This window comes from Curtobacterium sp. BRB10, from assembly GCF_031844325.1.
Taxonomy (GTDB): domain Bacteria; phylum Actinomycetota; class Actinomycetes; order Actinomycetales; family Microbacteriaceae; genus Curtobacterium; species Curtobacterium poinsettiae_A.
Map to the genome: position 1 here is coordinate 280147 of NZ_JAUZVA010000002.1, position 55261 is coordinate 335407.

Annotated in this window: 60 protein-coding genes (2 of these 60 running past the window's edge); 46 read left to right on the top strand and 14 right to left on the bottom strand. The window is 69.3% G+C overall.

Features of this window, described 5'->3' with window-relative positions; all coding sequences use genetic code 11:
• A protein-coding gene (locus Q9R26_RS05185; RefSeq protein WP_311226726.1) for an alpha/beta hydrolase-fold protein crosses the window boundary here: on the bottom strand, nucleotides 1-458 show its 5' portion. It extends 163 nt beyond the left edge of the window; 458 of the gene's 621 nt are visible here — the first part of the coding sequence; it begins with the start codon at nucleotides 456-458; its stop codon lies off the left edge, out of view.
• A gap of 73 nt (nucleotides 459-531) precedes the next feature.
• Between Q9R26_RS05185 and Q9R26_RS05190 the strand changes: the two genes are divergently transcribed.
• Nucleotides 532-1074: an NUDIX hydrolase family protein gene (locus tag Q9R26_RS05190; protein WP_110859466.1), complete on the top strand. Its 543-nt coding sequence runs from the start codon at nucleotides 532-534 to the stop codon at nucleotides 1072-1074.
• Between the two features lie 67 nt (nucleotides 1075-1141).
• Here the strand turns inward: Q9R26_RS05190 and Q9R26_RS05195 are convergent, their stop codons facing one another.
• Nucleotides 1142-1345: a CsbD family protein gene (locus Q9R26_RS05195; RefSeq protein ID WP_111234610.1), complete on the bottom strand. Its 204-nt coding sequence runs from the start codon at nucleotides 1343-1345 to the stop codon at nucleotides 1142-1144.
• A 250-nt stretch (nucleotides 1346-1595) separates the two neighbouring features.
• Nucleotides 1596-3206: a DEAD/DEAH box helicase gene (locus tag Q9R26_RS05200; protein WP_111123196.1), complete on the bottom strand. Its 1611-nt coding sequence runs from the start codon at nucleotides 3204-3206 to the stop codon at nucleotides 1596-1598.
• 295 nt (nucleotides 3207-3501) lie between these two features.
• Here Q9R26_RS05200 and Q9R26_RS05205 point away from each other — a divergent pair, with 295 nt between their 5' ends.
• Complete coding sequence (locus Q9R26_RS05205) at nucleotides 3502-4329, top strand: endo alpha-1,4 polygalactosaminidase (protein WP_259579243.1); 828 nt, start codon at nucleotides 3502-3504, stop codon at nucleotides 4327-4329.
• A gap of 126 nt (nucleotides 4330-4455) precedes the next feature.
• On the opposite strand, the gene Q9R26_RS05210 is transcribed toward Q9R26_RS05205, so the two are convergent.
• From Q9R26_RS05210 to Q9R26_RS05225, 4 genes are all read right to left on the bottom strand, one after another.
• Nucleotides 4456-4815, bottom strand: a complete 360-nt coding sequence (locus tag Q9R26_RS05210) for a GntR family transcriptional regulator (protein ID WP_311226727.1) — start codon at nucleotides 4813-4815, stop codon at nucleotides 4456-4458.
• 10 nt (nucleotides 4816-4825) lie between these two features.
• Nucleotides 4826-5398: a DUF1684 domain-containing protein gene (locus Q9R26_RS05215; protein ID WP_311226868.1), complete on the bottom strand. Its 573-nt coding sequence runs from the start codon at nucleotides 5396-5398 to the stop codon at nucleotides 4826-4828.
• 132 nt (nucleotides 5399-5530) lie between these two features.
• Nucleotides 5531-6013 (bottom strand): hypothetical protein, encoded by a 483-nt coding sequence (locus Q9R26_RS05220; protein ID WP_311226728.1) that lies wholly within the window; start codon nucleotides 6011-6013, stop codon nucleotides 5531-5533.
• A 118-nt stretch (nucleotides 6014-6131) separates the two neighbouring features.
• The gene (locus Q9R26_RS05225; protein ID WP_182064385.1) at nucleotides 6132-6770 is read right to left on the bottom strand and encodes a GNAT family N-acetyltransferase; all 639 of its coding nucleotides are present in this window, start codon (nucleotides 6768-6770) and stop codon (nucleotides 6132-6134) included.
• A 91-nt stretch (nucleotides 6771-6861) separates the two neighbouring features.
• Here Q9R26_RS05225 and Q9R26_RS05230 point away from each other — a divergent pair, with 91 nt between their 5' ends.
• Together Q9R26_RS05230 and Q9R26_RS05235 are read left to right on the top strand one after the other, a co-directional pair.
• The gene (locus Q9R26_RS05230; RefSeq protein WP_247737894.1) at nucleotides 6862-7467 is read left to right on the top strand and encodes a hypothetical protein; all 606 of its coding nucleotides are present in this window, start codon (nucleotides 6862-6864) and stop codon (nucleotides 7465-7467) included.
• A gap of 42 nt (nucleotides 7468-7509) precedes the next feature.
• Nucleotides 7510-7812, top strand: coding sequence for a DUF427 domain-containing protein (locus Q9R26_RS05235; RefSeq protein WP_027466755.1), 303 nt, complete (start codon nucleotides 7510-7512; stop codon nucleotides 7810-7812).
• A gap of 30 nt (nucleotides 7813-7842) precedes the next feature.
• Here Q9R26_RS05235 and Q9R26_RS05240 read toward each other — a convergent pair whose 3' ends face one another.
• The 6 genes from Q9R26_RS05240 to Q9R26_RS05265 form a co-directional block, all read right to left on the bottom strand.
• On the bottom strand, nucleotides 7843-9102 hold the full coding sequence (locus Q9R26_RS05240; RefSeq protein WP_311226729.1) for an Nramp family divalent metal transporter: 1260 nt from the start codon (nucleotides 9100-9102) through the stop codon (nucleotides 7843-7845).
• 384 nt (nucleotides 9103-9486) lie between these two features.
• Entirely contained in the window at nucleotides 9487-10182 is a 696-nt protein-coding gene (locus Q9R26_RS05245) for a CGNR zinc finger domain-containing protein (protein WP_182064383.1), read from the bottom strand.
• A 47-nt stretch (nucleotides 10183-10229) separates the two neighbouring features.
• The gene (locus tag Q9R26_RS05250; RefSeq protein WP_311226730.1) at nucleotides 10230-10721 is read right to left on the bottom strand and encodes a SprT-like domain-containing protein; all 492 of its coding nucleotides are present in this window, start codon (nucleotides 10719-10721) and stop codon (nucleotides 10230-10232) included.
• Nucleotides 10718-11548 (bottom strand): hypothetical protein, encoded by an 831-nt coding sequence (locus tag Q9R26_RS05255; protein ID WP_311226731.1) that lies wholly within the window; start codon nucleotides 11546-11548, stop codon nucleotides 10718-10720. Before Q9R26_RS05255 ends, Q9R26_RS05250 begins: the two co-directional genes overlap by 4 nt.
• 141 nt (nucleotides 11549-11689) lie before the next feature.
• Nucleotides 11690-12463 carry a DUF4064 domain-containing protein gene (locus Q9R26_RS05260; RefSeq protein ID WP_311226732.1) on the bottom strand — a complete coding sequence of 258 codons (774 nt, stop codon included), beginning with the start codon at nucleotides 12461-12463 and terminating at the stop codon, nucleotides 11690-11692.
• Between the two features lie 108 nt (nucleotides 12464-12571).
• Entirely contained in the window at nucleotides 12572-13414 is an 843-nt protein-coding gene (locus Q9R26_RS05265) for a spermidine synthase (protein WP_262139439.1), read from the bottom strand.
• A 130-nt stretch (nucleotides 13415-13544) separates the two neighbouring features.
• On the opposite strand from Q9R26_RS05265, the gene Q9R26_RS05270 reads away from it, so the two are divergent.
• The 6 genes from Q9R26_RS05270 to rpoC all read left to right on the top strand — a co-directional run bounded on the left by Q9R26_RS05270 (nucleotide 13545) and on the right by rpoC (nucleotide 24728).
• A complete protein-coding gene (locus tag Q9R26_RS05270) occupies nucleotides 13545-14066 on the top strand; it encodes a hypothetical protein (RefSeq protein WP_311226733.1) in 522 nt (173 codons plus the stop codon).
• Nucleotides 14063-15277 (top strand): histidine kinase, encoded by a 1215-nt coding sequence (locus Q9R26_RS05275; protein ID WP_311226734.1) that lies wholly within the window; start codon nucleotides 14063-14065, stop codon nucleotides 15275-15277. Before Q9R26_RS05270 ends, Q9R26_RS05275 begins: the two co-directional genes overlap by 4 nt.
• Complete coding sequence (locus tag Q9R26_RS05280) at nucleotides 15274-15945, top strand: response regulator transcription factor (protein ID WP_311226735.1); 672 nt, start codon at nucleotides 15274-15276, stop codon at nucleotides 15943-15945. The genes Q9R26_RS05275 and Q9R26_RS05280 overlap by 4 nt, the downstream gene beginning before the upstream one ends.
• Nucleotides 15946-16276: 331 nt before the next feature.
• On the top strand, nucleotides 16277-16912 hold the full coding sequence (locus Q9R26_RS05285; RefSeq protein ID WP_311226736.1) for a hypothetical protein: 636 nt from the start codon (nucleotides 16277-16279) through the stop codon (nucleotides 16910-16912).
• Between the two features lie 401 nt (nucleotides 16913-17313).
• Complete coding sequence (gene rpoB / locus Q9R26_RS05290) at nucleotides 17314-20802, top strand: DNA-directed RNA polymerase subunit beta (RefSeq protein WP_182064374.1); 3489 nt, start codon at nucleotides 17314-17316, stop codon at nucleotides 20800-20802.
• Nucleotides 20803-20846: 44 nt separating this feature from the next.
• Complete coding sequence (rpoC, locus tag Q9R26_RS05295; RefSeq protein ID WP_111191875.1) at nucleotides 20847-24728, top strand: DNA-directed RNA polymerase subunit beta'; 3882 nt, start codon at nucleotides 20847-20849, stop codon at nucleotides 24726-24728.
• 129 nt (nucleotides 24729-24857) lie between these two features.
• Here the strand turns inward: rpoC and Q9R26_RS05300 are convergent, their stop codons facing one another.
• Entirely contained in the window at nucleotides 24858-25253 is a 396-nt protein-coding gene (locus Q9R26_RS05300; RefSeq protein WP_071245506.1) for a VOC family protein, read from the bottom strand.
• Between the two features lie 400 nt (nucleotides 25254-25653).
• Here Q9R26_RS05300 and Q9R26_RS05305 point away from each other — a divergent pair, with 400 nt between their 5' ends.
• The 36 genes from Q9R26_RS05305 to rplF form a co-directional block, all read left to right on the top strand.
• Nucleotides 25654-27321, top strand: coding sequence for a GspE/PulE family protein (locus Q9R26_RS05305; protein WP_182064373.1), 1668 nt, complete (start codon nucleotides 25654-25656; stop codon nucleotides 27319-27321).
• A 20-nt stretch (nucleotides 27322-27341) separates the two neighbouring features.
• A complete protein-coding gene (locus tag Q9R26_RS05310) occupies nucleotides 27342-28934 on the top strand; it encodes a type IV pilus twitching motility protein PilT (RefSeq protein ID WP_311226737.1) in 1593 nt (530 codons plus the stop codon).
• Nucleotides 28934-30166, top strand: coding sequence for a type II secretion system F family protein (locus tag Q9R26_RS05315; protein WP_311226738.1), 1233 nt, complete (start codon nucleotides 28934-28936; stop codon nucleotides 30164-30166). Before Q9R26_RS05310 ends, Q9R26_RS05315 begins: the two co-directional genes overlap by 1 nt.
• 184 nt (nucleotides 30167-30350) lie before the next feature.
• Nucleotides 30351-30782 carry a prepilin-type N-terminal cleavage/methylation domain-containing protein gene (locus Q9R26_RS05320; protein WP_311226739.1) on the top strand — a complete coding sequence of 144 codons (432 nt, stop codon included), beginning with the start codon at nucleotides 30351-30353 and terminating at the stop codon, nucleotides 30780-30782.
• Nucleotides 30783-30870: 88 nt separating this feature from the next.
• Nucleotides 30871-32208, top strand: a complete 1338-nt coding sequence (locus Q9R26_RS05325) for a prepilin-type N-terminal cleavage/methylation domain-containing protein (protein WP_311226740.1) — start codon at nucleotides 30871-30873, stop codon at nucleotides 32206-32208.
• Nucleotides 32208-32870 (top strand): type II secretion system protein J, encoded by a 663-nt coding sequence (locus tag Q9R26_RS05330; protein WP_182064369.1) that lies wholly within the window; start codon nucleotides 32208-32210, stop codon nucleotides 32868-32870. The genes Q9R26_RS05325 and Q9R26_RS05330 overlap by 1 nt, the downstream gene beginning before the upstream one ends.
• A complete protein-coding gene (locus Q9R26_RS05335) occupies nucleotides 32870-34762 on the top strand; it encodes a hypothetical protein (RefSeq protein WP_311226741.1) in 1893 nt (630 codons plus the stop codon). The genes Q9R26_RS05330 and Q9R26_RS05335 overlap by 1 nt, the downstream gene beginning before the upstream one ends.
• Nucleotides 34763-34764: 2 nt before the next feature.
• Nucleotides 34765-35622, top strand: coding sequence for a prepilin peptidase (locus Q9R26_RS05340; RefSeq protein ID WP_311226742.1), 858 nt, complete (start codon nucleotides 34765-34767; stop codon nucleotides 35620-35622).
• Nucleotides 35623-35681: 59 nt separating this feature from the next.
• A complete protein-coding gene (gene pilM, locus Q9R26_RS05345) occupies nucleotides 35682-36734 on the top strand; it encodes a type IV pilus assembly protein PilM (RefSeq protein ID WP_182064367.1) in 1053 nt (350 codons plus the stop codon).
• Nucleotides 36731-37507 carry a hypothetical protein gene (locus tag Q9R26_RS05350; RefSeq protein WP_311226743.1) on the top strand — a complete coding sequence of 259 codons (777 nt, stop codon included), beginning with the start codon at nucleotides 36731-36733 and terminating at the stop codon, nucleotides 37505-37507. Before pilM ends, Q9R26_RS05350 begins: the two co-directional genes overlap by 4 nt.
• 1 nt (nucleotide 37508) lies before the next feature.
• Nucleotides 37509-38219, top strand: a complete 711-nt coding sequence (locus Q9R26_RS05355) for a hypothetical protein (protein WP_259578927.1) — start codon at nucleotides 37509-37511, stop codon at nucleotides 38217-38219.
• Nucleotides 38220-38446: 227 nt separating this feature from the next.
• On the top strand, nucleotides 38447-38986 hold the full coding sequence (locus Q9R26_RS05360) for a hypothetical protein (protein WP_311226744.1): 540 nt from the start codon (nucleotides 38447-38449) through the stop codon (nucleotides 38984-38986).
• A gap of 27 nt (nucleotides 38987-39013) precedes the next feature.
• Complete coding sequence (locus Q9R26_RS05365; protein ID WP_209134955.1) at nucleotides 39014-39526, top strand: DUF6121 family protein; 513 nt, start codon at nucleotides 39014-39016, stop codon at nucleotides 39524-39526.
• A 37-nt stretch (nucleotides 39527-39563) separates the two neighbouring features.
• Nucleotides 39564-40769: a hypothetical protein gene (locus Q9R26_RS05370; protein ID WP_311226745.1), complete on the top strand. Its 1206-nt coding sequence runs from the start codon at nucleotides 39564-39566 to the stop codon at nucleotides 40767-40769.
• Nucleotides 40770-40997: 228 nt separating this feature from the next.
• On the top strand, nucleotides 40998-41366 hold the full coding sequence (gene rpsL / locus Q9R26_RS05375; protein WP_017885540.1) for a 30S ribosomal protein S12: 369 nt from the start codon (nucleotides 40998-41000) through the stop codon (nucleotides 41364-41366).
• A 5-nt stretch (nucleotides 41367-41371) separates the two neighbouring features.
• Nucleotides 41372-41842: a 30S ribosomal protein S7 gene (gene rpsG, locus Q9R26_RS05380; RefSeq protein ID WP_017885539.1), complete on the top strand. Its 471-nt coding sequence runs from the start codon at nucleotides 41372-41374 to the stop codon at nucleotides 41840-41842.
• 87 nt (nucleotides 41843-41929) lie between these two features.
• Complete coding sequence (gene fusA, locus Q9R26_RS05385; protein ID WP_182064361.1) at nucleotides 41930-44044, top strand: elongation factor G; 2115 nt, start codon at nucleotides 41930-41932, stop codon at nucleotides 44042-44044.
• Between the two features lie 147 nt (nucleotides 44045-44191).
• A complete protein-coding gene (tuf, locus tag Q9R26_RS05390; RefSeq protein WP_110859497.1) occupies nucleotides 44192-45379 on the top strand; it encodes an elongation factor Tu in 1188 nt (395 codons plus the stop codon).
• 173 nt (nucleotides 45380-45552) lie between these two features.
• On the top strand, nucleotides 45553-46530 hold the full coding sequence (locus Q9R26_RS05395) for a DNA topoisomerase IB (RefSeq protein WP_182064360.1): 978 nt from the start codon (nucleotides 45553-45555) through the stop codon (nucleotides 46528-46530).
• A gap of 80 nt (nucleotides 46531-46610) precedes the next feature.
• Nucleotides 46611-47438 (top strand): DarT ssDNA thymidine ADP-ribosyltransferase family protein, encoded by an 828-nt coding sequence (locus tag Q9R26_RS05400; protein WP_311226746.1) that lies wholly within the window; start codon nucleotides 46611-46613, stop codon nucleotides 47436-47438.
• A 521-nt stretch (nucleotides 47439-47959) separates the two neighbouring features.
• Nucleotides 47960-48268, top strand: coding sequence for a 30S ribosomal protein S10 (rpsJ, locus tag Q9R26_RS05405; RefSeq protein ID WP_017885534.1), 309 nt, complete (start codon nucleotides 47960-47962; stop codon nucleotides 48266-48268).
• 12 nt (nucleotides 48269-48280) lie between these two features.
• On the top strand, nucleotides 48281-48937 hold the full coding sequence (rplC, locus tag Q9R26_RS05410; protein WP_111234638.1) for a 50S ribosomal protein L3: 657 nt from the start codon (nucleotides 48281-48283) through the stop codon (nucleotides 48935-48937).
• Between the two features lie 2 nt (nucleotides 48938-48939).
• Nucleotides 48940-49599 carry a 50S ribosomal protein L4 gene (gene rplD / locus Q9R26_RS05415; protein ID WP_027466730.1) on the top strand — a complete coding sequence of 220 codons (660 nt, stop codon included), beginning with the start codon at nucleotides 48940-48942 and terminating at the stop codon, nucleotides 49597-49599.
• Nucleotides 49596-49895: a 50S ribosomal protein L23 gene (gene rplW / locus Q9R26_RS05420; protein ID WP_027466729.1), complete on the top strand. Its 300-nt coding sequence runs from the start codon at nucleotides 49596-49598 to the stop codon at nucleotides 49893-49895. The genes rplD and rplW overlap by 4 nt, the downstream gene beginning before the upstream one ends.
• Before the next feature lie 18 nt (nucleotides 49896-49913).
• Nucleotides 49914-50753 (top strand): 50S ribosomal protein L2, encoded by an 840-nt coding sequence (rplB, locus tag Q9R26_RS05425; RefSeq protein WP_027466728.1) that lies wholly within the window; start codon nucleotides 49914-49916, stop codon nucleotides 50751-50753.
• Nucleotides 50754-50764: 11 nt separating this feature from the next.
• Nucleotides 50765-51046 carry a 30S ribosomal protein S19 gene (gene rpsS, locus Q9R26_RS05430; RefSeq protein ID WP_017885529.1) on the top strand — a complete coding sequence of 94 codons (282 nt, stop codon included), beginning with the start codon at nucleotides 50765-50767 and terminating at the stop codon, nucleotides 51044-51046.
• Nucleotides 51047-51071: 25 nt separating this feature from the next.
• Complete coding sequence (rplV, locus tag Q9R26_RS05435) at nucleotides 51072-51464, top strand: 50S ribosomal protein L22 (RefSeq protein WP_035809257.1); 393 nt, start codon at nucleotides 51072-51074, stop codon at nucleotides 51462-51464.
• Nucleotides 51464-52276 carry a 30S ribosomal protein S3 gene (rpsC, locus tag Q9R26_RS05440; protein WP_017885527.1) on the top strand — a complete coding sequence of 271 codons (813 nt, stop codon included), beginning with the start codon at nucleotides 51464-51466 and terminating at the stop codon, nucleotides 52274-52276. The genes rplV and rpsC overlap by 1 nt, the downstream gene beginning before the upstream one ends.
• A gap of 2 nt (nucleotides 52277-52278) precedes the next feature.
• Entirely contained in the window at nucleotides 52279-52698 is a 420-nt protein-coding gene (gene rplP, locus Q9R26_RS05445; protein WP_017885526.1) for a 50S ribosomal protein L16, read from the top strand.
• The gene (gene rpmC / locus Q9R26_RS05450; RefSeq protein ID WP_017885525.1) at nucleotides 52698-53018 is read left to right on the top strand and encodes a 50S ribosomal protein L29; all 321 of its coding nucleotides are present in this window, start codon (nucleotides 52698-52700) and stop codon (nucleotides 53016-53018) included. The genes rplP and rpmC overlap by 1 nt, the downstream gene beginning before the upstream one ends.
• Nucleotides 53018-53302 carry a 30S ribosomal protein S17 gene (gene rpsQ, locus Q9R26_RS05455; RefSeq protein WP_017885524.1) on the top strand — a complete coding sequence of 95 codons (285 nt, stop codon included), beginning with the start codon at nucleotides 53018-53020 and terminating at the stop codon, nucleotides 53300-53302. Before rpmC ends, rpsQ begins: the two co-directional genes overlap by 1 nt.
• Before the next feature lie 31 nt (nucleotides 53303-53333).
• A complete protein-coding gene (gene rplN / locus Q9R26_RS05460; protein ID WP_017885523.1) occupies nucleotides 53334-53702 on the top strand; it encodes a 50S ribosomal protein L14 in 369 nt (122 codons plus the stop codon).
• Between the two features lie 3 nt (nucleotides 53703-53705).
• On the top strand, nucleotides 53706-54065 hold the full coding sequence (gene rplX / locus Q9R26_RS05465) for a 50S ribosomal protein L24 (protein WP_017885522.1): 360 nt from the start codon (nucleotides 53706-53708) through the stop codon (nucleotides 54063-54065).
• Nucleotides 54065-54655, top strand: a complete 591-nt coding sequence (gene rplE, locus Q9R26_RS05470; RefSeq protein ID WP_110859500.1) for a 50S ribosomal protein L5 — start codon at nucleotides 54065-54067, stop codon at nucleotides 54653-54655. The genes rplX and rplE overlap by 1 nt, the downstream gene beginning before the upstream one ends.
• 153 nt (nucleotides 54656-54808) lie before the next feature.
• Nucleotides 54809-55207: a 30S ribosomal protein S8 gene (gene rpsH / locus Q9R26_RS05475; RefSeq protein ID WP_017885519.1), complete on the top strand. Its 399-nt coding sequence runs from the start codon at nucleotides 54809-54811 to the stop codon at nucleotides 55205-55207.
• Nucleotides 55208-55213: 6 nt separating this feature from the next.
• A protein-coding gene (gene rplF, locus Q9R26_RS05480; protein ID WP_017885518.1) for a 50S ribosomal protein L6 crosses the window boundary here: on the top strand, nucleotides 55214-55261 show its start. The gene runs 489 nt beyond the window's last position; only the first 48 of its 537 coding nucleotides appear in the window; its start codon is at nucleotides 55214-55216; the stop codon falls past the right edge of the window.

Here is a 55261-nt window from a genome sequence, read left to right on the forward strand (position 1 = left end):
CCGAGGAACACCCGCGGCCGCACCGCCGACACGGCCTCGTCGCGCGAGTCCGTGACGCCCGGCACCACGAACCCCGACAGCGACACCGCGAACGCGAACGCCGCTGGCCGGGCGCGCAGAAGCTGGAGCGCCATCGAGCCGCCCTGCGAGAACCCGAGCAGCCCGATCCGCGGGTGGTCGGCGGCGACGGAGTCGATCCAGTCGAGCACCTCGGCGGCCGCGGCGTCGACCGCCTCCGGCACGGGGGAGCCGGGCGTGCCGAGCGGGTACCAGCTGAAGCCGGGCCCCCACGGCATCGGCGCCCGAAGCGACGCGACCGTCCACACGGGCGGCAGCGCGGGGGCGAGGCCGAGCAGGTCGTGCTCGTTCGACCCGACCCCGTGCATGGCCACGAGCAGGGGTGTGCCCCGCCGGTCCGAGGTACTCCGGGTCCACTGCACCAGGTCCGCATCGATCATGTGGACAACGCTAACCATCCCCAACTCCCGCGCCTTCCGCCGAACTCGCCGCCGTCCCTGGTAGACACGGTGCATGTCCTCGCTGCGCACCCCCGATCCCGACTCCGGCTGGCTGTCCGACGAGGAGCTCGCGAACGTCCGCCGTCGTCTGCCGATCTGCTACGTCGAGGCGGTCCCCGTCCGCACCGACGGCCTCGGCGTCGTGACCGAGGTCGGCGTGCTGCTGCGTGTCTCCCCGAGCGGTTCGATCGCCCGCACCCTGGTGTCCGGCCGGGTGATGTTCGGCGAGTCGATCCGGACCGCGCTGTTCCGCCACCTGGAGAAGGACCTCGGTCCGATGGCGTTCCCGCAGCTGCCCTCGAGCCCGACACCGTTCACCGTGGCCGAGTACTTCCCGCTGCCCGGCGCCTCGGTGTACACCGACGAGCGGCAGCACGCGATCTCGCTGGCGTACGTCGTCCCCGTCACGGGGACGTGCGAGCCCCGGCAGGACGCCCTCGAGCTCACGTGGATGAGCCCGATGGAAGCCGCGTCCGACGCCGTCGCCGACGAGATGGAAGGCGGCCGCGGGGCACTGCTCCGCGCCGGCCTGGCATCGGTCGGCGCCCTGCACTAGCTCGTCACACGACGAAGCCCCCGGATCCGACGGATCCGGGGGCTTCGCAGCGCGGTCGCGAACCGGCTTAGTGCTTGTCGTCCTTGAAGCTGTCGGCGACGCCGTGCGCGGCGTCCTTGACGTCGGTGACGCCCTGCTTCGCCGAGGCCTTGCCCTGGTCGGTCTGGCCTTCGGCCTTCAAGCGGTCGTTACCGGTCGCGTTGCCGGTGGCTTCCTTGACCTTGCCTGCCGCCTTCTCAGCGGCGTTCTTGATGTCATCGATGCCAGCCATAGGCACTCCTTCCAGAAGCGGACGTGTTCCCCGTCAACCGCTTGCGCGGCATCCGGTGAGTGAGACCGTACGCCCGGCGGAGTACCCCGCCCCCAGCCCCCGCCAAGGTTCGCCCGAGCCCGGACGCAAAACACCGGTGTTCACGGAAAACGCCGCGGGATGCGGGGGTTCGAAACGTGAACACCGGTGTTTTGAGTGCACCGACGCGCTCAGCCCGACTGGGTCAGGCCGCGTGGGTCAAGCGCGCAGGTCAGTGGCGGTCGGCAGCGCCGGCCGGACGGGAGGCGCGGCGCGAGCCACCACGACGGTTGCCGCCCGACTCGTTGCCGGACCGACCCGCGGCGTAGCCGCCCTCGGACGACCAGACGGCCGACGAACCGCCGCGCACGACGTCGCTGCTGCCCGAGCGGCGGTTGCCGCCACTGCGGCGACCACCGGTCGAACCGGCGGCTGCGGCGCCGGAGCGCCCGGCGCCCTCGGAACGTGCGCCACGGGCCGGACGGCCCTGACGGCCCCCGGCCGAACCGGCGGACTCGCCGGCCGAGCCGGAGCGCGCGGGCTGTGCCGCGCCTCCGGACCGACCGCCGCGACCACGGCGACGACCGCCGCCGTCACCGGCGGACTCGGCGGAGCGCTGCTTGGGCTGTCGCTGCTGGGTGGGCTGCTCCTCGGCCACGTGGCGGATCGGAGCGACCTCGCCGACGAGCGCGGTGACCGCCGGAGAGGTCGCCGTGACGTGCTGCGGGGTGACCTTGATCGCGGCTGCACGCATCATCTGCGCGACGTCGCGACGCTCGGCGGGCATCGTCACCGTGACGACGTCGCCGGACGAACCGGCACGCGCCGTGCGGCCCGAGCGGTGCAGGTACGCCTTGTGCTCGGTGGGCGGGTCGACGTGCACGACGAGCTCGACGTTGTCGACGTGCACGCCGCGGGCGGCGACGTCGGTGGCGACGAGCACGAGGGCCTCACCGGACGAGAACTTCGCGAGGTTGCGCTCACGGGCACCCTGCGACAGGTTGCCCTGCAGGTCGACGGCCGGGATCCCCTGGCTGCTGAGCTGCTTGGCGAGGCGCTTGGCGTGGTGCTTCGTGCGCATGAAGAGGATGCGGCGGCCGTTGCCCGAGGCGAGGGCGCTCACGAGGTGCTTCTTCGCGTCGGCGTCGGCGACCTCGAACAGGTGGTGGGTCATCGCCTCGACGGGGCTGTTCGCCTCGTCGACGGAGTGCATCACCGGGTTGTGCAGGAACTTCTTGACGAGCTTGTCCACGCCGTTGTCGAGCGTGGCGGAGAACAGCAGTCGCTGCCCGTTCTCGGGCGTCGCCTGCATGATCTTGGTGACCCCGGGCAGGAAGCCCATGTCGGCCATGTGGTCGGCCTCGTCGAGGACGGTGACCTCGATGTCGCCGAGGTTCACGTGGCCCTGCTGCATGAGGTCGGCGAGGCGCCCCGGGCAGGCGACCACGACGTCGACGCCGCCGCGCAGGGCGTCGACCTGACGACCCTGACCGACGCCACCGAAGATGGTCGTGGTGTTGAGGCCCATGGCCTTGGCGAGCGGAGCGAGGGCGACGTCGATCTGCGTCGCGAGCTCACGGGTCGGCGCGAGCACCAGGGCGCGGGGGCGGCCGGCTCGGCGCTTGCGGCCGCTGGCGGCGAGGCGGGCGACGAGCGGGATCGCGAACGCGATGGTCTTGCCGGAGCCGGTGCGGCCGCGACCGAGGACGTCCTTGCCCTGCAGGGAGTCCGGGAGGGTGTCCGCCTGGATGGGGAACGCCATGTCCTTGCCCTGGTCGGCGAGGACGGAGACCATCGGCGCGGGGACGCCGAGGTCGGAGAAACGGATGTCTTCGGTGGTCATGGTGACCTTTCGAGCCGGAGCAGTCCGGCTGTGGGCACGCTTGCGAGGCAGCGCGCGGGCGGGATGCGCGCCAACGGATGTGGCTGGCGCAGTCGCCGCAGCAGAGAAGCCTGGGCACCTTCGTGAGGTGCTCGATCATCGACCGGAGTCTTGAGACAGGTGGTCGGGAGTTCGGGGCGTCCGTACGACGCACGAGGCGATCGGCGCCTCGAGTACGACCAGCATAGCGTGCACATCTCCGGAACAGCGAGGGCGGGGCCGTTCGCCCTGCGCGTGCGAGGATTCCGGGGTGCGCATGCGATCCGTCCTGTTGACCACCGCGATGGCCCTGGTGGCCGTCCTCGGCACGGCCGGCTGCGCCGAGGCCGCCACGACCAGCGCGGCCGCGAGCTACCGCAACCTGCCGACCTCGGGCCGGGTGGACTACCAGCTCGGTGGCGGGTACACACCGCCCTCCGGCGTGACGATCGTCGAGCGCGACAGCACGGACCGCCCGGCGAAGGGCACGTACGACATCTGCTACGTCAACGGATTCCAGACGCAGCCCGAGGCCGCCCGGACGTGGAAGAAGTCGTACCCGTCAGCGATCCTCCGCGACCGTGCGGGCAAGCCGGTCTCGGACCCGGGGTGGCCGGACGAGATGCTCCTCGACACCCGGACCGCGGCCAAGCGTGCCCTGATCACGAAGGTGCTCGCGAAGACCGTCGCCCGCTGCGGTGACCGCGGGTTCGACGCGGTGGAGTTCGACAACCTCGACTCGTGGACCCGGAGCGGCAAGCGGCTCACCCGTGCCGGCAACCTGGCGCTCGCGAAGTCGCTCGTCGCCACGGGGCACCGGCACGGCCTGGCCGTCGGGCAGAAGAACACCCCGCAGCTCGGGGCGTCCGGCCGGAAGCAGACCGGGTTCGACTTCGTCGTCGCCGAGGAGTGCGTGCAGTACCGGGAGTGCGCCGCGTACACGAAGGCCTACGGCGGGCGGGTCATCGACGTGGAGTACTCGGACACCCTCGAGCGCTCGTGGGCTTCGGTGTGCGGGCTGCGGAGCCGCCCGGCCATGACGATCCTGCGCGACCGCGACCTGGTGACCCCGGCGGACGACGCGTACGTGTACGAGCACTGCTGAGCGCCCGGGACGTTCCTTCCCAGAACGCCTGCGATGCATGGTCGGATCGGGCGTACCGGGTCAGAACTTCCGACCGGCTACGCCCGGAACGACCGGGTATGCCCGGAAGCGCGCGCCCTGCGCCCGCTACGCCGGCCAGGCCTCGCGCAGCGCGGTGGCTGCCTGGTCCGGCGACAGCCCCGCCGATCGCGCCGCAGCGGCCAGGGCACGAGCGGCCTCGGCCACGGCGTCCGGCACCGCTGCCGGTCGCACCACCCGGGTGCCGGCACCCCGTGCGGTGTGCACGAGCCCGGCCTCCTCGAGCAGCTGGTAGGCCTTCGCGACGGTGCCGGCGGCGAGACCGAGCTCGTCCGCAAGCCCACGCACGCTGGGCAGCCGTTCGCCGTCCACCAGGTACCCGGCGGTGATCTGCGCGGCGATCTGCGATCGGACCTGCTCGAACGGCGGCACGCGGCCACCGACGTCGAGGGCGACGAGTCCTGTCATGCGTTCCACCCTAGAAGTCGTACTGCTCGCCGACGGGGATCGGGACCGGCACGGTGTTGCCCGGAGGCGCGAGCGGGCACGCCCACGCCGGGTCGTACGCACACGACGGGTTGTAGGCGAAGTTGAAGTCGAGCACGAGCGACCCGAGGTCGTCGCCGCCCAGGTCCGAGCCCTTGATGGTGTCGAGCAGGTAGCGTCCGCCGCCGTAGGTGCCGCGGGCCTTGCCGGCGCTGGCGTCCTTGACGGGGACGAACACCCCGCCCGCGTAGCCGCCGTGCTTCCAGACGTCGAGGGTGCCGACACCGGGGACCCGCACGAGGCCGAGGCGGTCGAAGTGGACGACGCCGTCGGTGCCGGTCTCGAAGTCGAACGCGGCGGGCTCGGTGGCCTCGATGCGGATCTGGAACCGCCACGCCGGGTCGTAGTCCGGCACCGGCAGGGACTCGAAGTCGCGGGCGTCCTCGTCGAGCAGCGGCGACGCCGGGTGCTCCGCGAACATCGCGTCCCGGGTCTCGCGCCAGAGCGCGTGCGCCGTCTGGGGGTCCGGGGTGGCGCGGACGCGGCGGTACAGGTCGAACGTCATCCGCCGCCAATCCGTCGTCGCCAGCGTGCTGCGCACGCGGTCGTCGGTCGTCGGCTCCTGGGGGTGCGTCTGGCTCACGTGGTCGAGGCTACGCCCGCTCCGCGGTGGACGGGAGGCCCGACCCGCGTCCCGTCACTCGGCGTCGGTCCGCCAGGTGGGCGCGAGGGCGCGCATCCGGAACGCCCGCCACTGCCAGATGACCCACATGCCGGGCCACAGGGCGAGCCCGAGGACGGCCGGTCGCATCCGGTAGGTCAGGCGGTCGAGCAGCAGGGTCCGGCCACCCGGTGCGGGGACGACGGCCATCCGGTGCGACATCGTCATCCGCCCGAACAACCCGGACGTGCCGCCACCGTTGTCGCGCTGCACGGGGACTCCTCGGACCTCGTACAGGTCGAGGTCGACGTGCGTGTCGCCGCTCGGCACCAGCCCGAAGGCGTCCGCGGTGATCGGGTGCGGGTGTCCCGGCTCCCAGCGCTGCGGGAACCCCCGGGGATCGCGCGAGCGGTACGCCAGGAACGGTTTCGTCACCGCCACCATCACGGACGGGGACAGCAGGGCATCGCGCACGGCGTCGACCGGCGCATCGAGGACGATCCGGAGCCCGACGTGCATGGCGGTGACGCTACGCCCGCGCGCTGGACGGTGCGCCGTGTCCGCTTGCCGACGGCGCCTGGTCAGGGGAGACGACGCAAGCAGGACGACGCAAGCGAGACGACGCAAGCGAGACGACTCAGGCGTGCCGGGCAGAACGACGGCGGGAGCCCTCGGCCCGGTCGTGCCGCCGCAGTCGCTCGGCCAGCGAGAGCCGCACCGCCGGCCACTCCGACGCGATGATCGAGAACACCACGGTGTCGCGCAGGGTGCCGTCGCGGCCGATCGCGTGGTTCCGGAGCACCCCGTCCTGCTTGGCGCCGAGGCCCGCGATGGCCGCCCGGGACTGCAGGTTGTGCCAGTGTGTGCGGAACTCGACCGCGATGCACTGCCACGCCTCGAACGCGTGCGACAGCATGAGCAGCTTCGACTCGGTGTTGATCCCCGAGCGCTGCGCCGACCGCGCCAGGAACGTGCTGCCGATCTCGACGTGACGGTTGCCCGGGTCGATGTTCATGAAGGTCGTCGCACCCACCACCCGGCCGGTCGGACGGTCCCGCACGGCGAAGGGCACCATGCGGCCGGCCTCGTGCTCGGCGAGCCGCCGGTCGATCTCGGCCTCGACCTGTGCCGGGGCGGGCACCGAGGTGTACCAGGTGCGCCACAGATCGCCGTCCGCGACCGCCGCCCGCAGGTCTTCCGCGTGCTCCTGCCCGAGGGGCTCGAGTGTCACACGGTCGCCGGTCAGGGTGGGTACGGGGGCGATCTCCATGGACATGCATCCTAGGGTCGGCGACCCTGGTGGAACCCGGTCGGACGGCGACCCTGTGGAGAGGGACAGCATCGCCCGGGCGGCTATCGTGACGGACGTGGCAGAACGCACCCAGGAGAAGTACCAGGTCCGGTTCGCGTGGGGCTCCGGAGGTGCGGCTCGCATCGCCCACGGCGCCCACCTGCTCGTCTGGGTCGACGCCCTGCCGCCCACCCCCGACGCCGCAGCACAGCGGCGCGCGCTGCGGAACGTGACCGCCCAGCTGCCGCAGGGTCCGGAGGTCGTGCTCGGCCACCTCGGCAACGCGGCGGCGGTCGCGGAACGGGTGACGGGCCTCCAGGCCGCACGTGGTGACCGGTGCGTCGTCGCGATCGTGGCCGCCGGGCTGCACCACACCGCAGCCCTCGACGACGCGGCCGAGGCGGCGGGGGAGTCCGTCGACGTCGCCGACGCACCCGACTTCGCGGTCGAGGACCTGCTCGCAGCCGGAGCCGTCGTCGACGCGCTCACCGATGTCGGCATCGACCACACCTCACCCGAGGCCGCTGCGGCCTGCGCGGCGTACACGGGGCTGCGCCGTGCCGTGCGGCACCTGGTCAGCGCGTCCGAGGGCGCCGCCGTCCTGAGCCGTGACGACGTGCACGCGGCGCTCGCCGCGGGCCCCGACCTGCCCGTCCTGCGGGAATCGGGGGAGCGCGCGTAGCGTTCGCCCCGTCACGGAACCAGCGAGCGAAGGAGCAACGCCATGAAGGCAGTCGTCGGCGACACGGTGATCGCGGAGGCCCCCGAAGAGGACCTCATCAAGATCGAGGGCAACTGGTACTTCCCGCCGTCGAGCGTGAAGACCGAGCTCTTCACCGAGAGCCCCACCCAGTACCACTGCCCGTGGAAGGGCGACACCCAGTACTTCACGGTCAACGTCGACGGACAGGCGCTGCAGGACCGCGCGTGGTCGTACCCGACGCCGATCCCGTCGTCGTTCGACCGCGTCGGCAAGGACTACTCGGGCTACGTCGCGTTCTGGAAGGACGTCCAGGTCGTCGAGTGACGACCGCCCGTCACCCTGACCGGTCGTGCCTCAGCCGGTCAGGGTGAGCACGACCAGTGCGACGTTGAGCGCCACGATGACCGTCGCGATCACCCACGCCACCACGCGGGTGGTCGCGGCGTTCACGTCGGTCCCCATCACGTTCCGTCGCGACGTGTAGATCACCAGGGGCACGATCGCGAAGGCGATCCCGAAGCTCAGCACCACCTGGCTGACGACGAGCAGCATCGTCGCGTCGGCGTTCAGCGCGAGCAGCACGATCGCCGGCACCAGGGTGATCGCGCGCCGGGCCACGAGTGGGATCCGCACGTGCAGCAGGCCCTTCATGATCTCCGCGCCGGCCATGCAGCCCACCGAGGTCGAGGCCAGGCCGGACGCGAGCAGGCCCACGGCGAAGAGCACCCCGACGACCGGGCCGACGTTCTCGGCGATGGCGCGCTGCGCGCCGGGGATGGAGTCGGTGCCCTCGACGCCCGGCAGGGTGGCCGCGGCGAGGACGAGCATCGCGATGTTCACCCCACCCGCGACGATCAGCGCGAGCCCGACGTCCCACCGGGTCGCGACGAGCACCCGGCGACGCTCCGGCCCGGCGGGGACGTCCCCGTGGCGGTCCCGGGCGAGCGCCGAGTGCAGGTACACCGCGTGCGGCATCACGGTCGCGCCGAGCATCGAGGCCGCGAGCAGCACCGAGCCGGCACCCTCGAACCGCGGCACGAGCCCGGCGACGAGATCGGCCGGAGACACCCGGGCGAACAGCAGCCCGGCGCAGAAGCCCACCGTCAGGATCGCGAGCATCGCCGTCACCACGGTCTCGAACAGCCGCGTGCCCCGGCGGCTGTGCAGGGTCAGCAGGAGCATCGAGACGAGCCCGGTGATGATCCCACCGACCACGAGCGGCAGGTCGAAGAGCAGGTAGAGCGCCAGCGCGCCGCCGATGACCTCGGCGATGTCGGTCGCGGCGGCGACGATCTCGGCCTGGCCCCAGAACAGCAGCCGTGGGGTGCGCCGCATCCGCAGGCCCAGGTGCTCGGGCAGCGACTTCCCCGTCACCACCCCGAGCTTGGCGGACAGGTACTGCACCACCACGGCACTGGCGTTCGCGGCCACGAGCACCCAGAGCAGCAGGTACCCGTACTCGGCCCCGGCGGTCAGGTTGGCGGCGACGTTGCCGGGGTCGACGTACGCGATGGCCGCCACGAAGGCCGGTCCGAGCAGGGTGAGCCCGGCTGCACGACGACGCGGGGCACCGGATGGGTGCTCGTCGAGCCGGGGGTTGGCAGTGTCGGTCATGCACCGATCCTGTCAGAGAATTCGGCATGCCGAATCTTTTTCTTCGACGTTGCGTGGTGCTCGCCGGTCGCCGCTCGCGCGTGTGTGTGTCGCGTGGTCACGACCCGTCGGCTTGGACGCCGCCAGCAGACGGTCGGTGACCGCTTGGCGGAGGTGCGCGGGGTGTCCTGACCGCTCGCGGAAGGCGGACAGGAGGCCCGTGGCGGCGCAGCCACGCGCCTCCCGGCCGGGGCTGGTCGCGACTCGTCGATTGCTCCGCGTCGGGTGGTCGCAACCTGACGGTTGCGACGCCGTCGGGCGACGGTCGGTGACCGCTCGGCGGAGGTGCGCGGGGTGTCGCGACTCGCCCCTCCCGGACGACGAGGGGAAGGTGTCAGCTCCTGGTCACTCCGTGGCGCGGCGGGCGCGGTGCGCCCGGACCTTCGCACGGTTGCCGCACCGCTGCATCGAGCACCAGCGCCGGGTCCCGCCGCGCGACGAGTCGTAGAACACGAGGCCGCAGTCCTCGGCCGAGCAGCGGCTCAGCCGCGTCGGCCGGCCGTCGGCCTCGACGTCGTCGAAGCCGACCTCGGTGAAGAGCGCGACGGCATCGCGCGCCACGCTCGACAGGGCCTGCGCCAGGCGGACCCGGTTGGCCCCGGCGCGGCGTCGGCCACCCGGGAGGCTCGGGGGCACGTCCGGCAGGGCGGCGAACAGGTTGACGGTGTCGATGTCGTCGGGCGCGGGGCGCGTGCGGCCGGCCCCGGCACGCAGGCCCGCCGCCACGGCGGTGCGTTCCGCGGCGGTGCTCGCCGGCGCGGGGGCGGCGGCCACGGCGAGCCGCGCGATCGCGGCACGCAGGGCGCGGGCGTCCTGCAGCTCGCGGGCGCTGGCACCGACGTCGATCGGCTCGGTGTGCTCGCTGAGCCACTCGTCCAGGTCGGCCGGGCTCGCGAGCAGCTCCCCGAGCTGCGACCGCGGTCGGCGTCCGGCGGTGTCGTCGGCGAAGCCACCCGTGTGCGCGAAGTCGAGCGCGATCCGTCCGGCGTCGAAGAACCAGGAGGAACCGGCGTCCGTGCGGATGTGCTGCCCCGTGTGCATCCGCCCAGGCTAACGGGTTACCGGCGCGCCTCCGTGCGTCGGGACCCTCATGCGGTAGTCGACGCCATCGTGGCCACGTCGTCGTCCGCGGTCCGGCGCCGCCACGTGATGACGTTCCGGGCGTCGAACCGCCGGGAACAGCGGGCGCAGGCCAGGGGACGGGTGGGCGTGCGGTACCGGAAGTGCTCGTGTCCCGCGGGGCAGGTGCCGATCCACGGGGCGAGCTCGCTGGCGATCGGCCCGTCGTGCAGCCGGGAGCCGGTGTACCCGATCGCCGCGGCCGTGCGCTTCCACTTGGGTCCGTGTGCTGCCCGGGCGCCGGCGAGGGCGTGCGCGACCTCGTGCAGCAGGACCTGTTCGACGTCGTCGTCGGAGAACCGGGTGGCCAGGTGCCGGCTCACCGTGATCCGCTTCCGCGCGAAGTCGCACTGCCCTGCGCGGGTCTTGGCGTGGTCGAACCCGAACGCCCACGTCCCGGCGCCGAGGTGTTCGGCGATGAGCGCTTCGGCGCGGAGCCGGACGGTCTCGAGTGCGGTCACTGCTCGGCGCGCGGGTCGGCCTGGCCCTTCTTCGCTGCCCGGGCCGCGATCCGGCCCCAGATGTCGTCGGCCTCGGTCCGTGCGGCGTCGGGTGCGCCGAGCACGCGGCGGCGGATCGGTGGGACCTGCTTCACCGGCTCGGCGACGCGCGTGGTCGGTTCGTCGTCCTCGGCACGGCGAGCGGCGACCTCGCGGGCGGTCCGTGGCTTGTCCGACGGTTCCGCCGGGTTCGTGATCGAGGCCCGCATCGCGGCCTCGACCGCGGCGCGCAGCGCGTCGGTGCGCTCGGACGGCGCCCCCGCCTGCCGGAAGGCCTGGTACGCCCGCGACAGTGCGGCGCGAGCCTCGTCGAAGCGGTCGTTCTCGAACAGCGACCAGCCCTCGATCTCGGCTGCTGCGCCCTCGAGTTCGGGCCACTCCTCGGTGGCGGCGGTGTCGCGGGCCATGGCGGCCTCGCTGGCGGCGCGGTCGTGGCGCCCGAGGTCGTGCAGGACGTGCGCACGACGGATCCGCGCGGCGACCTTGTCCTGGCGCTCTCCGGTGAACATCGCGAGGCGGAACACCTCCTCCGCGATGACGAGCGACTCGTCCAGACGACCGAGCAGGCGGAGGAGCTCGGCCCGTTCGGCGAGGGCGTCGGTGCTGCGGCTCTGGCCGAGGTCACGGAGCCGCTGGTGCACGGCGTCGACGTCGACCGCGGGTCGCAGGCTGATGGGCGCGAAGGTGCTGCCCGGGCTGACCCCGGCCGTCACGGGAGCCGCGTGGCGCGGTTCACGGGAACGGTCGGACAGGTCGGGCTGCTGGCGGTCGTCGGGCGGGAGGGACATCGGTTCGAGGGTAGCCGCGGTCTCCCGGGAGCGGTCGGTGCGACGCGCTCAGGTTGCACGCCTGCGGCGGTCCGCGCGTGCCCTCCGGGACGACGAACGGCCCGCCGTGCCGGAGCACGACGGGCCGTTCGGAGTGGTCGATCAGGAGTTGGCGCCCACGGCGGCGGCAGCGGCCACGCCGGCGTAGGTGACGAACGTGGCGATGGTCGCGACGACCGCCAGGACGATCGCCAGGATGCCCCAGACACGACCGCGCTTGGCGACGGCCGCGATGATGCCCTGCACGAGTGCCCAGAGTCCGAGGAACGCGGCGATGCCGATCACGGCGACTCCGCCCACGAGCTGCGAGCGGACGTCCGGGTCGCTCATGACCTCGCTCTGCATCTGCTCTGGCGTGAGGTTCGTCGAACCGTTCTGCGTGATCTGGTCGAGCACACCGCTGTTGCTGATGGCCGAACCCATGATGTAGCCACCGATGACGCCGAGCACGAGCGCGAGCAGGCCGAGCACGAAGGCGATGATGCCGACGGTCTTCTTCTTCTTGGGCTTCGGCTCGTCGTGGCTCTGCCAGGCCGGGGCGCCGGAGTGAGCGGGCGCAGCGGCGTACGGCTGCTGGTCGTGGTGCTGGTCGTGGCGCTGCTGGTCGTTCCAGCTCGGCGTGCTCGACGGCTGGCCGTACTGCTGCTCGCCGTTCGGCTGGCCGTACTGCTGCTGGCCCTGCCCGGACTGCTGCCCGTACTGCTGCTGGCCCTGCCCGTACTGCTCGCCGTACTGCGGGGTCGCGGTCGGCGCCGGGTCCACCCGCTCGCCGTACCGCGGGGCATCGGCGTCGGGCTGCTGCTGCGGGGCGTCGCCCCAGCGCGGCGCCTGGCCGTCGCCCGTCCGGTCCTGGTCGTTCCGGTCGTCGTTCGTCATCAGGGTTCCCATCGCTCGGTCGCGCAGCTGCGCGGTCGTTCAGACCATCCTGACAGCCGGACCCGCCGAGCGCCCGAAGTCCGTCCCCGGTGACGCCCCGGGCGGGCGTCAGCCCCCGAACACGCTCCGGTTCGGCTCGGGCGACGCGACCGCCGTCTGGTCGGTGACGATCGGCGCCCCGGCGATGAACGCCCTGAGCTCCGCACCGTGCACGACCTTCGCCGGCATCGGGTCGGACGAGTACCGCCTGGGCATGTCCGCCACCGGCAGGTCGGTCGGCGACCCGAGCAGCACGATGTTCCCGAACCGGCGGCCCTTGAGCATGCCGGTGTCCGCGACCGCGGCGACCGACGGCAGCACCGACTGCAGCGTCGAGGCCTGCCCCCGGGCGAACGCCAAGCCGGCGCCGTCGGCCACGTTCACCGCGACGATGCCGGTCGGCGACAGGAACGCGGCGACCTCGCGGTAGAACTCGACGCTCGTCACGTGGGCGGGGATCTGCGAACCGCCGAAGACGTCCACCACCGCCAGGTCCACGGTGCCGCGGAGCCCGGCGGGCAGCTTGCCGAGAACCTCCCGGGCGTCGCCGTACCGCACCCGGATCGACGCGCCGCGGGGGAACGGCAGGGCCTCCCGCACGTGCTCGACCAGGTCGCGCTCGAGCTCGATCACCTGCTGCCGCGAGCCCGGGCGGGTCACCGCGACGTAGCGGGGCAGGGTGAGGGCGCCGGCGCCCAGGTGCAGCGCCGTGATCGGGCCGTCCGGCAGCAGGTCGATCGCGTGCCCGATCCGCCGGATGTACTCGAACGCCAGGTGGGTCGGGTCCTCGAGGTCCACGTGCGACTGCGGGGTCCCGTCCACCACCAGGGTGAAGGACCCCGGTCGGTGCCGGTCGGGCTCCACCACCGAGTACCCCGCACCGATCCGGAACCCGTCGAACGCATCACCCATGCGGTCAATGGAACACCACCGCGATCACCACCCGCGTCCCCACCCCTGGTTGGTGTGCCCGCGGGACGCCCGGAACGAGGCTGGTCGCACCGGTCGGGACAGCCCGCCGGACCACCTCGAAAGGCACACCATGTCGGTCCCGCTCCTCGCGAACGTGCTCATCGGCCTCGCCCTCGTCGGCTTCCTGGCGTACCGGCAGGCGACCTGGCGGTCCCTCGACCCGGCGCGCATCTGGCGGGGACCGCTCGTCATGGCGATCGTCGGCGTGGTCGTCCTCGCACAGACCACGACGACCGTCACCACCACCGACGTCGTGTTCCTCGGCCTCGAGGCCCTGCTCACCGTCGCCGTCGGCATCGCGATGGGGGCGATGACCCGGTTCCGCACCGTCACGACCCCGGACGACAGGGGCCGCACCCTGCAGTCCCGCACGGGCTGGCTCGGCGCCGCGCTCTGGATCGTCCTGATCGCCGCCCGCGTCGGGCTCGACGTCCTCGGCGACCACCTCGGCGCACACCTGCTCACCTCGACCGGCACGATCCTGCTCGTGCTCGCCCTGAACCGTGCCGCCCGTGCCCTGGTCGTCGACCAGCGCATCCCCCGCGGCGGCGACCGGTCGGAAGCCACTCACCGCGGCATGATGGTGCGGTGAGCCTGCCGACCGACCCGGACCGGACCGACCCAGCCGGGGTCCGGTCCCGCTCGGTGCTCTCCTGGGGGCTCAACGCCGTCGGGATCGCCGTGGTCGCCTCCTGGTTCGTCCGGAACGGCCTCCTGCTCCACCACCCGGCGTGGGTCTGGGTCGTCGGGGCCGTGGCGCTCGGCGCCTGGGCCGCCCGCGAAGGGGCACGCACACCCCGTGTGCTGGTCGTCGCCGCCGGTGTGATGGTCGCCGCCGGATCGCTCACCGTGGTGCCGACCGACTCGCTCCTGGTCGTCCCGGTGATCGTCGGACTCGTCGTCCTCGGCGCCGACCTCCGCCTGCCGGTGTGGACGGCGGCGGTCGCCGCGCTCGCCGCCGTCGTGGTGGTGGCCGGCACCGCGACGCTCGAGCAGACGTCGGTGCAGTTCGTCCTCGGCGTGAGCGGCGGGCTCCTGCTCGGCGTCCTCGCCGGCTTCAGCCGTCGGCAGGTCCGGATCACGACGGCGCAGGCCCGCGAGACCGAGCGGCAGCAGCAGCGCGCACGGCTCCTCGCCGACCGGTCGCGGGCGTCCCGGGACATCCACGACGTCCTCGCCCACTCGCTCGGCGGCCTGGTCCTGCAGCTCGACGCGGTCGAGGCCCTGCTCGAGGCCGGCCGCGTCGACGAGGCCACCCGCCGGGCCGGCGAAGCGCGCGCGCTGGCCGCGGACGGTCTGGCCGAGGCGCGGCGTGCGGTGCACGCGCTCCGCGACGAGCCGCAGCCCGGCCAGCCGGAGCCGACCCGTGCCTCCAGTCCGTCCGCCGACCACGCGTCGGCCCTGACGGCCCTGCTCGACGCGCACCGCTCGTTCGGCGGCGAGGTCGTCGTGCAGGGCGACGTGACCCTCGCGGTCCTCGACGAGGCCCACCGGGCCGCCGTGGTCCAGGTCGTCCGGGAGGCCCTCAGCAACGCCCGCAGGCACGCTCCCGGCCACCCCGTGTCCCTGTCCGTGATCCGGGACGGCGACGCCGTGGACGTCGTCGTGGCCAACCCGCTGCCGAGCGGTGGACAGGGGGTGCTCGGGATGCGCGAGCGGTTCGCGGAACTCGGCAGCGAGGCCACGGTGGAGGCCGAGCGTTCCGACGACGAGTTCGTCGTCGCCATGCACCTGCCCGTCGACGACCCGGTCGATCCGGGGACCGCGGACGCTGCGGTCGCCGTCGAGGACGACCGCTCGTGACCATCCGGGTGCTCGTGGTCGACGACCAGGCCATCGTCCGCGACGGCCTGGTGACGGTGCTGTCGCTCGTGCCCGACCTGCGGGTCGTCGGGCAGGCGGCGGACGGTGCCGAGGCGATCGCCGCCGTCGACCTGCACTCGCCCGACGTCGTCCTGATGGACCTGCGGATGCCGGGTGTCGACGGACCGACCGCCACCGCGCGGATCGTCGCCGAGCACCCCGGGGTGGCGGTCCTGGTGCTGACGACCTACGCCGACGACGACTCCGTCGTCACCGCGCTGCGGGCGGGTGCCCGCGGCTACCTGACGAAGGACGCCGGGCGGGCGGAGATCGCGACCGCGGTGCGTGCGGTGGCCGCCGGGCAGTCGACCTTCGACGCGACCGTGGGGGCGCGGCTGGTGGCGCGCCTCGCCGGTGGTGCCGCTGCCGCTGCCGGTTCCGCTCCGCCTGCGTCACCTGGTCCCGTTCCGCCGCTCGGTGCGCGGTTCCCGGACCTCACCCCGCGCGAGGTGGACGTCCTCGAGCGGATCGCGGACGGCCGGACGAACGCGCAGATCGCCGCCGAGCTGTTCCTGACGGTGCCCACCGTGAAGTCGTACGTGAACCAGGTGTTCGCGAAGCTCGGGGTCCGGACCCGCGCGGAGGCCGTCGCCCGCGTCCTGCGCTGACCGTCGGCAGCACCCGTCGCCCCCAGGCGACGCACTGCGGACACGTGAATGCGTACACATGGACGACCAGCGGACGCCAAGACTCGTTGCGTACCGTTGACGCCTGTCGTCACGGCGCCAGAGCGTCGATGCGTGTGTGCCCCACACACCACGCGTCCGCCCGGACACCGTGACCACGACGTGCCCGTGAGCGTCCCCACCGCTCGAGCGTGCGCGTCGTCGGCGTGCTGCTGCGCGCCACCCCTCCGGCCACCCGCGCGCGCTGGCCGTCGAACGCACCGCACCCGATGACGAGTGCACCACTGCTGATCCGCCGCAGGAGACCTCCGTCATGACCGCCGACACCATGAGCGTGCCCACCGCACGCCTCGCCGACCCGGACACCCGCCGGTCCGGAACCCGACCTACCCGGTCGGCCCGGGCCTCCCGGCCGTCCCGCGCCGCCCATCCGTCCCGCGCCGCCCTGCCGTTCCACGCCGACCGCGAGACGGCGCCCACCTGGATGCGGGTCGTCGGCACGACGCTGCTCCTCGGTGGCGCCGGCCTGTCCGCCGCCGTGCTCGGCTGGCCCGGGGACGCGCCGGAGGTCGCCCTGCTGGTGCCGGCCCTGCTCGCCGTCGCCCTCGGGTCGCTGCTCCTGCTCGCCCGTGCCGGGTTCACCGTCACCGAGCGGCACGTGACCCTGCACTTCCGTCCGCTCCCGCCGCGGCGCATCCCGCGCCGGCGGATCACCGACGTCCGTCTGGTCGAGGCGGACGCGGCCACCTACGGTGGCGTCGGCCTGCGGATCCGTCGCGGCGAGCGTGCGCTCATCCTCACGCCCGGGCTCGGGATCGAGCTCACCGACGACCGGGGCCGGGTCACGTTCGTCCGCACACGTCGCCCGGAGGACGCGTTCCGTGCGCTGGCGGGACTGCCGGGCGGGCCGGGAGGCGCGGATCACGGCGAGCGCGAGCGCCTCGGCTGATCGGGGGCTCCGCTGATCCGGAACCCTGCTGACCGCGGGAATGGAAGCGGCGTGTGGCGGCTTATACACGCCACTGCCGAATCCGGTCAAGCCGGGACTGGACAGCGCGCCACGGAGCGAACTATGATGACAGTTCGCGCTCCCTGGCATCCGTGTCGTCATATTGCGGTCGACGCAGAGTTCTGAGACAGAAACTCATCTCGCCCTGGTGCAGCCGGACCCGTATATGGCGGCGGGTACCGCTCACGGAGATCATCCCACACGTGCACCGACGTTCTGCGTCAGGCACGCGTCGGCGTGGTCGCAGGGCTTGCATCTCAGGGTTCGCCGAGCGATCAATCCACTCACCTACACACTGCTCGTCAGTGTCGGCCCGACGGGGCCTACCGGAGGTCACACCCTTGGCTGCTGCGCCCAACGCATCCACCAACCCCAAGAACGGTCGCAACCACTCGCGACTCTCGTTCGCCAAGATCACGGACACCCTCACGGTTCCTGATCTGCTCGCACTCCAGACGGAGAGCTTCGACTGGCTCGTCGGCAACGACGTCTGGAAGGCCCGCCTCGCCGAAGGGCAGGAGCAGGGTCGTACCGACCTCGCGCTGCACTCGGGGCTCGAGGAGATCTTCGAGGAGATCTCCCCGATCGAGGACCTCGGCGAGACCATGCAGCTCTCGTTCACCGCGCCGGAGCTCGAAGACCCGAAGTACTCGATCGACGACTGCAAGGAGCGCGGCAAGACCTACGCCGCTCCGCTGTACGTCAACGCCGAGTTCATGAACCACATGACGGGTGAGATCAAGACGCAGACGGTCTTCATGGGCGACTTCCCGCTCATGACCGAACGCGGCACGTTCATCATCAACGGCACCGAGCGCGTCGTCGTGTCGCAGCTCGTCCGTTCGCCCGGCGTGTACTTCGAGCGCCAGCAGGAGAAGACCTCCGACAAGGACATCTACTCGGCGCGGATCATCCCGTCGCGTGGTGCCTGGCTCGAGTTCGAGATCGACAAGCGCGACCAGGTGGGCGTGCGCATCGACCGCAAGCGCAAGCAGTCCGTGACCGTCTTCCTCAAGGCCCTCGGCCTGACGAGCGAAGAGATCATGGACGAGTTCCAGGGCTTCGCGTCGATCGAGTCGACCCTCGAGAAGGACGCCGTCCTCACGAAGGAAGAGGCGCTCAAGGACATCTACCGCAAGCTCCGTCCGGGCGAGCAGGTCGCTGCCGAGGCCGCGCGTGCGCTCCTCGACAACTTCTACTTCAACCCGAAGCGCTACGACCTGGCGAAGGTCGGCCGCTACAAGGTCAACCGCAAGCTCGGCATGGACGCCCCGCTGTCCGACTCGGTGCTCACCGTCAAGGACATCGTCGCGACGATCAAGTACCTGGTGTCGCTGCACGCTGAGCGCACCACGATCGACGGCGTCCGTGACGGCGAGCCGGTGCAGCTGCGCCTCGACGTGGACGACATCGACCACTTCGGCAACCGTCGCATCCGCGCCGTCGGCGAGCTCATCCAGAACCAGGTCCGCACGGGTCTGTCCCGCATGGAGCGCGTCGTCCGCGAGCGCATGACCACGCAGGACATCGAGGCGATCACGCCCCAGACGCTCATCAACGTGCGTCCGGTCGTCGCCGCGATCAAGGAGTTCTTCGGAACGTCCCAGCTGTCGCAGTTCATGGACCAGAACAACCCGCTCGCGGGTCTGACGCACAAGCGTCGTCTCTCGGCCCTCGGCCCGGGTGGTCTGTCCCGTGAGCGTGCCGGCGTCGAGGTCCGTGACGTCCACCCGTCGCACTACGGCCGCATGTGCCCGATCGAGACCCCGGAAGGCCCGAACATCGGCCTGATCGGTTCGCTCGCGTCGTTCGGTCGGATCAACTCCTTCGGCTTCATCGAGACCCCGTACCGTCGCGTCGTCAACGGCGAGGTCACGAAGACCATCGACTACCTCACCGCTTCGGAAGAGGACGACTTCGTCGTCGCGCAGGCCAACGCCCCGCTGACGAACGACTTCCACTTCGCCGACGACAAGGTGCTCGTCCGCAAGAAGGGTGGCGAGGTCGAACTCGTCGCCAAGGACGAGGTCGACTACATGGACGTCTCCCCGCGCCAGATGGTGTCGGTCGCGACGTCGCTCATCCCGTTCCTCGAGCACGACGACGCGAACCGCGCCCTCATGGGTGCGAACATGCAGCGTCAGGCCGTCCCGCTGCTCCGTTCCGAGTCGCCGCTCGTCGGCACCGGCATGGAGGGCTACACGGCCATCGACGCCGGCGACGTCGTCACCGCCGACAAGGCCGGTGTCGTCTCCGAGGTCTCGGCCGACGCCGTCACCCTGCAGCTCGACGAGGGCGGCACGCAGACCTACTACCTGCGCAAGTTCGACCGCTCCAACCAGGGCACGAGCTACAACCACCGCGTCATCGTCTCCGCAGGCGAGCGCGTGGAGCAGGGCGAGGTCATCGCCGACGGTCCCGCGACGGAGAACGGCGAGCTCGCGCTCGGCAAGAACCTCCTCGTCGCGTTCATGCCGTGGGAGGGCTACAACTACGAGGACGCGATGATCCTGTCGCAGAACCTCATCAAGGACGACACGCTCTCCTCGATCCACATCGAGGAGTACGAGGTCGACGCCCGCGACACGAAGCTCGGCAAGGAGGAGATCACCCGTGACCTCCCCAACGTCAGCCCGGACCTGCTGGCCGACCTCGACGAGCGCGGCATCATCCGCATCGGTGCCGAGGTCCGCCCCGGCGACATCCTCGTCGGCAAGGTCACGCCGAAGGGCGAGACCGAGCTGAGCGCCGAGGAGCGTCTGCTCCGTGCCATCTTCAACGAGAAGTCGCGCGAAGTCCGCGACACCTCGCTCAAGGTGCCCCACGGTGAAGAGGGCACGATCATCGGCGTCAAGGTGTTCGACTCGCAGGACGGTGACGACGAACTCGGCTCTGGTGTCAACCAGCGCGTGGTCGTCTACATCGCCCAGAAGCGCAAGATCACCGCGGGTGACAAGCTCGCCGGTCGTCACGGCAACAAGGGCGTCATCTCGACCATCCTCCCGGTCGAGGACATGCCGTTCCTCGCCGACGGCACCCCCGTCGACATCGTCCTCAACCCGCTCGGCGTCCCCGGCCGCATGAACTTCGGCCAGGTGCTCGAGATCCACCTCGGGTGGCTCGCCAAGCAGGGCTGGAACGTCGAGGGCATCCAGGAGTGGGCTTCCGCCCTCCCCGAGGCGGCCCGCAGCGCCGAGCCCGGCACCAAGGTCGCCACCCCGGTGTTCGACGGTGCGTACGAGCGCGAGATCGAGGGCCTCCTCGACTCGACGCTCCCGAACCGCGACGGCGAGCGCCTGATCGGCTCGTCCGGCAAGGCGCAGCTCTTCGACGGCCGCTCCGGCGAGCCGTTCCCGGAGCCCGTCTCGGTCGGCTACATGTACATCCTCAAGCTGCACCACCTGGTCGACGACAAGATCCACGCGCGTTCGACCGGTCCGTACTCGATGATCACGCAGCAGCCGCTGGGTGGTAAGGCGCAGTTCGGTGGACAGCGATTCGGTGAGATGGAGGTGTGGGCGCTCGAAGCGTACGGCGCCGCCTACGCCCTCCAGGAGCTCCTGACGATCAAGTCCGACGACATCCTCGGCCGCGTGAAGGTCTACGAGGCGATCGTCAAGGGCGAGAACATCCAGGAACCCGGCATCCCCGAGTCCTTCAAGGTCCTCATGAAGGAGATGCAGTCGCTCTGCCTGAACGTCGAGGTCCTCTCGGCCGACGGCCAGGCGGTCAGCCTGCGCGACAACGATGACGAGGTCTTCCGCGCTGCGGAGGAGCTGGGCATCAACATCTCCTCGCGGTTCGAGTCGTCCTCCGTCGACGACATCTGATCCCGCCCGTACATCGAAGCCTGAATCAGCAAGAGAGAAGAACATTGCTCGAAGCAACTTCCTTTGACGCCATTCGGATCGGCCTCGCGACCGCCGAGGACATCCGTCAGTGGTCGTACGGCGAGGTCAAGAAGCCGGAGACCATCAACTACCGCACCCTGAAGCCCGAGAAGGACGGTCTGTTCGGCGAGCAGATCTTCGGTCCTTCCCGCGACTGGGAGTGCGCCTGCGGCAAGTACAAGCGTGTCCGGTTCAAGGGCATCGTCTGCGAGCGCTGCGGCGTCGAGGTCACCAAGTCCTCGGTCCGTCGTGAGCGCATGGGCCACATCGAGCTCGCTGCCCCCGTCACGCACATCTGGTACTTCAAGGGCGTCCCGTCGCGCCTCGGGTACCTCCTCGACATGGCGCCGAAGGACCTCGAGAAGGTCATCTACTTCGCGGCGTACATGATCATCGACATCGATGAGGAGGGCCGTCACGCGGACATGCCGGGACTCGAGAACGAGATGCGTCTCGAGATCAAGACCCTCGAGGGCCAGCGCGACTCGATCATCGCCGACCGCCTCAAGAAGCTCGAGGACGACCTCGCAGCCCTTGAGGAAGAGGGTGCGAAGGCCGACGTCAAGCGCCGCACCAAGGACACCGCCGAGAAGGAGATGTCCCAGGTCCGGAAGTCGTTCGACGAGGACATCACCCGTCTCGAGCGTGTGTGGGAGGACTTCCGCAACCTCAAGGTGGGCGACCTCAAGCCCGAGGACGCCGTCTTCCACGAGCTCCAGGACCGGTTCGGGATCTACTTCGACGCCTACATGGGCGCCGAGGCGATCAAGCTCCGGCTCGAGGCGTTCGACCTGGCCGCCGAGGCCGAGGCACTGCGTCTGCAGATCGCCGAGGGCAAGGGCCAGAAGAAGATCCGCGCGATCAAGCGTCTGCGCGTCGTCAGCTCCTTCCTCGCCACCGGCAACTCGCCGGCCGCGATGGTGCTCGGCGTCGTGCCGGTCATCCCGCCGGAGCTGCGCCCGATGGTGCAGCTCGACGGTGGCCGTTTCGCCACGTCGGACCTCAACGACCTCTACCGTCGTGTGATCAACCGCAACAACCGTCTCCGCCGCCTGCTCGACCTCGGTGCCCCCGAGATCATCGTGAACAACGAGAAGCGCATGCTGCAGGAAGCCGTTGACGCGCTGTTCGACAACGGTCGTCGTGGTCGTCCGGTCACGGGTACCGGCAACCGCGCCCTGAAGTCCCTGAGCGACATGCTCAAGGGCAAGCAGGGTCGTTTCCGCCAGAACCTGCTCGGCAAGCGCGTCGACTACTCGGGCCGTTCGGTCATCATCGTCGGCCCGCAGCTGAAGCTGCACCAGTGCGGTCTGCCCAAGCAGATGGCGCTCGAGCTCTTCAAGCCGTTCGTGATCAAGCGCCTCATCGACCTGTCGCACGCGCAGAACATCAAGTCGGCCAAGCGCATGGTCGAGCGTTCGCGTCCGCAGGTGTGGGACGTGCTCGAGGAGATCATCCGCGAGCGCCCCGTCCTGCTGAACCGTGCGCCGACGCTGCACCGTCTGGGCATCCAGGCGTTCGAGCCGCAGCTCGTCGAGGGCAAGGCCATCCAGCTCCACCCGCTCGTGTGTGCTGCGTTCAACGCGGACTTCGACGGTGACCAGATGGCCGTGCACCTGCCGCTGTCGGTCGAGGCCCAGGCCGAGGCCCGCATCCTGATGCTCGCCTCGAACAACATCCTGAAGCCGTCCGACGGCCGCCCGGTGACCCTGCCCGCACAGGACATGATCATCGGTCTGCACCACCTCACGACCGTCCGCGAGGGCGCCGTGGGCGAGGGCCGTGCGTTCTCGTCGGTGGCCGAGGCGATCCTGGCGAACGACCAGCACACGCTGCACCTCAACGCGATGGTGAAGATCCGCATGACGGGTGTCCACTTCGCCGAGGGTGAAGCACCCGAGGGCTACGAGCAGGGCGACACCGTGCTGCTCGAGACCACCCTGGGCCGTGCGCTCTTCAACGAGACCCTCCCGGCGAACTACCCGTTCGTCCAGAAGGTCACGGACAAGGGCGTGCTCTCCGCGATCGTCAACGACCTCGCCGAGCGCTACTCCAAGACCGAGACGGCCGCTGCGCTCGACCGGATCAAGGACGCCGGCTTCTACTGGGGCACCCGCTCCGGTGTGACCGTCGCCCTGTCGGACGTCGTGACGCCTCCTCGCAAGAAGGAGATCATCGCGGGCTACGAGGTCCAGGCCGCCAAGGTGCAGGGCGAGTTCGACAAGGGTCTGATCACCGACTCCGAGCGTCGCGCCGACTTGATCAAGATCTGGACCGAGGCCACGAACGAGATCGCGCAGGAGATGCGCGACAACTTCCCGGTCGACAACACCATCAACCGCATGGTGTCGTCGGGTGCTCGTGGTAACTGGCTCCAGGTCCGCAACATCGCCGGTATGCGTGGTCTGGTGAACAACCCGAAGGGCGAGATCATCGCCCGCCCGATCATCAACTCGTACCGCGAGGGCCTGACCGTGGCGGAGTACTTCATCGCCACCCACGGTGCTCGTAAGGGTCTTGCCGACACCGCGCTCCGTACCGCGGACTCCGGGTACCTCACCCGTCGTCTCGTGGACGTCTCGCAGGACGTCATCATCCGCGAGGACGACTGCGGCACGACGCGTGGCCTCGAGCTGCCGATCGCGACCGTGGACGCCGACGGCAAGCTCGTCCGCGACCCGCGCGTCGAGAACACCGTGTACTCCCGCACCCTGGCCACCGAGGCCGTGGACGCACAGGGCACGGTCGTGGCAGAGGCCGGTGAGGACGTCGGTGACGTGCTCATCGACAAGCTGCTCGCGGCCGGCGTCGAGAGCATCAAGGTGCGCTCGGTCCTGACCTGCGAGTCCGCCGTCGGTGTCTGCGCGAAGTGCTACGGCCGTTCGCTCGCCACGGGCAACCTCGTCGACATCGGCGAGGCGGTCGGCATCATCGCCGCCCAGTCCATCGGTGAGCCCGGTACCCAGCTGACGATGCGTACCTTCCACACGGGTGGTTCGGCCTCGGCCGACGACATCACCCAGGGTCTCCCGCGTGTCACGGAGCTCTTCGAGGCGCGTACCCCCAAGGGCGCGTCCCCGATCGCCGAGGCTCCCGGCCGCGTCGTGGTCGAGGACACGGACAAGGGTCGTCGGATCATCCTCACGCCGGACAACGGCGACGAGCCGTTCATCTACCCGGTGCTCAAGCGTGCGACGCTCCTCATCGAGGACAACCAGCACGTCGAGCTCGGCGAGCAGTTCATCGCCGGCACCGTCGACCCGAAGGAAGTCCTCCGGGTCAAGGGTGTCCGAGAGGTCCAGAAGCACCTGGTCAACGGTGTGCAGGACGTCTACGGCTCGCAGGGTGTGCCGATCCACGACAAGCACATCGAGGTCATCGTCCGCCAGATGCTCCGCAAGGTCACCGTCGTCGACCACGGCGACACCGACCTGCTGCCGGGTGAGCTCGTCGACCGGTCGCGCTACAACGCGCTGAACCGTGCGGCGCTGCAGGAGGGTCGCAAGACCGCCTCGGCTCGCCAGGAGGTCATGGGCATCACGAAGGCGTCCCTCGCGACCGAGTCGTGGCTGTCCGCCGCTTCCTTCCAGGAGACCACCCGCGTGCTCACGCAGGCGGCCATGGAGGGCAAGCAGGACCACCTCGTCGGCCTCAAGGAGAACGTCATCATCGGTAAGCTCATCCCCGCCGGGACGGGCCTCAGCCGGTACCGCGACGTGGACGTGAACGCGACCGAAGAGGCGAAGGCGGAGCGGTACCCCAACCGCATCTTCGCTGACGACTCGTCGTTCTCGGACGCCGACCTGAGCTTCGTCGACTTCGACAGCTTCTCGTCGGACGACTTCACGCCGGGCACGTACAACTGAGCCTGATGTGATCCCACGAAGGCCCCGTCTCCGCAAGGAGACGGGGCCTTCGTCGTGTCGTCACCACGTGACGGCCTGGAGGCGCGGTGCGGGGCCGCCACGGGCCTCCCGTCCGCCGTGGGGTCGCGGCTAGAGCGCGCGGCCCGCGCCGTTGTCGCGGCCGGAACCGCGACCGGTCTCGTCGACCAGCGAGAACAGGCTCAGCACGTTGCCGTCCGGGTCGCGGACGTCGAACCAGTCGACCGCACCGTCGACGCACTCGACGGGGCCGATGTCGATGCCGAGCGCGCCGATGCGTGCGTGCTGCGCGGCGACGTCGTCGACGCCGAAGCGGACGCTGACCGGGTTCTCCTCGGCCTGTTCGTCGACGTAGAGCTGGATCCAGATGCCGCCGACCTCGTACTCGGCGACGCCGTCCTCGGGCTCGAGGTCCGGCTCGGTGCGCTCGAAGACCGCGCCGTACCAGAGGCAGGACGCCTCGATGTCGCTGACGGGCAACCCCACGGTCACGCTCGTGATGTCCATGTCTCATCATGTGCCCGGGTGGGGGCGCGCGTCGAGAGGGATTCCGCGGTGCCGCGCTGTCCGGCCCGCGTCGGACGGCGGCCTCGTTCCTCAACACCCCTTGTCACGCCGACGTTCTCCACGGACCGCTCGCCAGGGTCCCGGAATCGGTAGGGGGTCCGGGAGGCTGGCGGACATGCATCCTCCGACGACCACCGCGAACCGGCCGAGGCGTCCCCCGGACCGGGGCCGAACCGGTCGTGGACCCCAGTTCTGGGTGCAGCCGGACCCCTTCCGCCCCCTCTTTCTGGGACTGCGGTCGGCCAGGGCCCCAGAAGTAGCGTGGTCGGGCGCCACAACCCTGGTGGCGCATCACCCGACGACGTCTCGCCGTGCGCGAGTCCAAGGAGGCACGGGACTCATGGCGACCCTGTCCGAGATCCTCATCCTGAACGGCGCCCTGCCCATCGAGCACCTCGATGCGATGACGGGCGACGAGGACCTCGACGAGCGCGCCATCCGCGGCCTGGTCGACCAGGGCGTCGTGAGCGAGGCCCAGTTCATCACCGCCCGGGCCGCGTCGAACAACTCGCGCACCGTCCCGTTGAGCGACTACCCCGTCGACGGCACCGCGGTGTCGATCCTGCCGGCGCCGCTGTGCCGGCGTCACGGCGTGCTCGGTGTCGGCTTCGAGGGCGACCTGCTCATCCTCGCGATGGTGAACCCCACGAACGTGCTCGCGATCGACGACGCCCGGACGGCGTCCGGCCGAGCGATCAAGCCGCTGCAGGTCGAGGAGCGCGACCTCGTCGCCGCCCTCGACCGGTACCTGCGCGCCGACGACGAACTCAACGACCTGACGTCGTCGCTCGAAGAAGAAGCGTCGACGACCTCGAGTGCGCAGGTCGACATCGCCGACGGTGCCCTCGACGACGTCCCGATCGTCCGGTTCGTGAACCTGCTCGTGTCGCAGGCCATCCAGGACCACGCGTCCGACATCCACATCGAGCCCGGCGAGCACGAGGTCCGGATCCGGTACCGCATCGACGGTGTGCTGCACGAGATGGCGCCGGCGCCGAAGAACATCCAGAACGGCGTGATCAGCCGCCTGAAGATCATGAGCGACATCGACATCGCCGAGCGTCGCAAGCCGCAGGACGGCCGCATGTCCGTCCGGCACGGCGGCCGGCAGATCGACCTCCGCGTCGCGACGCTGCCCACCGTGTGGGGCGAGAAGGTCGTCATGCGGATCCTCGACAACACGAACACCTCGCTGACCCTCAAGGACCTCAACCTCCTCGAGCAGAACTTCCAGGCGTACCAGCGGTCCTACTCGAAGCCGTACGGCATGATCCTGGTCACCGGTCCGACCGGTTCGGGCAAGTCGACGACGCTGTACACGACCCTCAACGCCGTCGCGAAGCCCGAGATCAACGTCATCACGGTGGAGGACCCGGTCGAGTACCGGATGGCCGGCATCAACCAGGTGCAGGTCAACCCGAAGGCCGGCCTGACGTTCGCGTCCGCGCTCCGCTCGATCCTCCGCTCCGACCCCGACGTCGTGCTGCTCGGTGAGATCCGCGACCACGAGACCGCCCAGATCGCGATCGAGGCCTCGCTCACCGGGCACCTCGTGCTCTCGACCCTGCACACCAACGACGCTCCGTCAGCCGTGACCCGCCTGACCGAGATGGACATCGAGCCGTTCCTGGTCGGGTCCGCCCTCGACTCCGTCGTCGCCCAGCGACTCGCCCGCCGGCTGTGCGACCGGTGCAAGGCGCCAGCCGTGTACGAGATCGAGCAGCTCCAGGCGCTCGGGTTCCTGCGCGCCGGCGACGAGATGCCCGCGTTCTTCGCCCCGGTCGGCTGCGCGGTGTGCTCGAACACCGGGTACCGCGGCCGCATCGCCCTGCACGAGGTCATGACCGTGACCGAGGAGATCGAGCGGCTCGCCGTCGGTCGTGCCTCGAGCGCGGAGATCAGCCGCGTCGCCCAGCAGCAGGGCATGCTCACGCTCCGCCAGGACGGCTTCGAGAAGGTCAAGCTCGGTATGACGAGCGTCGACGAGATCCTGCGCGTCGTCGCGTGACCGGGGAACAGGACGAGCAGATGACCGACTCCGTGTACGACATCACCATGCCCGGCGACGAGCCCGTCGCCGGGTGGCACCCCGGCACCCCCGGCGCCGAGGTCGGCTCCCGCCGTGCCGCGCGTCTGGCCGCGGCCGCCGCCGCCCCGCCGGAGCAGGTCTACGACCTGACGGACGACTCGGCGGTGTGGCCCGCGCCCGCCGGCACGCCCGTGGTCAGCCCGGCCGCCGGGCCCGCGGGTGGTCCGGTCGCTGCGCCCGTGGCTCAGTCCGCCACCGCTCCGGCGACGCCGCCCGCCGCGGTACCGTCGTCGACCGCCACCTACGGGTACGCCGAGCCGTCGACCCAGCAGATGCCGGCCATCGCGTACAGCGGCGCCCACCACGCCATACCGCCGACACCTGCTCCGGCCCCCGCCGCGGCCTCGGCCGGCGACATCGACTTCGCCCGGCACGCCCGCGAGGTCGCCGACCCCGACCTCATCACCGCACTGGCGCAGGTCGTCTACCAGGGGGCCTCCGACCTGCACGTCACGGCCGACGCCCCGCCCACCGTCCGCGTGGACGGCTCGCTCCGGCCGGCCGTGCCCGGAGGCGCGTGGTCGCGCGGCAAGGTCATCGCCGCACTCAAGACGCTGCTGTCCGTCGAACAGGCCGGGCAGTTCGACCACGACCAGGAGCTCGACTTCGCGTACTCGCTGTCGCCGGAGTACCGCTTCCGCGTGAACTACTACCAGCAGCGCGGCAACTGGGGAGCTGCGTTCCGCATCATCCCCACCAGGATCAAGACGCTCAAGCAGCTCGGGATCCCCGCGCACGTCGGCGACTTCGCAGGCCTGCCCCGTGGCCTGGTCCTCGTCACCGGTCCGACCGGTTCGGGCAAGTCGACCACTCTCGCCGCTCTCATCGACCTGGTCAACGAGAGCCGTGCCGACCACATCGTCACGGTCGAAGACCCGATCGAGTTCATGCACGACCACAAGCGGTCGATCATCAACCAGCGCGAGGTCGGCGCCGACACCCACTCCTTCGCCTCCGCGCTCAAGCACGTGCTGCGGCAGGACCCCGACGTCATCCTGATCGGTGAGCTCCGCGACCTCGAGACCATCTCCGTCGCGCTCACCGCTGCCGAGACCGGCCACCTGGTGTTCGCCACCCTGCACACGCAGAGCGCACCGGGCACGATCGACCGCGTCATCGACGTCTTCCCGCCGCACCAGCAGGGGCAGATCCGCACCCAGCTCGCGGCCACCCTGCAGGGTGTCGTCTGCCAGACCCTCGTGCCGAAGGCCAACGGCGTCGGCCGGGTCGTCGCCACCGAGATCATGACGATCACGCCGGCCATCGGCAACCTCATCCGCGAGGGCAAGACGTACCAGATCACCTCCGCCATGCAGGCAGGCCGTGACCTCGGCATGCACACCATGGACCAGGACCTCGCCGAACTGGTCAACGTCGGCACCATCTCGCGCAAGGCCGCGATGGAGAAGGTGCACGACGAAGAGGGCTTCGACCGGCTCGTCCAGCGCGTCGAGTCCCCGTCCGACTCCTCGGCCGCCGCGATCGCCGCCAGCGGCATCGACTTCGGCGACAAGTTCTCCGGAGGCTACTGATGTCACTCGCGTTCGACTACCGCGGGCGGGACGGCGCCGGCAAGCTCGTGAAGGGCCGCCTCGACGCCGCGTCCGAAGGGGCCGTCGTCCAGCGTCTCCGGGGGATGGGCGTCTCGCCGATCGCCATCACCGAGGCCAAGGCCGGCACCGGACTGCAGACCGAGATCAAGATCCCCGGGTTCGAGAAGGGCGTCGGGCTCAAGGACCTCGCGATCATGTCGCGGCAGGCCTCGACGATGCTCACCTCGGGGCTCTCGCTCCTGCGGACCCTCACGATCCTGTCCGACCAGACCGAGAACAAGAAGCTCAAGGACATCCTCGGCAAGGTGCGCGACGACGTCGAGCGCGGCGTCTCGTTCTCCGACGCCGTCGCGAAGTACCCGGTCGACTTCCCACCGATCATGATCAACATGATCCGTGCGGGGGAGACCGGCGGCTTCCTCGACCAGGCCATGGACTCCATCGCGACGAACTTCGAGAAGGAGCACAAGCTCCGCTCGACGATCAAGTCGGCGATGACCTACCCGGTGGTCGTGCTCGTGATGTCCCTGGTGGCGGTCGCCATCATGCTCGTCTTCATCGTCCCGATCTTCCAGGACATGTTCTCGTCACTCGGCGGCACGCTCCCGCTGCCGACGCAGATCCTCGTGACGCTGTCACACGCCATGCGGTACATCGCGATCCCGCTGGCGATCGTCGTCGTGCTGGCGTGGCTCTGGTGGCGGGCGAACAAGAACACCGAACGCGTCCGGGCGTTCATCGATCCGATCACCTTGCGGCTGCCCGTCTTCGGCCCCTTGCAGAAGAAGATCGTCATCGCTCGGTTCGCCCGTAATTTCTCGAACATGATCGGCGCGGGTGTTCCCATTCTGCAGGCATTGCGGATCGTCGGGGAAGTGTCGAACAACTTCGTCGTGAAGCGCGCGCTCGACAATGTCACAGAGGCGGTGCGGAAAGGCGAATCGATCGCGGTGCCGCTCGCTGCGCAATCGGTTTTCCCGGCAATGGTGACGCAGATGGTCGCTGTCGGCGAAGACGCCGGTTCCCTCGAGATCATGCTCGAGAAGATCGCGGTGTTCTACGACGCCGAGGTCGAGTCGACCACAGACGCCCTGACCTCGCTGATCGAGCCGCTGCTCATCGCGTTCCTGGGGGTGGTGGTGGGCGGGATGATCATCGCGCTGTACATGCCGATCTTCCAGATCACCAACGTCGTACAGAACGCTTCCTAGTCATTCCACCCCCATGCGGGGGCATTGTCGATATCGGCCATCCCCCGCACTGGGGGTGTTTTGCGCCCAACATGGCCCCCGTTCTCGGGATTGGCCGCTCGATGTGCCCCGAATACGCTGATCTGCGGCGGCCGAGCAAGCCCCGAACCCATTTCCCAAACATTCCCCGCAGAATGGAAAAACCATGTACTTCGCTCTCATGGGCAAGCTCGACGCTCGCCGCAAGGGTCTCCTGAAGGACGGCGAGAAGGGCTTCACGCTCATCGAGCTGCTCGTCGTCGTCATCATCATCGGCATCCTCGCCGCGATCGCCATCCCGGTCTACATCGGTGTGCAGAACAACGCGAAGGACTCGTCGGTTAAGTCCGACGTTGCAAACGCAAAGACTGCGATCGTTAGCGTCGCCTCGCAGGGTGACGGCGCCTTCCCCGCGACCATCACCGACGCGGACCTGATCGCGGGCGACTACAAGAGCGCCGGTGTCACCAAGGGGTCCAGCACGACCGCGCTCTCCTACAAGAAGACAGCAACCGGCTTCTGTGTCCAGGGCACGAGCTCGACCACCAAAATCTTCTCCGCCAACGAGACCGACGGCGTGAAGACCGGGGGCTGCTGACACTCGCCGTTGACCGTGTGGGCGCCGCCTCGTCGAGGCCGGCGCCCACACGAGCATCCGAACGACCACTCCATCCAGAAGGGACGACATGATCTCGCGCATCGCCGAGCGACTGCGTTCCGCACGGGACAACGAGGACGGCTTCACGATCATCGAGGTGATGGTCGCGATGACGATCTTCGCCCTGATCGCTGCCGGCATCGCAGCCGGCATCACCGCTTCTCTCGTGCTCTCGAAGGACACCCGTGCTCGAGAGGTCGCCTCGACGATCGCGATGGAGGACATCGACGGCCTCCGCGACCTCCCGAGCATCTTCGACATCAAGAGCGGTACCGATTCGCCGAAGGTCGGTAACCAGACGTTCGCCCTCACGCGCAAGGTGTCGTGGACCCGGTCCTCGGGAAGCGCGACGGCCTGCGGCACCGGCGAAGGCGTGCTGTCCTACAAAGCCGTCACCGTCACGGTCAGCTGGAAGACGAGTGCATCGTCGTCCGGCTCGCAGCAAGTCACCATGTCGAGCGCCATCGCTCCGCTGACGAACATCAACTCGGACAGCACGGGTTCGATCCTGATCGGGGTCACGAACGCGAACGGCGTCGGGGTCTCCGGTATCATCCCGACGGTCACCGGCCCCGACGGGGTCACCATGCCCGCAACCGATGACGAGGGGTGCACCTACGTGTCCGGAGTCGATCCCGGCACGTACTCGGTGAAGATCGCTCGGAGCGGCTACGTCGACTCGAACCAGCAGGTGAGCCCGTCATCGCAGACGATCACCGTCGCTGCGGGCGCCTCCGGGGCTGCAGCGTTCAGCTTCGACGTGGCAGCGAAGTACACGTTCACGTACGCCTCCACCCCGGACGTGGGCGCGATGCTCCCGACCAACATGCCGACGACGCTCATCAACCCGACCTCCGGCACCACCCAACTGCTGAACACCGCCGGGTCGGCGTCGCTGTTCCCGTACGGGAGCTACCGGGTGGTCGCCGGGTCGTACGTCGTCGACGCGTCGGGTACCTCGTCATCGACCTGTCTCAGCCCGGAGCCGGGGTCCTGGACGACCCCGAATGCGAAGTCGAAGGTCGGGACACCCTCGGAGCCCTTGAACAACAAGGCGCCGATCACCGTGCAGATGGGGGCGGTCAAGCTCTCAGGTCTGACGGCGGGCAAGTTCCTGACCGCGAAGACGACGACGCCCGTGAACGGCGACCCGGGTTGTGCCGCAGGGATGACCCTGCAGTTCCCGAAGCTCGCAGCGGGCACTGCGTCGATCGCGTTGCCGTGGGGGACCTGGAAGATCTACTCCGGGGACACGGCCGGATCCACGACGAACGCCCTCGCCCTCACGAACGAGAACGCCGCGATGGTCACGAACGGCGCCGTCCGGAGTGGTGCCGTGATGGTCGATCCCAGGCCGGCCAGCTGATGCGGGCGATCATCCGTCGTCTCCACTCGGAGCAACGAGGCATCACGCTCGTCGAGCTCCTCGTGGCGATGCTCGTCACGTCACTGCTGCTCACGTTGGTCGGGAGCTTCTTCGTCTCGATGATCAAGGCCCAGCGGACGGTCTCGTCGGTCAACGACAGCACGCGGCAGGGCACGACCTCCATGACGCAGGTGAGCCGGTACCTGCGTGAAGCGTCCCGCGTGCAGCTGACGAAGACGACGAACCTGGCGGCGTTCGAGAGTGCGACGGCGACGAGCATGCGGTTCTACTCCGGCGTCGACCTCTCGACGTCCCGGGCCGGGCTCACCAAGGTCACGATCGACACGCAGGGCACGAAGCTCCGCATGCAGCTCCAGCGCGGCGACTGCCCGGCGAACGGGTACTGCACGTTCACCGGCACGACGAAGACCATCGTGCTGGCCGACGTCATCCGGACGAGCGCCGGCACCAGCCCGCTGTTCAGCTACCGGAACGCCGCCGGTGGCGTCGTCACCCCGACAGCCGCAACCCTCGACTCGATCCGATCGGTCGACGTGGCCCTCACGGTCGGATCCGCGACGGGGACGACCGCGAACGACACCACCTTCCAAGCGAACATCAACCTGCGCAACCTCGACTACGGCGCAGCGACGGAGTCATGATGCTCATCCGACTTGTCCGTGCCCTCCGCAGCCGTGACGACGAACGTGGCGTGGCGCTCGCCGCGGTCATCGGCCTCGGCGCGGTGCTCATGATCGTGCTCTCGCTGGTGGTCGCGACCGCGACGAGCGGCGCGACGAAGGCGTCGAACGACGACGACTACAACAAGGCGATGGCTGCGGCGTACGCCGGCCTGTCGGACTACCAGGGACGTCTCGCGGCGGACAACGCGTACGTGAGGTACGGGGTGCGGACCCCGTTCTCGGGTGAGAGCACGTACTCCCCGGACACCGTGAACAAGGCCTTCGGTACGACCGTGGGCGGGACCTGGGCGCCGGTCGTGGGGAGCACCGACCAGTTCTACCGGTACGAGGTCGACAACTCCGCCTACGCGAACACCGGCAAGGTCCGTCTCCGTGTCACCGGCAAGGCGGGCGACGCGACCCGGACGCTCGTCGTCGACCTGCGCGGTGACGGCTTCGTGAACTACCTGTGGTTCACGAACTACGAGTCACAGGACCCCAACCTCACCGGGGAGACCGCGACGACGTCGACGGGCGCTGCGACGACGACGCGGTGCACCTCGGCGCACCGCAACGACAGCAACTGGAACTACTACACCAGCTGCGACGCGGTGCAGTTCGGAGCGGGTGACACGCTCGACGGCCCCGTCCGGACGAACGACGTCATCACCGCCTGCGGTGCGACGTTCAACCAGGCCGTGTACGACACCGGAGCAGCCGACTTCTTCTACACGAGCAAGGAGACGAAGGTCGACTCGTCGTGCCGGACCTCGACGAAGTTCAACGGCGGTCGGATCCAGAACAGGGGCACCCTCCCGATGCCGAGCACGAACGCGAACATGAAGCAGGAGGCACGGACGGACATCCCCGACAAGGTCGCGAAGCCCGGCTGCATCTACACCGGGCCGACGTCGATCACCTTCCTGTCCGGCGGCAAGATGCGCGTCGTCTCACCGTGGACGAAGAAGACGCAGGTCTCCGGCGCCGCGAACGGCACGATCACCAGCGGCAGCACGAACGACGCACTCTGTGGATCGGTCTCGGCGCTGAGCGGTGCGGGAGCGGTCATCCCGACCCTGCCGTCGAACCTGGTCTTCGTGCAGACGGTCCCGAGCGCAAGCGGAGACCCCAACTACTGGGCGCCCAACACGACACCGCCCCCGGGCGGAACCGTGAACGGGACGGTGAACGCCGGTTCGCCGGTCTACTGCCAGCAGAACGTGAAGGACGCCAGCGGCAGGACCACCTCTGACTACGGGAACGGACTCGGCTACCCGAAGAGCAACGAGTTCACCGGCAGCCTCGGTGACTCCGGGTACTACGGATGCCGGAACGGCGACGTCTTCGTGTCGGGTTCGTTCGGAGGGCAGATGACCCTGGCCGCCGAGAACTTCGTCTACGTGACCGGGAGCATCGTCTACCAGAACGGGCGTGGCTCGGACGACATGCTCGGCCTCGTGGGGCAGCGAGCAGTGTCCGTCTACAACCCCATCTCGTGCTCCTCCGGGACGAGCAGCACGTGCTCCACTTCGTCGGGTTCGTCCACCAACCTCGCCCCGACCCGGAACATCGAGATCGATGCCGCCATCGCGAGCAACCTCGGCACCTTCAACGTGCAGAACAGCGCATTCGGGTCGAACCTGGGGATCCTGACGATCTACGGTTCGATCGCGCAGCAGTTCCGCGGCTCGGTGCGGACCTCGTACGGTTCGTACCTCACCGGCTACGCGAAGGCGTACGCGTACGACACCAGGCTGAAGACCTCGGCCCCGCCGAAGTTCCTGCAGCCCGTGTCGACGACGTACGGCGTGACGACCGAGACCGAGTCGGCCACGGCGTTCCGCCCCGACGGCACCCCGACGGGGAAGTGACCGTGCCTTCCTTCGCCGCTGTGGCGCCCCTCGTCGCCGCGCTGGTCGGTGTGCTCGGTCTCGCGATCGGGTCGTTCCTGAACGTCGTCGTCCACCGGGTGCCCGCGGGCATGTCCGTCGCCGTGCCGGCCAGCTCCTGCCCCGGGTGCGGCCACGAGATCCGTCGTCGCGACAACGTGCCCGTGGTCTCCTGGCTCGTCCTGCGCGCCCGGTGCCGTGACTGTGGCGCGCCCATCTCGGCCCGGTACCCGCTCGTCGAAGCCGCCACGGGCCTCCTGTTCGTCGCGGTGACGTTGCTCTCGGTTCTCGCACCGTGGTCGCCGTTGGCGGCACCCGACGGCGTCTCCGGAGCGATCCACGCCGCGCTCCTGCTCGTCGCCCTCCTGTACCTGATGGCGATCAGCATCTCGTTGGCGCTCATCGACCTCGACACCCACACGTTGCCGAACCGGATCGTGCTGCCGGCCTACGTCGTGCTGCCCGTGCTCCTGCTGGCTGCGTCGGCGGTGTCCGGCGACTGGGGTGCCGCGCTCCGGGGGCTCATCGGTCTGGTCGTCCTCGGCGGCGTCTACCTCGTGCTCGCGCTGGCGGTCCCCGGCGGGATGGGGCTCGGGGACGTCAAGCTCGCCGGCGTGCTCGGTCTCGTGCTGGCGTACCTCGGATGGGGACCCCTCGCAGTGGGTTCTTTCGCGGCGTTCCTGCTCGGAGGTACCTTCGCAGTCGTCCTCCTGGTCGTGCGCCGGGCGGGCCGTGGCAGCGGGATCCCGTTCGGCCCCTGGATGCTCGCGGGTGCGTGGCTCGGCATCGCCGTCGGTGCCCCCGCATGGGACGGCTACCTGCGCCTCCTCGGACTCGCCTGACGCGTCGTCACGCGCTGACCCACCAGACCGACCCGAAGACGGTCACGGAAGGACCACCCATGTCGAAGAGCATCGTGGGCGTCGACATCGGCGCCGCCGCGATCCGTGCCGTCGAGGTCCAGGACGCCGACAAGCCGAGACCGACGATCCTGCGGTTCGCCGAGGTCCCCGTGCCCCCGGGCGCGACGAAGCAGGGGGAGGTGCTCGAGCCGAACACGGTCGCGGGTGCGCTCCGACAGCTCTGGTCGCTCGGGCGCTTCCGCTCGAAGGACGTCGTGCTCGGGATGGGCAACCAGCGGGTGTTGTCGCGCGACCTGACGGTCCCGAAGGCGCCCATCGCGCAGATCCGCGAATCACTGCCCTTCCAGGTGCAGGACATGCTCCCGGTGCCCGTGGTCGACGCGATCCTCGACTTCTACCCGACCAGCGAGGAGATGGGCGAGAACGGCCCCACCGTGAGCGGTCTCCTCGTCGCCGCGGTGAAGGACGCCGTGCTCGCCAACGTCCGTGCGGTCCAGAACGCCGGCCTGAAGCCGGTCGGTGTCGACCTCATCCCGTTCGCCCTGGCACGTGTCCTGGCGCCCGCGAACAGGCCGGGCACCGTGGCCATCGTCGAGTGCGGCGGCAACACGACGACCGTCGTCATCGTCACCGACGGCGTCCCGAAGTTCGTCCGCATCGTGCCGACCGGCGGCGACGACATCACGCGGCTCCTCGCCGGTCGGCTGACGATCGACGAGGGAGCGGCCGAAGCCGTCAAGCGCCACCTGGGCATGGATCCGGAGCGGGCACGGACCGGCGACGACGCGCTCGCGGTCGCGGCGGTCCGCGAGACGATGGGCGAACTGCTCTCGAGTCTCCGCAACACCGTCAACTACTTCGTCAACACACACCCCGCCGAGCCCGTCGACGAGATCCTGCTCTGCGGCGCTGCAGCTGCGCTCCCCGGTTTCTCCGCAGCGCTCTCGGAGTTCACCCGGACGCCCGTCCGGTTCGGAGCGCCGTTCGCCAACGTCGCGCTCGCGAAGTCCATCCGGGTCGAGGACCTGCACGCCCACGGCGCATCGATCGCGGTGGCATGGGGACTCGCCGTGGGAGGGAAGGCAGCATGAGTCAGTCGACCAAGTCGAAGCCCTCGCGTTCTGGACGGAGTCGCCGTCGAGGAGCAGCGCCCGACCCGGCCCTGCGGGTCGCCGTCGAGACCGCGGAGCGCGTCAAACGCCAGCGTCGGAGCACGCCGAGCGAGATCGTCGTCGGGGGCCGCCCCAGCGTCGACCTCCTGCCCACCGAGGTCCTCGCCGATCGACGCAGCAGCCGTGTCGTCCGTCGGATGTGGGCGGGCGTCGTCCTCGTGGCGATCGTGGTGGGGATCGCGACCGCCGGAGCCAGTCTCCTGTCCAGCCAGGCCCACGACGACCTGACCCACGCGCAGGACGAGACCCTGTCGCTCCTGCAGCAGCAGGCGAACTACCGCGAGGTCCGGGACACGGAGGCCGGTACTGCGCTGCGTGAAGCCGCGCAGTCGGTCGGCGGGGCCACGGAGATCGCCTGGCAGCCGTACCTCGCTTCGCTGAAGGCGTCGCTCCCGGCTGGCGTCGAGATCACCGGCGTCGCAATCGACTCTGCCACGCCGCTGGAGACGTACGCGCAGGCCGACACCCCGCTCCAGGGGCAGCGTGTCGCGACCCTGACCATCGACGCGCAGAGCCCGACGCTGCCGTCCGTCCCGTCGTGGCTCGATGCCGTCAAGGGGCTCAAGGGCTTCGTCGACGCGACCGCGAACTCGGTCACGCTCGACCCGACGACCGGCACGTACACGGTGAACATGACGATCCACGTCGACCAGGCCGCCTTCGACGGCAAGTACCAGGACAAGGGCGAGTGAGATGACCCGCAACCGACTCAACATGCTCCTCGCCGTCGTCGCGATGGTCGTGGTGGCGCTCGCGGGGTTCTTCCTCGGCGTGCAGCCACATCTCGCCCAGGCCGCGAGCGACCGCACCGACCAGGTGTCGGTGGACGCGACGAACCGGACGACGGCGGCGGAACTCGCCCGGCTCAAGGACCGCGCGAAGTCCCTGCCGGCGATGAAGGCGGAACTCGCGGAGCTCAGCGCCTCGGTGCCGTCGAGTGCGAACATGTCCTCCTTCTACGGTGCCGTGGACAGCGTCGCAGCCCGGGCGGGCGTGAAGGTCTCCGCCATCACCACCTCGGACGCTGTGGCCTACACCGCGCCCGTCCCGGCCACGACGGCAGCAGGCACCGAGGACCCGTCGGCATCCGCGACCGACGAGGCGACGCCCGAGCCGACCGCCACGCCCACCGGCTCCGCGACGGCGCCGGTGACCGACCCGGCGATCTCGGCCGCGAACTTCTCGGCCATCCCCGTCTCCGTGTCCGTTGACGGGTCGTTCGACCAGGCCCTGTCCTTCGTCGGGGGCCTGCAGGACGGCGCTCGACTCTTCCTCGTCACCACGGTGTCCTCCTCCGTTTCGCAGGACTCGACCGACCCCGCCGCAGCGGCTGCGACGACGTGGACGTTCGGTGGCTACGTGTACGTCCTGACCGCCGAGTCGGACACCGCTGCGAAGGGCTGACCGGACCCCCACGGACTGGGGTCGGCCGCGCCACGCCGACCCCACTTCCGCGACACCCGTCGTTGTGATTACGATGCACCAGACGCCGTGATCGCGGCTGCTCATCCCCTCTCGAACGGTCGGCTCCAATCGGCCGTTCCTCGTCGTGCCCGGAGTCGCGCGTGTTGGACGGAATCGTGGAATTCCTGGGCTGGTTCGGTGCCGTAACCGTTCTGGCCGGTTACATCTTGTTCTCCACCGGCAAGATCCCGAACGGTCCGCTGTACCAGCTGTTCAACCTGGTCGGCGGCCTCGCGGTGGCGATCAACGTCGCCGCTCACCACGCCGTCCCCTCGACGATCGTCAACGGGATCTGGGCGATCGTCGCCGTCGTGGTCCTGGTGAAGATGGGCCGAGCACGTCGCGCGGCGAAGCGCGACGGATCCGTGTCAACCGAGCCGCCGGTGCTGCACGCTGAACCGGCCGCGACCACCGGGGTCCTGCCGGTCATCGGCCCGGCGCTGCGCGACCACGAGCCGGAGGACACCGCCGAGGCGGACGCCGCCACGGGCCTCCAGTCCGACGACCAGACGGACGCGACGGACGAGACGATGCCGGATGCCGCACCCGCCGCGGTGCCGGAGGCGCCGGCCCCCATGACGGAGACCGTCCCCATCATCACGGCGACGATCGCGCTCGCCCTGGTCGCCGCAGCGCAGGAGCAGTCCGACCGGGCGGTCCGCCACGAGCACGCCGACGACACGGACCAGGCCGAACCCGCTCGCTGACCGGTCGGTCGGCGATACGATCGGCGCATGTCCCGGTGGTTGATCGCGACGATGACGTCGGTCCTCTTCATCGCGCTCGTGATCGCCGTCACGGGCTTCGAAGCCCTGCTCGCCGACGTCGAGGTCATCTCGCAGCCCGACGCCACCCCGTACCTCGGGCCCGCGATGGTGGTCGGCGCCGCGGTGGTGGTCTTCCTCGCGACCGTGGCGGGTGCGCGTGACGGCAACCCCGGCGTGACGGCCCTCGTGGCCGCTGCGACGGTCTACCTGGTCATGCTCGGCGTCGGGGCCGTGGGCTACGCGCTCGTCCGATCGGACGCGACGGAACTCCTGGTCTTCCCCGCGGGGTACGCCCTCGGGCCGTTCGTGGTCGGATCCGTCGTGGTGGCGCTCCTGTCGGTGCTCGGCGGGATCTCGATGGCCCGACACCAGGCGCGGACCGCCGGTGGCTCGGGCGCTGCCGCGACGCGTCTGGACGGGCCTGACGAGCGCTCCGGGCACGACCGGACGAACGCGGGCGAGGAACCCGCCGGACGGTAGTGTTCGCAGGGCACGACGCACACGCAACGGGGGAACGATGAGCGACCAGCAAGCGCAGGATCCGGGCCAGCAGGGCGGTTGGGGCGCCGTCCCGCCGGTGGACTCGATCCGTGGCACCGACGGAGCGTCCGCGGCAGGGGGGCAGGCACTCGGCCCGGGATCCGTCGCAGGAGCCCCCGGGTTCCCCGGGATGGCCGGACCGGTGCCGCAGCGTCCTCGCCGGAAGCTCCGCCGCGGTCAGCTCATCGCCATCGTCTCGGGCGGCACCGCGGTGGTCCTGTTGCTCGTCGCCGGGGTCGTCGGGTACTCGATCGGTTCCTCCTCGCACGCTGCTGACCGCCCGGTGCGGGCGTTCCTCGACGACCTGACGGCCGGACGCGTGGCCGACGCCCTCGACGACGCGGGCATCGAACGCGAGAAGACCGACGTGCTGCTCGGCGAAGCCGCCTACGCGAAGGCATCGGACAAGGTCACCGGCTACCGCGTCGCCGCGACGCGGACGGACGGCGACACCGCGACGGTCCGTGCGTACCTGCGCCAGGGCGGGCAGGACGTCGCCGCGACCTTCACGCTGGACAAGACCGGGACGGACTGGGGCGTGTTCCCGATCTGGGAGCTGCAGGCCCCCGAGCTGGGAGCGGTCGCCGTCGCCGTGCGGGGGCCGTCCGGTGCGGCGGTCACCGTCGCCGGCCGGGACGTGCAGACCGCGAAGGACGGGACGGTGAGCCTCCGCGCCCTGCCCGGCACGTACGACGTCGCCTTCGACGGCGACGAGTGGACCAAGGCCCGTGGGGGATCGGCGAGCGTCAGCGGGTTCGGTCGCTCGACCTCGACACCGGTGCAGATGACCACGACCCTGACCACCGCCGGGCAGCAGGCTGCCAAGCGGGCGGTGGACGACTGGGTGGACGGCTGCATCGCCTCCACGGACGCCGCCCCCGCCGGGTGCAGCTTCTACGCGTACGGCCAGAACCCCGCGTACACGTACTCGAACCAGAAGTGGACGCTCGAGACCCGGCCGACGGTCCGGGTCGGCAGCCGGACGACGAACGGCTGGTTGATCACGACGACGACGCCCGGCCGGGCGAAGTACACGGCCGACATCTCGGGTGCTGCCGGCACCGGGACGGCCTCCGCGGGGCCGCTCAGCGTGAACGCGAGCGGGTACGTCACGGGCTTCTCGAGCGACGGTGCCACGTTCCGCTCGGCGGTGGGCAACGGGTCGTCCGACACCGGCTCATGACGGTGTCGGTTCCCGGGGTGACCCGGATTGATTTCGTCCCGTCACGCGGGTAGTCTCTACCGGGTGTGCGCCCTCGGGCGCGCCCGAAAAGTCCGGCGAGCGGGATCGCCCAGCCGGACCACTCCGTCCCCCACTCGAACACCCGCCGTCCGGCGGTGCTCAGCGTGGGACGAGGAAGCCGGCGGAACGCGCCGGCCAGAGAGCACGAGCGAAGAACCAGGAGAACAGTTGCCTACTATTCAGCAGCTGGTTCGCAAGGGTCGTACGCCGAAGGTCACCAAGACCAAGGCGCCCGCCCTGAAGGCGAACCCCCAGCAGCGTGGTGTGTGCACCCGCGTCTACACCACCACCCCCAAGAAGCCGAACTCGGCACTGCGCAAGGTCGCTCGTGTCAAGCTCTCGAACGGCACCGAGGTCACGGCCTACATCCCCGGTGAGGGCCACAACCTCCAGGAGCACTCGATGGTGCTCGTCCGCGGCGGTCGTGTGAAGGACCTCCCGGGTGTGCGGTACAAGATCATCCGTGGCGCCCTGGACACCCAGGCAGTCAAGAACCGTAAGCAGGCTCGTAGCCGCTACGGCGCGAAGAAGGGTTGAGTTAGATGCCTCGTAAGGGTCCCGCCCCCAAGCGTCCCGTCGTCGCCGACCCGGTCTACGGTGCGCCGATCGTCAGCCAGCTCGTCAACAAGATCCTGCTCGACGGCAAGAAGGGCCTCGCCGAGCGCATCGTCTACGGTGCACTCGAGGGCGTTTCCGCCAAGAACCAGCAGGACGCCGTCGTGACGCTGAAGAAGGCGCTCGACAACGTTCGTCCGACCCTCGAGGTCCGCAGCCGCCGCGTCGGTGGCTCGACCTACCAGGTCCCGGTCGAGGTCAAGCCGCACCGCGCGAACACCCTCGCGCTCCGTTGGCTCACCTCGTACGCCAAGGCCCGTCGCGAGAAGACGATGACCGAGCGTCTCATGAACGAGATCCTCGACGCGTCGAACGGTCTCGGTGCCGCGGTCAAGCGCCGCGAGGACACGCACAAGATGGCCGAGTCGAACAAGGCCTTCGCCCACTACCGCTGGTAGTCCCGGCACCGTCCGGGTGCCGGTGGTCAAGAACCCCGGCGCCCGGACGGCCGCCAACCTCTCCTACAACTCTTCCGGAGGAACCCTGTGGCACAGGACGTGCTCACCGACCTGAACAAGGTCCGCAACATCGGCATCATGGCGCACATCGATGCCGGCAAGACCACGACGACCGAGCGCATCCTGTTCTACACGGGCATCACGCACAAGATCGGTGAGGTCCACGACGGCGCTGCCACGATGGACTGGATGGCGCAGGAGCAGGAGCGCGGCATCACGATCACGTCGGCCGCGACGACCTGTTTCTGGGACAACAACCAGATCAACATCATCGACACCCCCGGTCACGTGGACTTCACGGTCGAGGTGGAGCGCTCGCTCCGCGTCCTCGACGGTGCCGTCGCCGTCTTCGACGGCAAGGAGGGCGTCGAGCCCCAGTCCGAGACCGTCTGGCGTCAGGCCGACAAGTACGACGTGCCGCGTATCTGCTTCGTCAACAAGATGGACAAGCTGGGCGCCGACTTCTACTTCACCGTCGACACCATCATCAACCGCCTCGGCGCGGAGCCCCTCGTGCTCCAGCTCCCGATCGGCGCCGAGAACGACTTCGTCGGGATCGTCGACCTGATCGAGATGCACGCCAAGGTGTGGCCGGGCGATGCCAAGGGTGACGTCACCATGGGCGCCCAGTACGAGGTGCAGGAGATCCCCGCGGACCTCAAGGAGCGCGCCGAGGAGTACCGCGGCAAGCTGATCGAGCGCGTCGCCGAGACCGACGACGCCCTGCTCGAGAAGTACTTCGGTGGCGAGGAGCTGACCAAGGACGAGATCAAGGCTGCGATCCGCAAGCTGACGATCGCTTCCGAGGTCTACCCCGTCCTCTGCGGCTCGGCCTTCAAGAACCGCGGTGTCCAGCCGATGCTCGACGCCGTCATCGACTACCTCCCGTCCCCGCTCGACGTGCCGCCGATGATCGGTCACGACGTCAAGGACGAGGAGAAGGAGATCATCCGCAAGCCCGACGCGACCGAGCCGTTCTCGGCCCTCGCGTTCAAGGTCGCGGTGCACCCCTTCTTCGGTCGTCTCACGTACGTCCGCGTGTACTCCGGCTCGATCGAGTCCGGTGCCCAGGTCATCAACTCGACCAAGGGCAAGAAGGAGCGCATCGGCAAGATCTTCCAGATGCACTCCAACAAGGAGAACCCGGTCGACAACGTGACCGCTGGCCACATCTACGCGGTCATCGGCCTCAAGGACACCACCACCGGTGACACCCTGTGCGACCCGACCAACCAGGTCGTCCTCGAATCGATGACGTTCCCGGAGCCGGTCATCGAGGTCGCCATCGAGCCGAACACGAAGGCCGACCAGGAGAAGCTCTCCACGGCCATCCAGAAGCTCGCCGAAGAGGACCCGACGTTCCGCGTCGAGCTCAACGCCGAAACCGGTCAGACGACGATCAAGGGCATGGGCGAGCTCCACCTCGACATCCTCGTCGACCGCATGAAGCGTGAGTTCAAGGTCGAGGCGAGCGTCGGCAAGCCGCAGGTGGCCTACCGCGAGACGCTCACCAAGGTCGTCGAGCGCTACGACTACACCCACAAGAAGCAGACCGGTGGTTCCGGCCAGTTCGCGAAGGTGCAGATCGCGCTCGAGCCGATGGAGGTCACGAGCGAGAAGGTCTACGAGTTCGTCAACGCGACCTCCGGTGGCCGTGTCCCGCGCGAGTACATCCCGTCGGTCGACGCCGGTATCCAGGACGCCATGCAGGTCGGCATCCTCGCCGGCTACCCGACGGTCGGCGTGAAGGCCATCCTCAAGGACGGTGCGGCGCACGACGTCGACTCGTCCGAGATGGCGTTCAAGATCGCCGGTTCGATCGCCTACAAGGAAGCGGCCCGCAAGGCCGGTCCGGCGATCCTGGAGCCGATCATGGCCGTCGAGGTCCGTACTCCGGAGGAGTACATGGGCGACGTCATCGGTGACCTGAACTCCCGTCGTGGCCAGATCGCCTCGATGGAGGACGCCTCGGGCGTCAAGGTGGTCCGCGCGAGCGTGCCGCTGTCCGAGATGTTCGGCTACGTCGGCGACCTGCGGTCGAAGACCTCTGGTCGTGCGGTCTACTCGATGACCTTCGAGACCTACAGCCAGGTCCCGGCCAAGGTCGCCGAGGAGATCATCGCGAAGAACGCGGGGGAGTAGCGCTCAGCGCTTCTCCACAGGCGGGGGCGCCCGGCGACGGGCCCCTCGCCACCAAGTAAAGTACAGACACACACCGCGCACCAACGGTCCCGAGCCCATCCAGGGTCGGCCGGGGGTGACGCTTCCGAGTCCTGAGGAGGACCCACAGTGGCCAAGGCCAAGTTCGAGCGCACCAAGCCGCACGTCAACATCGGAACCATCGGTCACGTCGACCACGGCAAGACCACGCTCACGGCGGCGATCACCAAGGTTCTGCACGACCAGTACCCGGACCTCAACGAGGCCCGTGACTTCGCGCAGATCGACAACGCTCCCGAGGAGCGCCAGCGCGGCATCACGATCAACATCTCGCACGTCGAGTACCAGACCGAGAAGCGTCACTACGCGCACGTCGACGCCCCCGGTCACGCCGACTACGTGAAGAACATGATCACGGGTGCGGCACAGATGGACGGCGCGATCCTCGTGGTCGCCGCCACCGACGGCCCGATGCCCCAGACGCGTGAGCACGTCCTGCTCGCCCGCCAGGTCGGCGTCCCCTACATCGTCGTCGCACTGAACAAGTCCGACATGGTGGACGACGAGGAGATCCTGGAGCTCGTCGAGCTCGAGGTCCGCGAGCTCCTCGGCTCGCAGCAGTTCGACGAGGACGCCCCCGTCGTGCAGGTCTCGGCGCTCAAGGCGCTCGAGGGCGACGAGAAGTGGGTCAAGTCGGTCCAGGACCTCATGGCCCAGGTCGACGAGCACGTGCCGGACCCGGTGCGCGCCACCGACCAGCCGTTCCTGATGCCGATCGAGGACGTCTTCACGATCACCGGTCGTGGCACGGTCGTCACCGGTCGCGTCGAGCGTGGCACGCTCAACCTGAACGAGGAGGTCGAGATCGTCGGCATCCGCGCGACGCAGAAGACCACCGTCACGGGCATCGAGATGTTCCGCAAGCTGCTCGACCAGGCGGTCGCCGGTGACAACACCGGTCTGCTCATCCGTGGCCTCAAGCGCGAGGACGTGGAGCGCGGCCAGGTCGTCGTGAAGCCGGGTTCGGTCACGCCGCACACCGAGTTCCAGGCGAACGCGTACATCCTGACCAAGGACGAGGGTGGGCGTCACAACCCGTTCTACGCGAACTACCGCCCGCAGTTCTACTTCCGCACCACGGACGTCACCGGCGTCATCACGCTGCCCGAGGGCACCGAGATGGTCATGCCCGGTGACACCGTCGCCATGACGGTCGAGCTGATCCAGCCGATCGCCATGGAAGAGGGCCTCCGTTTCGCCATCCGTGAGGGTGGTCGTACGGTCGGCGCCGGTACGGTCGAGAAGATCATCAAGTAACTCCGGTTCCTTGCGACAGCGGGGTCGGGCCTTCGGGCCCGGCCCCGCTTCGTCGTCTCCGGCGACTGACGGGTCGTACAGGGCGCCGGACAGGAGGCCCGGGGCCGGGCCGGCGTCGCGCCTGCTGTCCGCCCCGTGACGCGTCCCAGGCGTCACGGAGTTGGCTCGACCGCGTGACACGACTCCGCAGATCTGCGACCTCCGGTCGCGGCTACCACCGCGTCCGTTCCGGCCGCGGATTCTCGTTCCGCGATCCCGACGGCAACACCGTGACGGACCCGGACGAGCGCCGTCGACTCGAGGAGTTCGTGATCCCGCCGGCGTGGGACGACGTCTGGATCTCCCCGTACGCGAACGGCCACATCCTGGCCACGGGTCTGGACGGTGCCGGCCGCCGGCAGTACATGTACCACCCGTCCTGGCGTGAGCGGATGGACCGGATCAAGTACGACCGTGCGCTGGCACTGGCCGAGTCGTTGCCGGTCGCCCGCCGCGGCGTCACGCAGGACCTCCGTCGCCCCGAGCCGGACCGCCGCCGTGCGCTGGCCGCAGCGTTCCGCATGCTCGACCAGGGGTCCCTCCGGGTCGGGTCAGAGCGGTACGCCACCGAGCACGGCAGTCGGGGACTGTCCACGCTGCTCTGCGCCCACGCCCACGTGTCCGGTGACGACATCGAGCTCGACTTCCCGGGCAAGAGTGGCCAGGAGTGGTCCTCGTCCATCCACGACCACGACCTGGCTCGCGTCATCGCCGGCATGAAGCGGCGCGGACCGAACGCCCGACTGCTGTCGTTCCGCGAACGGCGTGGCGCCGAGTGGGAGCCCCTGTCCGCCGAGGACATCAACGCCTACGTCAAGGAGCGCGCCGGGGACGAGTTCACCGCGAAGGACTTCCGCACACTGCACGGCACGGTCGCTGCCGCCGTCGACCTGGCGAAGACCGGCCCGCAGTCGTCCCAGGCCAAGCGGAAGAAGGCCGTCTCGCACGCGGTGAAGGCCGCCAGCGACGAGCTCGGCAACACCCCGACGGTGTGCCGACAGAGCTACATCGACCCCCGGTTGCTCGACGCGTACGACCACGGCGAGACAATCGATCCGAACCGCCTGGCGTCCGCCGAGGCCGAGGTCCGGGCGCTGCTCTACCGACAATGACCCGGGGGCCGTCCGGATGACGTAGCGTTGGTCGACGTGCCGGACCACCCCCACACGGCACGGAAGGACCCACAACAGTCGTGACCGACGAGTGCATCCACGGATTCCCCACCGAGCTCTGCGACATCTGCGCACCCCGGCAGCGCGAGGCGTCGGAGATCCCAGCCACCCCGGCACCCCGCCGGACCCGCATCACCACCAACCTGCGCGTCGACCCGCCGGCCTCCGGGCCCGGGACGTCGCTCCGGTCGCCGACGTCGCTCCGTTCGTCGTCCGCCGACCTGCCCGAGGCACGTGAGTTCGCAGCGCTCCGCGCCCACCACGTCACCCACATCGACAACCTCGACGGCATCGTCGGCGCCGGCGCGATCCTGGCGTCCGACCAGGCCGAGCCGGTCGTGGACGTCAGTTCCGCCGACACCCGCGCCGCCCGGGCCGAGGCAGAGGCGCCCGACGGCTCCTCGGTCGCCGGTCACGTGCCGTTCACGCTGTCGCCCGACGCCACCCGCTGGGACGAGCTCCGCACGGGCGCCGACGGTGAGCGCTGGTCGGACGCCGCCCGCCGTACCCGGGCGATCGACTACGTCGTGCTCGTCGTGCCGGTCTCGGCGTTCGGTGCCTCGGTGATCGTCGCCGACCAGGACGCCGACGCCGACGACGTCCGGTTCGCGGTCGGACCGGACGCCGCCACCAACCTGATCCGTCGCACCGACTTCACGGACCCGGATATGCACGGCCTCGAGCTGCTCGCTGGTCCGAGTGTGCCGTTCACCTCGGTCGCGGTCATCGGCGTCCCGAACGACAAGGCCCGGCAGACCGTCCGCGCCGTGCTCGCCGACCACGGTGGACACGCTCCTCGAGTGGCCGTCTTCCCGCCGTGGTTCGTGCCCCCGGTGACCGCCGAGTGACGGTCTCCTGACCCGTGTCGACGCACCCTCCGGACCACGTCCGGAGGGTGCGTCGCGTTGCGGAGCCGAGCCGGGCCTCCAGGCCGTCCGATCCGCGTGGATCCGGGCAAGCGAGCCGGCGGGACACGCCCGGCGGTTTGCGACACGCCCGGGTTGCACGCGGGCCGGGGCTATGCGAGACTTGTCCGGTTCCGAATTCCCCGTGGGTGTACGCCCACAGGATCACTGCTCTGGCAGTGCACAACCCCCTTGTTCAGCAGGGCTGGGTTGGGCCGCAGGCAGCAGAACACGACTCCCCGAGATGTGACGGACGCGGTGCACCACTGCTGCGCCCGGAGCACGAGGCAGTCGATTGCCCACGCTGGACGGCCACGGTCGCCCGCGAGGTTGACAGGTGAACAGCGGTCATCCCCAGTGGATGCGGCCGGTTGGTTCAGGAAAACAGCACGGTCCGCAGGAATGCGGAGCCGAGCGGCGTCAGGCGGCCAGAGGGTGCGCGGCGCAGAGAGGACAAGAGACACATGGCGGGACAGAAGATCCGCATCCGGCTCAAGTCGTACGACCACGAGGTCATCGACACGTCGGCCCGGAAGATCGTCGACACGGTGACCCGTGCCGGTGCAACCGTGGTCGGCCCGGTGCCGCTCCCCACCGAGAAGAACGTGATCGCAGTGATCCGTTCCCCTCACAAGTACAAGGACTCGCGCGAGCACTTCGAGAAGCGCACGCACAAGCGGGTCATCGACATCGTCGACCCGACGCCGAAGGCCGTGGACTCGCTCATGCGACTCGACCTGCCGGCAGACGTCAACATCGAGATCAAGCTGTAAGGGGGCTGACCAATGGCGAACTCCACCAAGACCGTCAAGGGCCTCCTCGGCAAGAAGCTCGGGATGACCCAGGTGTGGGACGAGAACAACAAGTTCATCCCCGTCACCGTGATCGAGGTCGGCCCGAACGTGGTCACCCAGATCCGCAACGCTGAGCGCGACGGCTACGAGGCGATCCAGATCGCTGCCGGTGCCATCGACCCGCGCAAGGTCAACAAGCCGGCCGCCGGCCACTTCGAGGCCGCTGGCGTGACCCCGCGTCGCACCCTCACCGAGATCCGCACCAACGACTCCGCTGAGTACACGCTCGGCCAGGAGCTCACCGTGGACGGCACGTTCACCGCGGGCCAGAAGGTCGACGTCGTCGGCACGTCCAAGGGCAAGGGCTTCGCGGGTGTCATGAAGCGCCACGGCTTCGCCGGCGTCTCCGCATCGCACGGTGCGCACCGCAACCACCGCAAGCCCGGTTCCATCGGTGCCTCGTCGACGCCGTCGCGCGTCTTCAAGGGCATGCGGATGGCCGGTCGCATGGGTGGCGAGCGTGTCACCGTCCTCAACCTCACGGTGCACGCCGTCGACGCCGAGAAGGGTCTGCTGCTCGTCAAGGGCGCCGTCCCCGGTGCTCGCGGCCGCTCCGTCTTCGTCCGCACCGCCGTGAAGGGTAAGTGATCATGGCCACCACGACCGCAACCACGATCGACGTCCTCGACGCATCGGGTGCCAAGTCCGGCACCGTCGAGCTCCCCGCAGCTCTCTTCGACGTCGAGACCAACGTCCCGCTGATCCACCAGGTCGTCACCGCGCAGCTCGCAGCGGCGCGCCAGGGCACCCACAAGACCAAGAACCGCGGCGAAGTCCGCGGTGCCGGTCGCAAGCCGTTCAAGCAGAAGGGCACCGGCCGCGCCCGTCAGGGTTCCGTCCGCGCTCCGGAGCACACCGGCGGTGGCGTCGTCCACGGACCGACCCCGCGCGACTACTCGCAGCGCACCCCGAAGAAGATGATCGCCGCTGCTCTGCTCGGCTCGCTCTCGGACCGCGCCCGCGGTGGCCGCATCTCCGCTGTGGAGGGCTTCGTCGCGGCTGAACTGCCGTCGACCAAGACCGCCCGCACGCTCCTCGAGAAGGTCGCGCCCGTCAAGAACGTGCTCGTCGTGCTCGAGACGGACGACGAGCTGACGCTCAAGTCGATCCGCAACCTGTCGAACGTCCACGCGCTCTCGTACGGCCAGCTCAACGCGTACGACGTGCTGCGTTCGGACGCCGTCGTCTTCAGCAAGAGCGCCCTCGACGCCTTCATCGCGTCGAAGACCGCGAAGGAGATCACCGCATGAGCGGCTTCAACAAGGACCCGCGCGACGTCATCATCTCGCCGGTCGTCTCGGAGAAGAGCTACGCGCTCATCGACCAGGGCAAGTACACGTTCATCGTGGACCCCCGCTCGAACAAGACCGAGATCAAGCTCGCCATCGAGAAGATCTTCGACGTCAAGGTCGCGAGCATCAACACGCTGAACCGCCCGGGCAAGACCCGTCGCACCAAGTTCGGTCTCGGCAAGCGCAAGGACACCAAGCGCGCCATCGTGACGCTCAAGTCCGGTTCGATCGACATCTTCACGGCTGTCGGCTGAGGACCAGAGGGATAAATCATGGCTATTCGTAACTACAAGCCGACGACCCCCGGTCGTCGCGGCTCGTCGGTCGCCGACTTCGCTGAGATCACTCGTTCGACTCCGGAGAAGTCCCTGCTTCGTCCGCTGCCGAAGACCGGTGGTCGCAACAGCTCCGGCCGTATCACCACGCGTCACATCGGTGGTGGCCACAAGCGCCAGTACCGCGTGATCGACTTCCGTCGCTCCGACAAGGACGGCGTCGACGCCAAGGTCGCGCACATCGAGTACGACCCCAACCGCACCGCGCGCATCGCGCTCCTGCACTACGTGGACGGCACGAAGCGCTACATCATCGCGCCGAACAAGCTCAAGCAGGGCGACGTCATCGAGCAGGGCCCCGGCGCCGACATCAAGCCCGGCAACAACCTGCCGCTGCGCAACATCCCCGTGGGTACCGTCGTGCACGCCATCGAGCTCCGCCCCGGTGGCGGCGCCAAGATGGCCCGCTCCGCCGGCGCCTCGGTGCGTCTCGTCGCCAAGGACGGCCCCTACGCGCAGCTCCGTCTGCCGTCGGGCGAGGTCCGCAACGTCGACGCACGCTGCCGCGCCACCATCGGCGAGGTCGGCAACGCCGAGCAGTCGAACATCAACTGGGGCAAGGCCGGCCGCATGCGCTGGAAGGGCGTCCGCCCGACCGTCCGTGGTGTCGCCATGAACCCGGTCGACCACCCGCACGGTGGTGGTGAGGGCAAGACCTCCGGTGGTCGTCACCCGGTCAGCCCCTGGGGTCAGTCCGAGGGCCGGACGCGCAAGCCGAACAAGCCGAGCGACAAGCTCATCGTCCGTCGCCGTAACGCCGGCAAGAAGCGCAAGTAGGAGTTCAGAAGATGCCACGCAGTCTGAAGAAGGGCCCCTTCGTCGACGAGCACCTGCTCCGCAAGGTCGTCACGCAGAACGAGGCCAACACCAAGAACGTGATCCGCACGTGGTCGCGTCGGTCGATGATCGTCCCGAACATGCTCGGGCACACGATCGCCGTCCACGACGGCCGCAAGCACATCCCGGTGTTCGTCACCGAGTCGATGGTCGGTCACAAGCTCGGCGAGTTCGCGCCGACCCGCACCTTCCGTGGTCACGTGAAGGACGACAAGAAGGGCCGTCGCCGCTGAGGCGGCGACGCAGAGGAGGAACGAAATGGTGGAGTCGATCGCACGTGTGCGACACATCCGCGTCACGCCTCAGAAGGCCCGTCGCGTCATCGAGCTGATCCGCGGCAAGCAGGCCCACGAGGCCCTCGCCATCCTGAAGTTCGCCCCCCAGGGCGCTTCGGAGCCCGTGTACAAGCTGGTCGCCTCGGCGATCGCGAACGCACGGGTCAAGGCGGACTCGACGAACAGCTTCCTCGACGAGCGCGACCTCTACGTGAGCCGCGTCTTCGTCGACGAGGGCACGACCCTGAAGCGGTTCCAGCCGCGCGCCCAGGGCCGCGCCTTCCGCATCAACAAGCGCACCAGCCACATCACGGTCGTCCTCGCGACGCCTGACGAGGCCGAGGTTGCCGCGACGAGCAAGAAGGCGAGCAAGTAATGGGCCAGAAGGTCAACCCGTACGGCTTCCGTCTCGGGATCACGACGGACCACGTCTCGCACTGGTTCACCGACAGCAAGAAGGCCGGTCAGCGCTACGCCGACTACGTGGCCGAGGACATCAAGGTGCGCGAGTACCTGAAGAAGACCCTCGACCGCGCCGGCGTCGCACGCATCGAGCTCGAGCGCACCCGTGACCGTGTCCGCGTGGACATCCACACGGCTCGCCCGGGCATCGTCATCGGCCGCCGTGGCGCCGAGGCGGAGCGCGTTCGCGGTGAGCTCGAGAAGCTCACCAAGAAGCAGATCCAGCTGAACATCCTCGAGGTCAAGAACCCCGAGACCGAGGCCCAGCTCGTCGCGCAGGGCATCGCCGAGCAGCTCTCCGCTCGTGTCGCGTTCCGTCGCGCCATGCGCAAGGGCCTGCAGGGTGCCCAGCGCGCCGGCGCCAAGGGTGTCCGCATCCAGGTGTCGGGCCGTCTCGGCGGCGCCGAGATGTCGCGTTCGGAGTTCTACCGCGAAGGCCGTGTGCCGCTGCACACCCTCCGCGCGAACATCGACTACGGCTTCTACGAGGCCCGGACCACGTTCGGCCGCATCGGCGTGAAGGTCTGGATCTACAAGGGCGACATCACGAACAAGGAGCTCGCTCGCGAGCAGGCGAACCAGCGTTCGTCGCGCCCCGAGCGTCGTGGCGGCCCGCGCGGTGAGCGTGGCGACCGTGGCGGCGACCGTCGTGGCGGCGACCGCGGTGACCGTCGCCCGCAGCAGGCCCCGCAGGACGCGCCGGCCGGCGCAGGAGTTGAGGCGTAACCATGCTTATTCCCCGTCGAGTCAAGCACCGCAAGCAGCACCACCCGAAGCGTTCGGGTCAGGCCACCGGTGGTACCAAGGTCAGCTTCGGCGACTACGGCATCCAGGCCCTCACCCCGGCGTACGTGACCAACCGTCAGATCGAGTCCGCTCGTATCGCCATGACGCGTCACATCAAGCGTGGTGGCAAGGTCTGGATCAACATCTACCCGGACCGTCCGCTGACCAAGAAGCCCGCCGAGACCCGCATGGGTTCCGGTAAGGGTTCGCCCGAGTGGTGGGTCGCGAACGTGAAGCCGGGCCGGGTGCTCTTCGAGCTCTCCGGCGTCAGCGAGGAGATCGCCCGTGAGGCGTTGACTCGTGCAATCCACAAGCTGCCCCTCAAGGCACGCATCATCAAGCGCGAGGAGGGCGACGCATAATGGCGATCGGTTCCAAGGAGCTCCGTCCGACGGAGCTCGACACGTTCGAGAACGAGCGTCTCGCTGACGAGCTGAAGAAGGCCAAGGAGGAACTCTTCAACCTCCGCTTCCAGTCGGCCACCGGCCAGCTGGAGAGCCACGGTCGTCTCCGTGCCGTCAAGCGCGACATCGCCCGCATCTACACCGTCCTCCGCGAGCGCGAGCTCGGCATCCGTGCCACTCCCGCGCCCGTCGAGACCGCCCCCAAGGCCAAGAAGACGACGAAGAAGGCTGACAAGCCGGCCGAGTCGACCGAGGCCGAGACCGCCGAGGAGAAGTAATGGCGAACGAAGAGAAGAACTCCGCCGCCCTCACTCGCGGCTACCGCAAGACGCGTCGCGGCTACGTGACGAGCGACAAGATGGACAAGACCATCGTGGTCGAGGTCGAGGACCGCGTGAAGCACGCGCTCTACGGCAAGATCATCCGTCGCACGTCCAAGGTGAAGGCCCACGACGAGCTCGGCACCGCTGGTGTCGGCGACCTCGTCGTGATCAGCGAGACCCGTCCCCTCAGCGCGTCCAAGCGCTGGCGCCTGGTCGAGATCCTCGAGAAGGCCAAGTAGGCCTCGGCCTGCTTCGGAATAGGAGACAGCAGTGATTCAGCAGGAATCCCGCCTGAAGGTCGCCGACAACACGGGTGCCAAGGAGATCTTGACCATCCGCGTGCTCGGTGGCTCGGGTCGTCGCTACGCCGGCCTCGGTGACGTGATCGTCGCCACGGTGAAGGACGCCATCCCCGGCGGCAACGTGAAGAAGGGTGACGTCGTCAAGGCGGTCATCGTTCGCACCAAGAAGGAGACCCGTCGTCAGGACGGCTCCTACATCAAGTTCGACGAGAACGCGGCAGTGATCCTCAAGGCCGACGGCGACCCGCGCGGCACGCGCATCTTCGGTCCGGTCGGTCGCGAGCTCCGTGACAAGAAGTTCATGAAGATCATCTCGCTCGCGCCGGAGGTGCTGTAAGCCATGGCGAACATCAAGAAGGGTGACCTCGTCCAGGTCATCACGGGCGCGACGCAGGAGCGTGGCGGCGACCGTGGCAAGCAGGGCAAGGTCATCGAGGTCCTCAAGGACAAGAACCGCGTCGTCGTCGAGGGCGTGAACTTCGTCACGAAGCACGTCCGCGTCGGTCAGACGCAGCGTGGTTCGAAGACCGGTGGCATCGAGCAGCACGAAGCCTCGATCCACGTCTCGAACGTCGCACTCGTCGACCCGAAGACGAAGAAGCCGACGCGTGTCGGCTTCCGCACCGAAGAGGTGGAGAAGGACGGCGTCAAGAAGACCGTCCGTGTCCGCTACGCGAAGAAGTCTGGTGAGAAGCTCTGATGACTGACACGACTGCTGCGCCCGCTGGCAAGATCCAGCCGCGCCTCAAGCAGAAGTACCTGGCCGAGATCAAGTCGGCCCTCACCGAGCAGTTCGGTTACGCGAACGTCAACCAGGTCCCCGGCCTGGTCAAGGTCGTCGTGAACACCGGTGTCGGCGAGGCCGCTCGTGACTCCAAGATCATCGAGGGGGCCATCAAGGACCTCACGGCGATCACGGGTCAGAAGCCCCAGGTCAACATCGCCCGCAAGTCCATCGCACAGTTCAAGCTGCGCGAGGGTCAGGCCATCGGCGCGCACGTCACCCTCCGCGGTGACCGCGCGTGGGAGTTCCTGGACCGCCTGGTCACGCTCGCACTGCCCCGCATCCGCGACTTCCGCGGTCTCAGCGACAAGCAGTTCGACGGCAACGGCAACTACACGTTCGGTCTCACGGAGCAGTCCGTGTTCCACGAGATCGACCAGGACCGCATCGACCGTGTCCGCGGCTTCGACATCACTGTCGTGACCACCGCGAAGACGGACGACGAGGGACGCGCGCTGCTCCGCCAGCTCGGCTTCCCGTTCCGCTCCAACGAGCAGACGGTCTAAACTACTTCGGGCGGTGCGGGCCGGAGGATTCACGTCCTCCGGCCCGCACGCACGAACACACCGATCTCGGGGAACCGCCCCGGGATCACTCGATCGCTCAGGTCGGCATTCGTGGAACGGGTGTCGAAACCAGGCGAGAAATGGACGAACATCATGACGATGACCGATCCGGTCGCAGACATGCTGACCAGATTGCGGAACGCGAACTCCGCGCACCACGACGCAGTCGCGCTCCCGAGCTCCAAGCTCAAGAAGAACATCGCCGACATCCTCAAGCGTGAGGGCTACATCAGCGAGTGGAAGGTGGAGGACGCCCGAGTCGGGCAGACCCTCACCATCGACCTGAAGTACGGCCCCGAGCGCGAGCGTTCGATCGCCGGCATCAAGCGCGTCTCGAAGCCGGGCCTCCGGGTCTACGCGAAGTCGACGGAGATCCCCCAGGTCCTCGGTGGCCTCGGCGTGGCGATCCTCTCGACCTCCTCCGGCCTCCTGACCGACCGCGAAGCCGAGCAGAAGGGCGTGGGTGGGGAAGTCCTCGCCTACGTGTGGTGATCGACAATGTCACGAATCGGACGTCTCCCCATCGACATCCCCGCCGGCGTCACC

What these genes read in the sequence shown, in the direction of transcription:
- Q9R26_RS05320 (WP_311226739.1), top strand. Translation starts at nt 30,351, where the DNA reads ATGTACTTCGCTCTCATGGGCAAGCTCGACGCTCGCCGCAAGGGTCTC.
- rpsC (WP_017885527.1), top strand. Translation starts at nt 51,464, where the DNA reads ATGGGCCAGAAGGTCAACCCGTACGGCTTCCGTCTCGGGATCACGACG.
- Q9R26_RS05350 (WP_311226743.1), top strand. Translation starts at nt 36,731, where the DNA reads ATGAGTCAGTCGACCAAGTCGAAGCCCTCGCGTTCTGGACGGAGTCGC.
- Q9R26_RS05200 (WP_111123196.1), bottom strand. Translation starts at nt 3,206, where the DNA reads ATGACCACCGAAGACATCCGTTTCTCCGACCTCGGCGTCCCCGCGCCG.
- Q9R26_RS05190 (WP_110859466.1), top strand. Translation starts at nt 532, where the DNA reads ATGTCCTCGCTGCGCACCCCCGATCCCGACTCCGGCTGGCTGTCCGAC.
- Q9R26_RS05205 (WP_259579243.1), top strand. Translation starts at nt 3,502, where the DNA reads ATGCGATCCGTCCTGTTGACCACCGCGATGGCCCTGGTGGCCGTCCTC.
- rpsQ (WP_017885524.1), top strand. Translation starts at nt 53,018, where the DNA reads ATGGCGAACGAAGAGAAGAACTCCGCCGCCCTCACTCGCGGCTACCGC.
- Q9R26_RS05225 (WP_182064385.1), bottom strand. Translation starts at nt 6,770, where the DNA reads ATGTCCATGGAGATCGCCCCCGTACCCACCCTGACCGGCGACCGTGTG.
- Q9R26_RS05315 (WP_311226738.1), top strand. Translation starts at nt 28,934, where the DNA reads ATGTCACTCGCGTTCGACTACCGCGGGCGGGACGGCGCCGGCAAGCTC.
- Q9R26_RS05270 (WP_311226733.1), top strand. Translation starts at nt 13,545, where the DNA reads ATGTCGGTCCCGCTCCTCGCGAACGTGCTCATCGGCCTCGCCCTCGTC.
- rpmC (WP_017885525.1), top strand. Translation starts at nt 52,698, where the DNA reads ATGGCGATCGGTTCCAAGGAGCTCCGTCCGACGGAGCTCGACACGTTC.
- rplB (WP_027466728.1), top strand. Translation starts at nt 49,914, where the DNA reads ATGGCTATTCGTAACTACAAGCCGACGACCCCCGGTCGTCGCGGCTCG.
- pilM (WP_182064367.1), top strand. Translation starts at nt 35,682, where the DNA reads ATGTCGAAGAGCATCGTGGGCGTCGACATCGGCGCCGCCGCGATCCGT.
- rpsS (WP_017885529.1), top strand. Translation starts at nt 50,765, where the DNA reads ATGCCACGCAGTCTGAAGAAGGGCCCCTTCGTCGACGAGCACCTGCTC.
- rplW (WP_027466729.1), top strand. Translation starts at nt 49,596, where the DNA reads ATGAGCGGCTTCAACAAGGACCCGCGCGACGTCATCATCTCGCCGGTC.
- rplE (WP_110859500.1), top strand. Translation starts at nt 54,065, where the DNA reads ATGACTGACACGACTGCTGCGCCCGCTGGCAAGATCCAGCCGCGCCTC.
- Q9R26_RS05285 (WP_311226736.1), top strand. Translation starts at nt 16,277, where the DNA reads ATGACCGCCGACACCATGAGCGTGCCCACCGCACGCCTCGCCGACCCG.
- rplC (WP_111234638.1), top strand. Translation starts at nt 48,281, where the DNA reads ATGGCGAACTCCACCAAGACCGTCAAGGGCCTCCTCGGCAAGAAGCTC.
- Q9R26_RS05195 (WP_111234610.1), bottom strand. Translation starts at nt 1,345, where the DNA reads ATGGCTGGCATCGATGACATCAAGAACGCCGCTGAGAAGGCGGCAGGC.
- rpsG (WP_017885539.1), top strand. Translation starts at nt 41,372, where the DNA reads ATGCCTCGTAAGGGTCCCGCCCCCAAGCGTCCCGTCGTCGCCGACCCG.
- Q9R26_RS05245 (WP_182064383.1), bottom strand. Translation starts at nt 10,182, where the DNA reads ATGCACACGGGGCAGCACATCCGCACGGACGCCGGTTCCTCCTGGTTC.
- Q9R26_RS05235 (WP_027466755.1), top strand. Translation starts at nt 7,510, where the DNA reads ATGAAGGCAGTCGTCGGCGACACGGTGATCGCGGAGGCCCCCGAAGAG.
- rplP (WP_017885526.1), top strand. Translation starts at nt 52,279, where the DNA reads ATGCTTATTCCCCGTCGAGTCAAGCACCGCAAGCAGCACCACCCGAAG.
- Q9R26_RS05310 (WP_311226737.1), top strand. Translation starts at nt 27,342, where the DNA reads ATGACCGACTCCGTGTACGACATCACCATGCCCGGCGACGAGCCCGTC.
- rplX (WP_017885522.1), top strand. Translation starts at nt 53,706, where the DNA reads ATGGCGAACATCAAGAAGGGTGACCTCGTCCAGGTCATCACGGGCGCG.
- rplD (WP_027466730.1), top strand. Translation starts at nt 48,940, where the DNA reads ATGGCCACCACGACCGCAACCACGATCGACGTCCTCGACGCATCGGGT.
- Q9R26_RS05215 (WP_311226868.1), bottom strand. Translation starts at nt 5,398, where the DNA reads ATGACGTTCGACCTGTACCGCCGCGTCCGCGCCACCCCGGACCCCCAG.
- rplV (WP_035809257.1), top strand. Translation starts at nt 51,072, where the DNA reads ATGGTGGAGTCGATCGCACGTGTGCGACACATCCGCGTCACGCCTCAG.
- rpsJ (WP_017885534.1), top strand. Translation starts at nt 47,960, where the DNA reads ATGGCGGGACAGAAGATCCGCATCCGGCTCAAGTCGTACGACCACGAG.
- Q9R26_RS05255 (WP_311226731.1), bottom strand. Translation starts at nt 11,548, where the DNA reads ATGTCCCTCCCGCCCGACGACCGCCAGCAGCCCGACCTGTCCGACCGT.
- Q9R26_RS05370 (WP_311226745.1), top strand. Translation starts at nt 39,564, where the DNA reads ATGAGCGACCAGCAAGCGCAGGATCCGGGCCAGCAGGGCGGTTGGGGC.
- Q9R26_RS05335 (WP_311226741.1), top strand. Translation starts at nt 32,870, where the DNA reads ATGCTCATCCGACTTGTCCGTGCCCTCCGCAGCCGTGACGACGAACGT.
- Q9R26_RS05300 (WP_071245506.1), bottom strand. Translation starts at nt 25,253, where the DNA reads ATGGACATCACGAGCGTGACCGTGGGGTTGCCCGTCAGCGACATCGAG.
- Q9R26_RS05365 (WP_209134955.1), top strand. Translation starts at nt 39,014, where the DNA reads ATGTCCCGGTGGTTGATCGCGACGATGACGTCGGTCCTCTTCATCGCG.
- Q9R26_RS05210 (WP_311226727.1), bottom strand. Translation starts at nt 4,815, where the DNA reads ATGACAGGACTCGTCGCCCTCGACGTCGGTGGCCGCGTGCCGCCGTTC.
- rpsH (WP_017885519.1), top strand. Translation starts at nt 54,809, where the DNA reads ATGACGATGACCGATCCGGTCGCAGACATGCTGACCAGATTGCGGAAC.
- Q9R26_RS05355 (WP_259578927.1), top strand. Translation starts at nt 37,509, where the DNA reads ATGACCCGCAACCGACTCAACATGCTCCTCGCCGTCGTCGCGATGGTC.
- Q9R26_RS05305 (WP_182064373.1), top strand. Translation starts at nt 25,654, where the DNA reads ATGGCGACCCTGTCCGAGATCCTCATCCTGAACGGCGCCCTGCCCATC.
- Q9R26_RS05240 (WP_311226729.1), bottom strand. Translation starts at nt 9,102, where the DNA reads ATGACCGACACTGCCAACCCCCGGCTCGACGAGCACCCATCCGGTGCC.
- Q9R26_RS05325 (WP_311226740.1), top strand. Translation starts at nt 30,871, where the DNA reads ATGATCTCGCGCATCGCCGAGCGACTGCGTTCCGCACGGGACAACGAG.
- Q9R26_RS05260 (WP_311226732.1), bottom strand. Translation starts at nt 12,463, where the DNA reads ATGACGAACGACGACCGGAACGACCAGGACCGGACGGGCGACGGCCAG.
- Q9R26_RS05330 (WP_182064369.1), top strand. Translation starts at nt 32,208, where the DNA reads ATGCGGGCGATCATCCGTCGTCTCCACTCGGAGCAACGAGGCATCACG.
- Q9R26_RS05220 (WP_311226728.1), bottom strand. Translation starts at nt 6,013, where the DNA reads ATGCACGTCGGGCTCCGGATCGTCCTCGATGCGCCGGTCGACGCCGTG.
- Q9R26_RS05265 (WP_262139439.1), bottom strand. Translation starts at nt 13,414, where the DNA reads ATGGGTGATGCGTTCGACGGGTTCCGGATCGGTGCGGGGTACTCGGTG.